Source organism: Moraxella pluranimalium (assembly GCF_002014825.1).
In the GTDB taxonomy this organism is placed as follows: Bacteria; Pseudomonadota; Gammaproteobacteria; order Pseudomonadales; family Moraxellaceae; genus Moraxella; species Moraxella pluranimalium.
In genome coordinates this window covers 174,908-232,578 of the sequence record NZ_MUYU01000009.1, presented here as the reverse complement: position 1 = coordinate 232,578, position 57,671 = coordinate 174,908, and the positions used below count along the sequence as shown (strand labels likewise).

The following is a 57,671-nucleotide window of genomic DNA, read 5'->3' as shown; positions in this document are numbered from 1 at the left end:
CAAAACAGACGATGATAACCCCAAAACCTTGGAGGGCATTTTGAATTCATCTAATGATATCGCCAGCACTAAGGAGTCGGCGGATAATAAAAAAGAGCGCTTTACTTCCATCATTGATTTTCCGAACTTTTTGGCGCAGGTGTTGTATTTATTTTTAAAAGACAAGGATAAAGACAAAGATAAAATCAAAGATGACATTCATCGCTTGGATGATGGCAATCTGATTGAGCAGTTTGAGCAGTCGGGTTTGTTTGATGATGCCAAGGAGATTAAAGCATTTGCGGTGCATTTATTAGCTGTGCGAGTGCTGTTTGATCGCCATGTGATTAAACATGACGGGTCCGATGATAACGCTGATTGGCGTATCTATCAATTTAAAAAGTCCGATAATAATAACTCAAACAATGATGCCAATGTCTTTGGTGAAGCTGAGAACAAGCAGATTAAAATGCTGCAAACCATGTTCCATTATTCATTCCCTGCCAAAAACTATAAATACTGGCTGTTTGGTTATCTCAAATGGCTCAATGACAAATATAAAAGCGAGCTTGAAAACCATCAAGAAAAGGGCTGTGCGCCAAGACTGTCTGCCGATAAGCATATCAACTTCTTGGAAAAGCTGTGCGATCGGTTTTATTTTAATCGGTTTTATAATAATGGCAAAGGCAATGAGTATTTTGACATTATTGATAGTAATGAATCAAAAATTGATAGTAATGAATCAAAAGAAAAAGAAATCGACAGAGATGGTTCTGGTTTTCTTAATAGAGGCACCGCTGTAGAGAATTTTATTTTTAATCGCTTGGATTATATATTATGGAGAAAAATTGTCATTGAAAATACTGAAATTGAAGTTCTTTTAAATAAAAACAACGAAATTGATGGTGATTTTGTCAAAATATTAAAAGGTGAAGATGGGTCAAAAAAGAATTTTATAAAGAATTTTAAATTTACTGCCAGAAATTCGGTGGAGCATTATTACCCGCAGAATCCATCCGATATCAACCCAAAATTAGCGGACAAAGATGTTGATCATTTTGGTAATTTGTGTCTCATTACACACAGTCAAAACTCATCATTAAGCAATCGAATGCCGTACAATAAAAAGCAGGATTATCTTAAATTCACGCATCGATCGGTTAGCATCAAACAAATGCTGATGATGACTTACAAAAACTGGGGTAAAGAAGAAATTGAGAAACATGGCAAAGATATGATTGACCTACTCAATCAGGAAATCAGCACGACATAAATTGACGCATGAGTGAGTTATAATAGCCATCATAAATGAGCTTTTGGAGCTAAGATGATCTATCAAATCCAAGCCGTGACTTGGCGTGGTGGTATGGCACACCAACAAGATGCAGTGCTGATTGCGCCCAAGGTCTATCAGCACAAAGGACTGATTAGCCACCACTATGAAACCAAGCGGTTTTGTGTGGCGGTTGCTGATGGCGTGTCATCCAGTCCTTATTCAGCGTTGGCCTCACGGACATTGTTAAAGCTTGCTGCTGCGATGTATGCTGACAGCGGTGCGGTGGATTTTGCCGAACTACAGCATCAGCTCAATCAAGCACTGACGGATGATCGGCATGAAGGTGCGAGCAGTACCCTAGTGTGTGCTTATGTGATGGATGATGAGATTGTGCTTAAGCATCTTGGCGACAGTCGGGCGTATTATTATAACGGTGCGTCTTGGGCGTGCTTAACCACAGATCATAGCTTTATGAATGAATTAAAGGCAGATGGCGTGGTGAGTCATGATGAGTATGCTAGCTGTTATGGTGCATTGATGGGTTATTTTGCCGTTGATCGCATGGCGGATGTATCGACAGTCAAGATGGCGAGCTATCAGACATTAGGCTTGAGAGCGGGGGAGTGTTTGCTACTATGTAGCGATGGTTTTTCTGAAGTATTGGATGGGCGATTTTTGCCGATGGGCAATCAAGTCAGTCTAAAAGACTGGCTAAGCGACAGCATCAATCAAATCAGGCAAAACAAGCCAAAGTGGCAACTTGATAATATCAGCGCAGTGCTGGTGCGGTGTGTGAATGAAATAAGGGGCGAAGATGTTCAATGAAATAGTATGCTTATGCGCCATCAACGAAGGCGGCTATGCCAATCGCTTGATGACGCTTGATGAAGTGTCAGAGAATATGACAATTCTTTTGGCTTTTTATCATCCAGATGGTCAGTCTGATTGTGATAAGATAAATAAATTGCAAGCAGATGGCGTGAATTTAGTGGCAATCGTGGATGCGGACGATACAAGGCAGTTGCCAGAACAGGCATTTGCGATGATTTGCTGTGATGATGCAAGCTTTATCGCTCAGTTGATTTTTAATGCTATTACAACAAACAGCTTGTTAAGGATTGATTGGGTTGATGTGTTGATGGGATTGGCGGGGAGCGTGTTTCATCATTATAGATTTGTTGGTAGGGGTGAGCAACGAATTCAAATGATGATTGAGCAGTCCAAAAGTATCATATCCATACCGTCCAAACAGCTTTGCTTTTGTCATGGCGACTTTGACATGAGCGAATTGATTGAATTTTTCTCTTATGATGAAGCGGAGTTTTTAGCCTACTCACTTGATCATGATTTGGACTTGGGTGATGAAATTGTGATGGATATGCTTTATTCACCGATACCACAGCCAATATCTGATTAATCACGCAAAAATCTTAACAAAAAAATCAGCCACAATCATGTGGCTGATTTGCTATCAGGCTAAGCGGCTAAGCAACTAAGCGATTGGGCTTATTCGTAGATTTTGATATAAGCACTTGAACGCAATTCTTGCAGCCAATCTTCTTCGGCTTGTGGTGCTTGACGATTGAATAGATATTCTTTGGCGGCATTCTTGCGATATTGTTCGGTCACGTTACGCTGACGGACGTTATCGACTTTTAGGATATGCCAACCAAATTGCGAGCGAAATGGCGTTGAATAATCACCTGCTTGTGTATTTTTCATGGTGCTTTCAAACTCGGGCACCATCTGACCTTCGGCCACCCAGCCTAGACTGCCGTATTGCTGTGCTGAACCCGGGTCGTCCGAATAAGTGGCGGCAAGCTTGGCAAAGTCTGTGCCTTTTTGGATTTCGGCGTATAGAGCGTTGATTTTTTGTTCAGCGATTTCGGCACTTTGGGTGTCGTCAATGCGAGCTAGGATATGGCTAGTTTGCCATTCTGGGATAAGTACTTGTTCGCTGTTGGCGATTTTTTGACCTTCAGGCGAGCGCAAGAATGTATTGATTTCTTGGTCGGTGATGTGCATACGGTTGCTGACTTGGTTTTGCCACATGGCGGTAATGGCGGCGTTTTCGATGACGCTTTTGCGTAGCGCGGCATAACTGCCTGCTTGCTCGGCATCAAGCTTGGCTTGTAGTTCGCTTAGGCTGTTTAGACCTTGTGATTTGGCGATTTGTAGCATTTGTGCATTGATGGCAGATTCGTTTGCGACCATGCCTGAGCGGTTGATTAGCCCCAATTGTAGTTTGCGGACAATCAGCTCATCAAGTGCCAATTTTTGGATTTGGCTTGGTGTGGCGGTTGTGCCTGATTGTTGTAGCTGAGCGGCGATATAATCTGTGGCAGCTGCAAGCTCACTTTTTAGGATAATCTCATCATTGACGACGGCAACCACGCCATCTTTGCTATTACTGCTCAACGATGCGTGTGCAGAGCCCAGTGAAAGGCAGATGGCAGTCATGGCGACAGCCAAAGTTTTGGTGATGAATTTGCCTTGCATGAATATTCCTTAGATTTTATGATTGCACTAAGTGTAGCATTTGACTGAATAATCGTCAAATCTCTATCGCTCACATCTGTGCAATAGTTCGTTTTGGTTACAAAACAGCTAATAATAAGCAAAACTTAGATAAGTAGCTGCCCATGTGTTAACGCCGATGACGGCTTAGTACGCTTTTTGCCATGCGTTTTGGACGTTGTCATAGCCAAGCACTTTGTCGCTAAGCAGGCGATTGAGCTTGCCACCATTGGTGATGCCATTGAGTCGCACTTCTGCCATCACGGCGGTATTTGGTTCTGCGTGTGGGTTGATGCTATCACGATAGCGACGGGCATAGACGGATAGTCCGTAACAGCAATCTTCGTAGTTGACACCCACGAGTGAGTCTAGCAGGCTGTTGTGCTGATAGTCATACTGAATCTGTCCAAGCAGTCGCCAACGGTTGCTGACAGGTAAGATGGCAGATGCGGTATAGGCGGACAATGCGTGCTGATTGGTTGCTTTGTTTTCTTTACGCTCAATAATACCTACGTTAAACAGACGGCGCTCATCAGGCTGATAGCGGACTTGGGCGACGATGGTGTTCAGGTCATAATTTGGGGTAAGTGCGCCTGAAGTATCTAGCCATAGATTGTCTCTTGGTTGGATACTGGCTTGCCATGCCATGCCTGAGCTTTTACCACTAAAGCTTTCGCTGTTATCGATACCGACTTGCAAGTCATCAAGCAAAATCTGCTCGGCAATGCTACCATCAAAGCGTGTACGACCCGAGCTGTCAATATAGCGATAATTGATGGCAGGGGTGATGGCGTGCAAATCTTGGATGCGGTCATAACCCAAGAACCAACTATCTGCCAATAACTGGTCGTAGCTGATTTGCGAAATGGTGGTGTCAAAATTTGGGATATTTTGCTGGTCTTTGTATGGGGTATAAGTGTATTTTAGGCGTGGTGTCAGTACTTGATAGCCGCCAAGCGATTTGTCATACAGACCAAATGGCGAGCCTGATTTTTCAAAGAACAGACCACTGTCAATGCTCACCGTCGGCGCAAAGACCGAATAAGACCCTGAATTTTTGTCCAAATTCTGGTCGGCTAAGCTATCTTCGTCGTAGCTGGCATATAGATATGTCAAGCTAAGCTTTGGCGTGACATAACCCCACGGGCGTAGCATCGGGTAGCTTGCGCTGATTTGATTGTACATACGACCGCCACTTTTTTCGGGCTCTGAGCCGTCATTGATGGCTTTTTTGAAGTATGCTGAATTATGAACACCGGTGATTTCAACTTTATCGGTGATACCAAACCATGACTTAGGCGAACGGTAGTGAACCGATAGCTGTGGCAGGCGGGCATAAGGACGGTCTTTGTCCGTCACTCGTGTGCCGTTAGCGTTTGTGCCGTCTAGTCGTTGAAAATCTTCAAAGCGTAAATCTGCGGTGATATTCTCATCAAAATAGCTTGCGCCGATACGACGTGGCAAATTCAACGACGTACTCTCAAGCCCAAGCGTGTCAAAGTCAGATGAATAATTGGCATCTGAGACGTATTGATACTGGGCATAGGCACTGAGTTTATTGTTCTTTTGGGATTGCCATAGATGGTCGTAGCGGATACGGCTACGGTCTTGGTCGTTGTATTTTTGGTCGCTTGGCAAATAAGAGCCTGTCAGCACACCTGAGCCAAATCGCTTGGTCAGATAGCGAAATTCACCGGTGAGCATTGGATTGCGGTTGGTGAAAATAGTTGGCGTGACTGTGGCGTCATAATTTGGTGCTAAATTAAAATAATACGGTGTGCTGACTTCAAAGCCACCTGATGAGCCAAAGCCTGCGGTCGGCAACAAAAAGCCACTACTGCGACGGTCATCAATCGGGAAATTGAAATAAGGCAAATAAAATACCGGTACATCTTTGATACGCAAGGTGGTATTGCGGGCAATCGCACGACCCGTATCGCTATTAATATCAATCGTGCCAGCATCAAGATACCACTTGCGTTCGGTTGGTGGGCAGGTGGTAAACATGACATCGCTCATCTGATACTGACTGTCGCTGATTTTATCCATTTGTCCTGCATAGCCGTGTGCATTGATGCTGGTGCTGGCAAAGGCGACATCTTTGGCACTGGCATGACTGCCATCGGTGCTGTATTCTAGATTTTCGGCGACGCCAATCATGCCTGTGCCGATTTTGCTCGTTAGACCTGTGCCTGTGGCAGGTATACCGCTATCGCTAAATTGCACCTGACCTGATGCGACGGCTTGACCGGTTGTAGTATTGATGGCGACTTTGTCGGCGACGACTTGCTGTCCGTTTTGTTCAACGATGACATTGCCTGATAATTCAGCGTATTCTTTGGCATCATAGTAGCCATAATCCGCTTGGGCATAGATGGTGTCCGCTGGCAGGGGATTGCCGTTGTCATCATGACGTACTGATGCAGACTGCTCGCCTGTGCTGTGTCGCTGTGGCTGTAGCCATACGCCTTGACAGCGTGCTTCGACGCTGGGCTTGGCGTGGTAGTTTTCGGCAAGCTTGGCTAGGCTTTTGCTTTGTGCGCCCGTACCTTCAAAGCCAAGTCGTTTGGCAAATTTATCCGTCTTATCAACCACAGCAGGCGTGCTAGATTGCACCGCTTTATCCGCTTTTTGATTATCAAGGTTGGATGATGCAGGCGCTGCAGCTTGTGCTGATACTGCCTGTGCTGATGGTGCAGTCTGTGATTGGATGGCATCAAAATCAATACCATCAAAGGCGTTTAGTGATTGTGCAGTCGCTTGATTTACCAATGCCTGATTGTCTGTCGTCTGCTGTGCCGTGCTGGCTTGGGCTTGTGCGGTGTCATTTGCCAAGCCGACAATTTGCTGACTGATATTAAGCTCAGCATTTGCCAGTGGTGACATCATTGGCAAGATGATTGCGCCAAATAACACACGACGGATGGCGGCGCCCAGTGGGTTTTGATGTGTGGTGGTTTGGCGAGTGGTATGGGTGAAAAAAGACGATTGGTTCACAAGCTAGCCTTTATAAGCACATAGATTTTGGCTATTTTACACTATTTTTGGGCATCATGCTAAATATTTGGCAAATTTTGGCAATTGTGATAAGTCTTGGTAACTGATTGTAACTTGTCATAAATTCACTGGTGAAATTCACCAAAATCCGCTAAACTAAGGGCAATTTTTTTTATATTTTTTAAGGTGTACTATGACGACAACTCGCCATGATGAGATGATGAATTTTTTGAATGCCAATTTGGCAGCAGGCTATCGAGTGGAGAGCCTACCGGGGGATGCTAGCTTTCGCCGTTATCATCGTATTCATTTGCCTGTAGTGGCCGAACAAGGTAAGCATGAGATGACTTATCTGCTCATGGACGCACCCCCCGAAAAAGAAAGCGTGGTGGAGTTTGTGCACGTTGCAGACATCATGAGTGAAGCGGTCAATGTGCCTGATATCATCGCCCGTGATATTGAGCGTGGGTTTTTGTTGTTGCAGGATTTTGGCACGGTTGAATTTGCGCATTTGATTGCCGAAGATGCTGCGAATAAAGATAGCTATTACACCAAAGCATTGTCAACATTGGCTAAACTTCAGACCATTGATAATCACGCTGATTTGCCTGTGTATAGCGACGAAAAATTGGCACAAGAGATGGATTTGTTCACCGAATGGTTCTTGCCATATTTGGGCGTTGTACCATCAGCACAAGCAACATCACTGTGGGCAAATCTAAAAGATGAATTAATCAAAGATATTAATACCCAGCCAAAAGTCATCGTGCACAGAGATTATCACAGCCGTAATTTGATGGCGGATAAGGGTAGTGATGAGCTTGGTGTGATTGATTTTCAAGATGCGGTCATCGGGGCTTATACCTATGATTTGGTTAGCCTTGTGCGTGATGCCTATATCAATTATGACGAAAAATGGGTCGAAAAACGCATCCAAGAATTTTATCAATTAATCAATCCTGCGGTGGATTTGGGTAGTTTTATTGCCGAGACTAATGTCATGGGCGTACAGCGTCATCTGAAGGTGTTGGGTATCTTTATTCGCCTATCAGAGCGTGATGGCAAGCATCGTTATTTGGATAATATTCCAAAAGTAATGCAAGATTTGCTGACCGAATTGACTTGGCTGGATGCACACGGCAATCAGGCTGTTTATGGTGAATTTTTAGCATGGCTAACTAATGAAGTTTTGCCAAGTTATCAAGCCAAATTTGCCAACTAAGGTGGTGTCATGATTACTCAAGCGATGATTTTGGCGGCGGGCAAGGGCACACGTATGCAGCCTTTGACATTGACTACGCCAAAGCCACTCATTGATGTGGCGGGTAAGCCATTGATTGTATGGCATATTGAACGGTTGGCACAGGCGGGTATTCGTGATATTACGCTCAATGCAGGCTATCTAGCGGATGTCTTGATTGCAGGGCTTGATAAGCTTGATTTGCAATCATGCTTGGGCGTGCGACTCAATATCTCGGTTGAGCAAGGCGAACCGCTCGAAACGGCAGGCGGTATCAAATATGCGCTCAGTCAAGGCCTGCTGGCAGATGCGCCATTTATCTTGGTCAATGGTGATGTGTGGACGGAATATGAATTTTCGGCGCTTATCAATCATCAGCTGGGCGATAAGCTTGCGCATTTGGTGATGGTGAATAATCCTGAGCACAATCCGACAGGTGATTTTGTCCTGCAAGATGGTCAAGCAACGACCAAAACTGACGGCAGTCAGGCATATACCTTTGCCGGTATCAGTGTGATGTCGCCAAAGCTTGTGGCGGATGTGGGTGTTGGTGAGATTGCGCCTTTAGCACCACGACTAAAGACTGCAATGACCAACCATCAAGTAACAGGTGAGCTGATGCAAACGCATTGGGTGGATGTGGGGACGCTTGAGCGACTGGCGCAGGTGGAGCAATATATCAAAAGCCGTCAAGTTTAGTGGTATCAGCGGCGTTTATATCATTGCTACTGTGTGATTTATTATCTGCTATAAAAAAGGCTTGTTTATTTAACAAGCCTTTTTGATTGATGCTATTTACAGTTTACACGCACCGCCGGCACACCCATCGTCCAAGTCGCCTTGAGCATCGTCTGCACCATCACGGGTGTTGTGATAGTACAGGGTTTTGACACCAAATTTATAAGCGGTCAATAGGTCTTGAATCAAGACTTTCATTGGTACTTTATTGCCTTCAAATTTGGCAGGGTCATAGTTGGTGTTCGCTGAGATGGACTGGTCAATGAACTTTTGCATGATACCCACTAGGCGCAGATAGCCATTATTATCAGGGATATTCCAAAGTAGCTCGTACTGACCGGCTAGACGCTCAATCTCAGGCACGACTTGTTTTAAGATGCCATCTTTACTTGCTTTGACAGACACAAGGCCGCGTGGCGGCTCGATGCCGTTGGTGGCATTGGCAATCTGTGAGCTGGTTTCTGATGGCATCAGTGCTGATAGAGTTGAGTTTCTAAGACCATAGGTCATGATGTCGCTACGCAGAGTCTCCCAGTCTAGGTGTAGCGGCTCAGCGCAGATGCTATCAAGGTCTTTTTTGTAGGTGTCAATCGGCAAAATACCCTTGCTATAAGTGGTCTCATGGAACCACGGGCAAGCACCTTGCTCTTTGGCAAGCTTGTTGGATGCTTTTAGCAGATAATACTGCAAGGCTTCAAAGGTGCGATGGGTAAGCCCTAGTGCCGCTGCATCCGAGTAGCGAGTACCATTTTTGGCAAGATAATAAGCATAGTTGATGACGCCCACACCAAGCGTACGGCGGTTCATGCTGCCTTTTTTGGCGGCGATGACAGGATAGTCTTGATAATCAAGCAGGGCATCTAGTGCACGCACAATCAGCTCGGCAGGCTCTTCGATGTCTGATAGATGCTCGATTTTGCCAAGATTAATCGCGGATAGGGTGCACAGGGCGATTTCGCCTTTTTCGTCATTGATGTTATCAAGCGGTGCGGTCGGCAGCGCGATTTCCATACATAGATTTGACTGGCGAATCGGTGCGATGCTTGAGTCAAATGGGCTGTGCATGTTGCAGTGATCGACATTTTGGATATAGATACGACCGGTGCTGGCACGCTCTTGTAGCATTAGGCTAAACAAATCTCTGGCAGAAACTTTACGCTTACGGATGCTGTCATCGGCTTCATACAGCGTATATAGTCGCTCAAATTCATCTTGATCAGCAAAGAACGCTTCATACAGACCAGGTACATCCGATGGCGAGAATAGAGTGATTTCCGTGCCTTTGATTAAGCGAGTGTACATAGTTTTGTTCAGCTGTACACCATAATCCATGTGGCGAACACGGTTGTCTTCGACACCACGGTTGTTCTTGAGCACAAGCAAACTTTCGACTTCTAAGTGCCATAGTGGATAGAATAGGGTTGCTGCACCGCCACGCACACCGCCTTGTGAGCAGGATTTGACCGCCGCTTGAAACATTTTGAAAAACGGAATACAGCCAGTGTGTTGTGCTTCACCACCACGAATTGGACTGCCTAGTGCACGGATTGCCCCTGCATTGATACCGATACCGGCACGCTGTGAGACATAGCGGACGATGGCTGATGTAGTGGCGTTGATGCTATCTAGGTTGTCGCCACATTCAATCAGTACGCATGAGCTGAACTGACGGGTCGGGGTGCGTACGCCTGCCATGATTGGCGTCGGTAGCGAGATATAAAAATTACTGGTCGCATCATAAAAACGCTTGATATAGTCAAGGCGTTCCGACTTATCATAAGCGGCGAATAGACACATCCCCACCAAGATGTACAAAAACTGTGGACTTTCAAACACTTGCTTGGTCACACGGTCTTGTACCAAATATTTACCCATCATTTGCTCAACAGCAGCATAGGCAAGGTTCATATCACGGGCATGGTCGATGTAGTCATTGAGCTCATTAAATTCATCAACGCTATAATCTGCCAAGATGTGCTTATCATACTTGCCAAGCTCGGTCAGTTTTTGGACATGGGTGTATAGATGTGGTGGCTCAAACTCACCATAGGCAATCTTACGCAGATGAAAAATCGCCAAGCGAGCCGCCAGATACTGATAATCAGGTGTCTCAGCGCTGATTAGGTCTGCTGCTGCTTTGATGATGGTTTCGTGAATATCACGGGTGCGAATGCCATCATAAAATTGGATATGAGATTTTAGCTCAACTTGAGAAACGGATACATTCTGTAAGCCTTCTGCTGCCCAGTTGATGACACGATGAATTTTTTCAAGGTCAATTAGCTCTAGGCGGCCATCGCGTTTGGTCACTTTGATTTTGTCAATATGTGTCATGTCGCTCGTGTATCCGTAATTGATAGAAAACAAGGTGGTATTTGATGAATTTTCAACGGCTTATATCGCCGATGACTGGGCTATCCATAGTAGTTAGCTTGAGTATCAAAAATACCATATCTAGTATTGATGATAGAAACTTTGCACAATATAGCCGAAAAATTCTCAAAATAAAAGCTTGTCAAAAAATAATTTTTGTGATTGATTTGGCGTATTTTTTGCCAAAGCCTTGATTGATAAGGCTTTTGTGCTGATGGCGGATTTTGACTTTTTTGTAACTGAAATTTGTGATGGTAGCAAGAATTGCGTTACATAAAAACTGTGTTTATGAAATGCTTATCCTGTCTATTTATTTGTATGATAGCGATGGGATTATTGATAAATAAAATCAATAGTCAAGAAAAAAGGTGGTGCAAGCTTAGCATACACCACCATAATCATCATGTACAAAAACTAATCAATTTTAACAAATTTCGCTGTCTTAAATGATGGCGTCTTTTGTGATGGGCGACGCTCTTGGCGTTCTTGACGGCGTTCGTATTCTTCGTGCTTTTTGCGACGCACTTCACGAGATTTGAGCGGTTTTTTGTGAATACGAGCTTGTTTTTCTTTGGTGGCGGTGTTCAGACCCGTGCCTTGACGCTGACGCAGACCGACAGATTCGACCAGTTTGCCAATTTCTTTGGCATCCAGCTCAATAAAGCGACCAGTGCGCAGCTCTTTTGGCAAAATCATCGTGCCATAGCGGGTGCGAATTAGGCGCGAGACCTTTAGGGCTTGGCTTTCGAACATACGGCGCACTTCACGCTTGCGACCTTCTTTGATGGTGACATGATACCATTTATTGACACCCGTGCCGCCGCCTTCTTTGATGTCGTCAAATTTGGCAAAGCCATCTTCGAGCTCGACACCTGCGGTCAGAGTGCTGGCGATTTGTGGGGTGACTTCGCCCAGCACACGCACGGCATATTCACGCACCACTTGGCTTGATGGGTGCATCAAGCGATGGGCAAGCTCACCATCATTGGTGAATAACAAAAGTCCTGATGAGTTGATGTCAAGACGACCCACCATCACCCAGCGATCGCCAGTCAGCTTTGGCAAGCGGTCAAATACTGTTGGGCGACCTTCAGGATCGCTGACAGAACAGATTTCCCCTTCGGGCTTATAATAGGCAAGCACACGGCGGCGTTTTTCTCGTTCGGCTTTTAGGCGGACAGGGCGACCATCGACACGGATTTCGTCGGTCAAGGTGGCGCGATCGCCTAAGGTGGCAACTTTGCCATTGATGGAGATACGACCGGCTTTGATGATTTCTTCAAGTCCACGGCGAGAGCCTAGACCGATACGAGCCAGCAGTTTTTGTAGCTTTTCGCCAACGGGCTTGCCGTCGATGTTATCAGTGATGTCGGGGGTGAATTGTTCAGTCATGATAAATTTCCTGATAAGTGGATAATAACATTTCGCAATGTTGAATTTCTCATTATACAGGATTTTAAGAAATGGCGCAAAGCGTTTTGGGTGTGGGTTTGTAATTTGGATGGCTGTTAATCACAAACCCTGCGTACCAAGACTTTACCCAAAATCACCCAATAAGCGACTGCCAAATCATCTCAACGCCTGCCTTTGCGCCCATAGGCAAGCTGATGCCACCACGAGCAGGTAGAGCATGATCTCGTGGATTGATGCGAATCAGATTGGGGGCGAAACGCTCACCAAATCGTCGTACGGTCGGTATCGCAACGCCTGCACCCATTTCAATGACTACAGGGTTTTGGTGCTTGTCAAGAAATTGCTGTAGGCGTGATTCTTGCTCATCGCTACGCGCGCCAATCCAATGCCAATCGCCAAACATCAAGATATTGGGACGAGCAAGGCTACCACAATGCGGACAGCTTGGCAGCTCACCAAGCCACAAACATTTCTCATTGTCAATCACAGGCTCGATATCAGCAGTCCAAATCTCATCACAGCAGGGCTTGGTGCATTGCAGATGGTGAATAGAGCCGTGACATTCATAGATTCGCTCAGGGTCAAATCCTGCTTTGACAAACTGCCCATCCACATTGCTGGTAAAGACGAAGTATGGCAAATCAAGGTGTTCGGCGATTTTTAATAGACACTCAAATCCTGCGTGTGGCATGGTTTTGCGGTACAATGCCAAGCGATGACCATAAAATCCCCAAGCCAAGCGGGGATTTTCGGCGAACGCTTGCGGGTTGGCAATACTGGCAAAATCCATCTGCTGTCTGCCAAGCTCAGGATAGGCCTGCCACATACCGCTATTGCCCCGAAAATCAGGCAAGCCAGAATCAACACCCATGCCTGCCCCTGCGCTGATGATTAGGCTGTCGGCAGATTGTAATAAAGTTTTAATTTGTTCCATTATTGTCCTTAATAATAACCAATGTCCATAACAAGCGAAATGCAAAATCGCTAAGATTGTATTAGATAAAATAAATTATAAATAAAAATCAACTGATAGGCAAGCGTTGGAGAAACTACCTGTTTGCAGTTTCAATTTCTTGCTATATTTACAGATATTTTTTTGATGCTGTGCGGTATTTTTTATTAGCTTTGGCAATCTATACTCGTCGGCAAAGGCTAATTTGATCGCACATTCAATCTTTCTAAATCCGGCAAAGGCGGTAGCTCATCTAGGCTATTTAGCCCAAACGCATCCAAAAATGCCTTAGTGGTGTGTAGTAGCGCAGGGCGACCTAGCGTGTCTTTGTAGCCATTTTCGATAATCCAGCCCTTATCAAACAGCTGTCTTAGAATATGGCTTGACACCGTCACACCACGCACTTGCTCAATATCCGAGCGAGTGACAGGTTGCTTATAGGCGATGACGCTCAAGGTCTCAAGCAGTGCCTGGCTTAGGTTTTCTAGACGTTCAGGAAAGACCTGCTGAATCAGCCCGCTGTAGCTGTCTTTGATTTGCAATCGATAGCCGCTCGCCGTTTTGTTTAATGTCAAAACGCCCGATGATAGACGCTGTTGTAGCACGGCAAGGGCGGCGGTCAGCTCGCTGTTGCTCATCATCAGATGCTTTTTTAGATCGTTGTCGGTCAGTGGCGACTCACTGGCGTGGAGCAAAACTTCGATATAGCGGCTAAACACTTCAGCTTTTTGGTGTGCTTGGATAAAGGCAGAATCGTTGGCGGTTTCGGTCATAATTATCCTAAAAAATTAATGTAGCCAGTGTAGTGTCTGATGGCGTAAATCTCGCCCAAAATTGCTCGGCGCTTGGCGTTTTTTTGATTTATTTGACTTAGCTTCACTGTGATCAAAGTCATCATCAAAGCTTTCGATTTCGGGTGTGTCAAAGCCAATAAAGCCACGCTTAATCAGCTCAAGCACCGCCACAAAGCTCACCACGATACCAAGCTTACCTTGTGATTTATCCAGTAGTTCGGCAAAGGTGCTGACGCCTTTTTCGCTCATCGTACGAGTAATCATTGCAATGCGCTCAGGCAGTGGCACAGGGTCAATCTTTACCGTATGTCCGCTAAAATCAGGGCGGATTTGCATATTTACAAGGCTATTGACCAAGATTTGCGGTGAATAATTGGGCAATTCTCGTTGCATCGCTTCACTACTTGGGAAGCTGGCATACGCCAAAAACACATCTCGCTCAAGGCGTAGCAGCTGATCAATACGCTGTGCCGCTTTTTTGATTTGGGCGTATTCTTCGAGTCGCTGAATCAAGCGAGCCTTTGGACTGATTTCATCATCAGCGATTTCAGGTTGTGGCAATAGTAGCTCGGATTTGATGGCAATCAGCGTGCTTGCCATCAGCAGATAATCACCCGCCAGCTCAAAATATTCTTCGTCTAAGTCATTGATATAGCTTAGGTATTGCTCAGTAATGGGTAAAATGGCGGTTTCGGTTAAGTCAAAATTATTTTTCTTAACCAAATACAACAAAAAATCCAACGGGCCGGCAAACTGCTCAAGCCAAATGGCAAACGCCTGTGGCGGAATGTACAAATCTTCAGGCAGGCTCAGCACAGGCGTGTCATAAATACGCACGCCCGTTTCTGTCTGCGTTTGGTCGTCCATCGGTGTGGACAAAGCTGTATCGCTCATGAATTATTTAAGCTTGGCTAATGGCTTGATACCGATGGCACGGCGTGTCTTATCCAGCTGTTTTTGGGCTTGACGGCGTGCTTTGACAGCGCCCATTTGTAGAATTTCTTCAAGCTCTTTTGGATTGTTCATCAGCTCAAGATAGCGAGCACGGTAGGGGGCGATTTCACTGTTGATTTTGTTAAACAGGATTTCTTTGGCATCACCCCAGCCGATGCCACGGCGATACTGCTCGGCAAGTTCATTGATTTCGTCCGTCGTGGCAAATGCCTTATAAATCTCAAAAATCGTGCAGTTGTCAGGGTCTTTTGGCTCTTCGGGTGCTTGCGAGTTGGTGACAATCTGCATGATGGCTTTTTTGAGAGCTTTTTCGGGGTCAATCTGCGGATTGCCATCGCCAAATAGCGGAATGGTGTTGCCATAGCTTTTTGACATCTTGCGACCATCAAGCCCAGTCAATAGTGGCGTGTTTTCATCGACGACGGCACTTGGCTCAGTAAACAGTGGCTTGTATTTAAAATTAAAAGTCCCTGCAATGTCACGAGCCATTTCAATGTGCTGAATCTGATCTTTGCCCACAGGCACATGAGTGGCGTTGAATATCAAAATATCTGCTGACATTAATACAGGATAGCTGAACAATCCCATGCTGATACCAAAATCGGGATCGGTATCTTCTTTGGCCAGATTGGCATCGACAGCTGCCTTATAAGCGTGCGCACGGTTCATAAGACCTTTGGCGCATGAGCAGTTGAGCACCCAGGCAAGCTCAGGAATCTCAGGAATGTCTGATTGGCGATAAAAGGTGACTTGCTCAGGGTCAAGACCGCAGGCGAGCCAAGTTGCAGCAATGGCACGGGTTGAGCGGTGGATTTCTTCAGGATCAAAGCATTTGATGATGCCATGATAATCCGCCAAAAAGAAAAAAGCGTCGCCATCACCTGCATCTATCGCGGCTTTGGCAGATGCGATGGCAGGGCGAATTGAGCCGACATAGTTACCCAGATGTGGAATGCCTGTGGTGGTGATACCTGTTAAAATGCGTTTTTTTTGCTCGCTCATAAGATGATCCAGTATTTATAATATATCAATAAAATTAAACAATAGTAGCTTAGATGGTGCTTAGTAGCTTGGCAAGGGCATCGCCTGCATTGTCAGTTTTCATAAACTGCTCACCGATCAAAAAATGATGAATGTTGTTGCTTTGCATCAAATGAATGTCATCAGCATCATTCAGACCGCTTTCGCTCACCACCAAAGCATCATCACCGAGCGCGGCAAATAGTTGCTGACTTAGGCGAATGCTATGTTCAAGATCAACTTGAAAGGTATTTAAATCACGGTTATTGATGCCATAGATATTGTGCGATGATTTTGGCAGGCGTAATGCTCGCTCAAGCTCATCTTGGGTGTGAATCTCGATTAAGACATCAAGCCCTAGATCAATGGCAGTCTTGTGCAAATGATGGATGGTGTCATCATCTAGGCACGCCATGATCAGCAGGATGCAGTCAGCACCGATGGCGGCAGACTCGATGATTTGGTATTCATCCACCATAAAATCTTTACGCAGTACAGGCAGGCTCACGGCAGAGCGGGCGGCGATCAGATAATCATCATGGCCTTGAAAATAATCACGGTCGGTAAGCACTGATAGGCAAGTTGCGCCTGCTTTTTCATAGCCTGTGGCAGCGATGACGGGGTCAAAGTTTTGACAGATGATGCCTTTTGATGGCGATGCTTTTTTGACTTCGCTGATGATGCCGATTGCGCCTGTACTGGTGTCGATGGCTCGTAACGCCTTAGCAAAGCCCCGTGGCGTATGTGCTTGGGCTTTGATAAGTAGCTCATCTTGGCTGATATTGGCTTTGGCAGCCTGTATTTCGTCAAATTTGGTGGCGACGATTTTTTGTAATATACTTGGTGTATTGGTCATAAGAGTTCTTAATTATATTAAAATATTTGATCGGTTAGCTTTGGGTAAAAGCGGCAAACTCGCTTAATTTTTGCCATGCTTTACCGCTACTTAGCACTTCTAGGGCGAGCTGTACACCGTCTTGATGCGTGCTTGCCAGTCCTGCGACATAGATGGCAGCACCGGCATTGATGGCAATCATCTCACGAGCTTTTTGGGTGGTGACGTCTGCTTCGCCTGCTTGCAGGGCTTGTTTGATCAGTGCAAGGCTTTCGGTAGATGAAGCGACTTGTAAGCCATGCAAGGTCTTGGATGCGATGCCCAAGTCTTCGGGGTTGCAGTCATAGACACGCACTTGACCGTCTTTGAGCTCGGCGACTCGGGTGGCGGTCGCTAGGCTAAATTCATCCAAGCCATCGGCCGAATGCACGACCAACACATGATGTAGTCCAAGCTTCTCAAAGACATATGCCAACGGCTCGCACAGCTCAGGGCTAAAGACACCAATCACTGCTCGCTTGACATGAGCAGGGTTGGTCAATGGGCCCAAGATATTAAAAATCGTGCGTACCTTGAGCTGACGACGCACACCGATGGCATGGCGCATGGCAGGGTGATGATTTGGCGCAAATAAAAAGCCGATACCGATGTCATCAATAGCTTGACGAGTCTTATCGATGGCGATATCCAGCTTGACGCCTGCTTGAGTCAGCACATCTGATGAGCCTGAAGCGGTGGAGACGCCACGGTTACCATGCTTGGCGATGGTTACGCCTGCCGCTGCTGCCACAAAGGCGGATGCGGTGGAGACATTGAATAGATTTGAGCCATCACCACCTGTGCCGACGATGTCCACAGCATTGGCATCACGGATGCTGATGGTGTCAGCCAGCTCAAGCATGGTCTTGGCGCAGGTGCTAATCTCGCCGATGGATTCGCCTTTTTCACGCAGGGCGATGAGCAGTGCACCCATCAGTGCATCAGGACAGCGACCCTGCATGATGATGAGCATCACTTCACGCATATGCGCATCGGTCAAATCAATGTGCTTGAGTAGCTTGGCAAGCGCATCGGTCAAGATGGCATGGATGGCATCATCGGATAATTCGGCGATGTCGCTTGGGCTTTTGATGGCAGTTTGCATAGATTTCCTTAAGGGTTTGTCAATTAGGCAACTTCAGGGAGTTTGTCATCATCAAGCACAGCCAGCCCACAGCGTTTTAGAAAATTATTAAACAGCTGATAGCCATGTTCGCTTAGGATGGATTCGGGGTGAAATTGCACGCCTTCGACATCGAGCGTCTTGTGGCGTACACCCATGATTTCTTGCATACTGCCATCATCATGAGTTGTCCAAGCAGTAATCTCTAAACACTCAGGTAAGGTATTTTTATCAATCACCAATGAATGATAGCGGGTGGCGGTGAATGGATTTGGCAAGTTTGCAAACACGCCTTGGGCAGTGTGATGAATCTTGGAAAGTCTGCCGTGCATCACTTCGCCGGCTCGTACCACTTGACCACCAAAGGCTTGACCGATGGCTTGATGACCAAGACACACGCCTAAGATAGGGATTTGACCAGAGAGCTTCTCAAGAATCTCAAGCGTCACGCCAGCTTCGGTTGGACTACATGGACCAGGGCCAAGTACGATGGCTTTTGGGGCAAGTGCAATAATCTCATCAAGTGTGGTTTCGTTATTACGCCAAACGGTGATGTCTTGCTTAAGTTCTCCAAAATATTGAACAATATTATAAGTAAAACTGCAATAGTTGTCGATCATGAGAATCATGCTGATTATCCTTAAGGTAAGACATCCCTTGCGGGCAAAATTATGTTATTGTACCATTTTTTTGTGATGGGTCAAACGATTATGCGTCGTCAAAATGTGTGTATAATTGACCATTCTTGAAAATTGTAGGAGTTTCCCACGGGCGACAGTCTTGGCCAATACGATCAATGTATTCCATATACTGCAAGAAAAGTTGCTTTCTGATAATGTTTTTATCCTTATTGGTTTTGGCATCTAGTTGGTTATAGACTTCTTGGGGCGGCTGTACAAAATTATCAAAGTGCATAGTATAATTTACAGTTCTTATACTTGTGCATAAGCCCGTTATAACCTCTGAGTTGCTCAGAAGTGCTTGTGTGATGTTGCGATCATTGCCATAGCCAGTCTGCATCCAAGTACTTGCAAGTTGCTGTGCTAATTCACGCTTTAGTGCCATGCAATTTACATCAATGAGTGCTGGGTTATTTCTTATTTGAGCGATTTGATTGCGGTAAATCTTGCCATTGAGTTCAAAATGTGCATCTAGAACAATCTGAGAGGGACTAATCCAAAAACCCAAAGAGTCCAAATTATCAGCAAAGGTTAGCTTATCTTCTGCAAGGTAAAAATTTCTCAATGAGTAGGCGTAATCAATTTTATAACGACTAAAATTGGTTGCAAATTGTTCAACATGGTTGGTGGTGACGGTGTTATCATCATCCAAAAAGCAAATAATATCTTCGGTGGCGATAAATGGTGCGATAGCATTGATGGCGGAATTATATAAACCTGTTGCACCCGTGCTGACAGGCAGATAAGTGACGACAATTTCAGGATGTGCTTTGACCATCTTTTTGACTGCTTGATGATGTTGCTCACCATCCACAAAAACATAGTGGCGACAAGGGTAGCTTTGTTTTTTGATACAATCAATGGTATCAAGCAGTGATGAGCGACCGATGGTTGATGTGATCACGGCGACTGTTGGCGTGGTAGTCATAATAGATTCATATAATAAAAATTTAGAAATATCTTAATAAAATTCGTCATCTCAATCAAGTTAAGAATAATTATAATGTCGATCTGCTTGCCAGGTTTCTGGCAATGGCTGACCCAGTAATGATAAGGTTTCTCGCTCGATCAGTCGCACGATGGTATCCAAGGGTAGATCATGATCATCGCTACCGAATGGTTCTTCAAGCTGACGGCTTAACTCATCAAGCCCAAGTAGCAAATAAGACATAAACCCCACTAAAAATGGCGTCCAAATCCCCATGAACGATTCAAGCCCAAAAGGCAACATCCAGCAAAAACAAAATACCGCACGATGTAGTAGCACTGAATAAGGCAAAGGCAAAGGCGTGCTGACAATACGATCGCAGCCTGCTTGGATATTACCCATCTCGATCAGGTGCTTTTGGATGCTCATGTAAATGATATCACTGATTTTGCCTTGATTGACGGCATCAATCAGCTGTTTTTGCATGGTTTCAAGCACTCGTTGTGGCGCGTTGATTTCTAGATCAAGGGCATCAAGTCGTGCATTATCGATATGACGATAACCAAACTGCGCTCGGCAGATAGGCTGTCCCCGCAGTCGATCTCGCAGTAGCGCAACAAACAGTAGCATATCCATCAATAGCACTTCACGCTCATGACTGGACAAAAAGTGACTATCACGGCTTAGGTGACGAGTATTGGCAATCAGTGCACCCCATAGCTTACGACCTTCCCACCAGCGGTCATAACAGGCATTGTTGCGAAAGCCAAGAAAAATCGAGATCACCACGCCAAACAGGGTAAATCCTACCGCTGGAACGCTGGTTACCGAATATAATTGAAAATGCGATAACGCCCAAGCAACCATCGATAACGACATGATGCCCAAGATGGTGGGTAAGACTTTGGGCAGTACCGTGCCATGCCACACGAACAATAGCTTTAAACTATTGGATTTATCTCGGACGATCATCGCAAATTCCTAATGATTAGCTATTTATCAGGATAAATGACAAGGTGCATACTTTATGGCTTGATGACTTTGGGATTTGAATTGCCCCAAATGGTATAAAGGTCAGCCAGTAGTGCGCCATTAATGTCTTCGATTTCGGCTTGCGTGATGCGAGCATCGCCTTGTGCGCCATAGATGACAACTTCATCACCGATATTGATACCTTTTTTGGCGACAATATCCGTCACATCGACCATCGTGGTATTCATCGATACCTTGCCAACTACAGGTGCGCGTTCACCGCCAATCAGCACTGTACCTTTATTGGTAAAGGCTCGGCGATAGCCATCAGAGTAGCCAAATGGTAGGTTTGCCAAATATGAATCACGGGTCAGTGTATGTGTGCCATCATAGCCGACGGTCGTACCCGCAGGGTAAAACTGCACGGACGCCACTTTGGTCTTAAAGCTCATAATTGGCTTATAAGCAGGCTTGGCATCGATGGTATCGCCATAAATCAAGCCGCCGGGGCGCACCATGTCCAGATGACTCTCAGGCACGCTGATGGTGGCAAATGAGTTGGCGGTGTGCAGGGTAAGTTTGTTGCGATCAAGCTTGGCAGTCTTGATTAGCCAGTCCGCTTGCTCATTGAACACGGCAAGGCGCGCTTGTACAAACTCGGTATCTTCATTGGCATAATGTGTCATGATGCCTGTGATGTTAATGTGGGAGAGCTTGGTGATGGCAAAGGCGTCAATTTTGCCACTATCGGTACTGACATCGATACCATTGCGGTCCATACTGCCAGAGTTTAGTGCTAGATGATAATTGATGGTTTTGCCGTGTTTTTGGGCGATGTCATTTAGGCTTAGGGCGTGGCTAAGGCTACCGGTCAGCTCGGTGATGTCGTAATCAAGCGCAGATTCAACTTCACCAGCATCTGCTAGGCGTACACGCATGATGATGCCTTTGTAGCCATGTGCACGAGCCACACGAGCTTCTTCGTTGCTTGCAATGCCGATGCAAGGCACGCCAAGCTTAATGATACTTGGCATCAACAAATCAATGCCGTTGCCATAGGCATCTGCTTTCATGATGGCACAGATTTTGGTGCTGTCTTTGAGTGTCTTTTGTAGGCGAGTAATGTTGTCTTCAAAGGCTTTGACATCAATCTCAAGATAAGCATTTGCCTTGCTGTGATTGGCAAAGCTGTAATCGCCATGTGTGTGTAGTAGCGGAGCGGCTTGAGCGGTGCTTGCAGTGCCGATGGCTAGGCTTGCCAAGATGGCAAGTGTGAGCCTGCTGTGTTTCATCATCATTCCCTTTTGTTGCGTTAAAATTGCTATTCTATACGAAAATTTATAAGGGATAAAGATGATGGTGCAAGTTTTTTTGGACAAATAAAAAAATCTCAAGCATGATACTTGAGATTTTCGAATAGTGGCGCAGCGGACGGGGCTCGAACCCGCGACCCCCGGCGTGACAGGCCGGTATTCTAACCAACTGAACTACCGCTGCATAGTGGTGGGTGGTAACGGGATCGAACCGCTGACCCTCTGCTTGTAAGGCAGATGCTCTACCAACTGAGCTAACCACCCTAAAATGTCTTTTCCATCATTTGGAAAACTGATACTGTGTCAAGGTATCACATTTTAAGTTTTGAACTGAACACGCTAGATTGTGTTGCTGTGTTCGTTCGTTGTGGTGCGTATTATATAGAAATTTACACAGGTGTCAAACATTTTTTGGCAAAAATTTGATAATTTTGTGATAAAGTTTATAAGTATTTGATTTTTAACATATAAAATTATACAACATTCATGGGGTGGTGTGTATCCTATAAAAGGTCAGTCAATCTGTTTGGTAAAAAATGCACGAATCTTACAATAGTATCATCAGTCATCGATCCCAAATCTGATGGGTAGTCGCCAATTGACCGCATAAGCACTGCTAAAATCGTCCAAACTGTGCTAAAATAAGCGCATTTTTCTATCTTTTACAGTATTCCAAGATCATCAGAGCAAGCCATGAGCCAAAGCACTTATACTTATCCAAAAAAATATGATGTCATCGTCGTCGGCGGTGGTCATGCAGGCACCGAAGCGGCGTTGGCAGCTGCTCGTATGGGCGCAGCGACCATGCTGATTACCCACAATATCGAAACGCTGGGTCAGATGAGCTGCAACCCTGCCATTGGCGGTATTGGCAAGTCGCATCTGGTACGTGAAGTGGATGCGCTTGGCGGTGCGATGGCGCTGGCGACAGATAAAGCAGGCATTCAGTTTCGCGTGCTGAACAGCCGAAAAGGGGCGGCAGTGCGTGCGACCCGTGCCCAAGCGGATCGTATCTTATATAAGGCGGCAATCCGTCATACGCTCGAAAATCAGCCAAACCTAGACTTATTTCAACAGCCTGTCGATGATATCATCGTCGAAAATGGCAAAGCAGTGGCGGTCGTGACAGCAACGGGCGTACGCTTTGATACCCATGCGGTGGTGCTGACTTCGGGGACATTTTTGGGCGGGGTGATTCATGTCGGGCTTGAGCACCAAAGCGGTGGCCGTGCTGGGGATATGCCTGCCATTCGCTTAGCGGATCGCTTGCGTGAACTTAAGCTGCCTGTGGGTCGCCTAAAGACAGGTACGCCTGCTCGTATTGATGCTCGTACGGTGGATTTTAGTGTGATGACGGTGCAGCCGGGTGATACGCCACTGCCGGTGATGAGCTATATGGGTGATGTGTCCATGCACCCAACCCAAGTGAACTGCTATATCACCCACACCAATGAACGCACGCATGACATCATCCGTGAAAATCTCGACCGCAGTCCGATGTTCAGCGGTAAAATCGAAGGCGTCGGCCCACGCTATTGCCCATCGATTGAAGATAAAATTCATCGCTTTGCCGATAAAGACAGCCATCAGATTTTTATTGAACCTGAAGGCTTGACCACGCATGAGCTATACCCAAATGGTATCTCAACAAGCCTACCGTTTGATGTGCAAGTTGCCTTTATCCATAGTATGAAAGGGCTAGAAAATGCACACATCACACGCCCCGGCTACGCCATCGAGTATGATTATTTTGACCCACAAAATCTTAAGCCAACCTTAGAAACCAAATCCATCGAACAGCTGTATTTTGCAGGGCAAATCAACGGCACGACAGGCTATGAAGAAGCGGCAGCACAGGGGCTGCTCGCAGGGATTAATGCTGCTTTATCCAGTCAGGATAAAGAGTTTTGGACGCCTAAGCGTAATGAAGCCTATCTTGGCGTACTGGTTGATGATTTGATTACGCATGGCACCAAAGAGCCGTATCGTATGTTCACCAGCCGTGCCGAGCATCGCTTGCTACTGCGTGAAGATAATGCCGACCAGCGTCTGACCGCCATCGGTCGCAAGCTTGGCTTGATTGATGATGAACGCTGGGCGAAATTTAATCAAAAAATGGATGCCATCGCATCAGAAAGTGCACGCCTACAAGAGATTTGGGCAACGCCAAACAACGCCATCGGCAAGGCATTTATGGCTAATACTGATGAAGTTTTGACCAAAGAAAATACCTTGCTTGATTTGCTCAAGCGTCCAAACATCAGCTTTGGTGATATTGCCAAAGTCGCCGATAGTACGGCAAGTCCTGAAGTGGGCGAACAGATTGAGATTGCTGTGAAATACGCAGGCTATATCGACCGCCAAAATGACGAAATCGAGCAGATGAAACGCCTTGAAAATACGCCACTGCCGATGGATTTTGACTATACGACTGTGTCAGGCTTGTCCAATGAAATCGTCCAAAAGCTAAGCCAAGTGCGACCGGCGACACTTGCCCAAGCATCTCGCATCAGTGGGGTGACACCTGCGGCGGTGAGCCTACTTGCCATGACAATTAAAAAACTCAAAAAACAACAAGAGATCTTATCCTAATTCTCTGGGGCTGATATGTCAGCCCTTTTGTTTGCAAGCAATTATCCAAAAAAATTAATAAATAATAGGAGAATGCATCATGCTTGACGCCATTGTATTTGCGATTTCGATTACCCTGCCCAACCTGATCTTGATGGGGCTTGGCTTTATGATGCAAAAACGCAGTGTCATCAATCCAGGCTTTATTGAAGTAGCATCAAAAATGGTGTTTAGTTATTGCTTACCATGCTTGTTGTTTTTTAGTGTGATAAAAAGCGATGTGGATTATGCCAAGCAGGTTAATCTGTTGACCGCAGGGCTTGCGTGTACTTTTGCATTGTTTATCTTGGCTGAACTGTATGCCAAGTTTTTGGTCAAGGATGTGGCGGATAAAGGGGTGTTCGTGCAAGGGGTGTTTCGCTCCAATATGGCGATTATGTCGCTGGCAGTGGTGTCAAACGCCTATGGCAACGAAGGGCTTGGTATCGGTGCAGTGTATATGGGCATGCTGACCATCGTGTATAATATTTTGGCGGTGATTACGCTATCACGCACGATGCAAAGTGGTGGTGGATTTGTCCATCAAGCTAAAGATGTACTACTGCATATTATCAAAAATCCCTTAATTATCGCTCTGGTTTCTGCATTTGGCTACAAGGCATTGGCATTGCCTGAGTTGCCAAAATTCGCCTATAAAACTGGTGAGCTACTCGGCGCTGTTGCTTTGCCGTTGGCGCTCATCTGCGCAGGTGCGACACTCAATGTCAAATCCATGCTGTCATTATCAGGGGTATCGATGCAGGCGAGCATTGGGCGGATTGTGGTTGCGCCACTCATGGCGGTGGCATTTGGATTGGCATTCAGCCTTGCGCCGATTGAGATGGGCGTGCTGTTTTTGATGGTGGCAAGCCCTGCAGCGGCAGCAAGCTATGTGATGGCAAAGGCAATGGGTGGTAATGATGTGCTGGCTGCCAATATCTTGGGCTTTACCACTGTGATGAGTATGCTTGGTATGGCGGTTGGTATGGCGATGCTACGGATTATGGGCTTGGTGTGATTGATAGACGTGCCAACCTATGATAAATCACACCACCATCATTAAAACGAACTAAACAACACCATCAGCACAGGCGAGACGACATTGGTAATAAAACCAAAGCTAATCACCAGTGGCATAATCTTAGTGCCGCCTGATTGGATGATGGTCGGTAGGGTAAAATCAAGGCTTGTCACACCCCCAAGACCAATCGCTGATGATGACGAATAACGCATCACCATCGGGATAAAAATCAGTGCAATCACTTCTCGCCCAAGGTCATTGAGCAGTGCCACACTGCCCCAAACTGCACCATAAGCATCAGTCATAATTGTACCAGAGAGCGAATACCAACCAAAGCCTGATGCCAATGCCAAGCCTTTGGTGATGGAAACATCATCAAAAATCAGCGCATAGACGACACCGCTTAATAGTGTAAATGCCATAAACACAAGGCTGATTTGTAAGCCCCGTTTATTTAGCATGGCTTCACGCAGGCTAATGCCCGAGCCTTTGAGCGAAATACCCACCAAAAACAGCAGTGCCATCAGTAGCACCGTCGTAGTCTTGTCATGGGGCAATAATTCGGGTGGTAGAAGCTGTGCTAACACAAAGCCCACCGCCAAGCAAAATAACTGCACCAAGCTACCACGAATGCTGACCTTTGGCTTTGTGCCGCCTGTGCCTTGTTCACGATATTGACACGGCGAAATACGGTCAAAAACCATGAGTGACACCAAGCCAAAGCTGATGGTCAGTGCCATCAAAGTGGATAGATAGACGGCGATTGCGCCGAGTTTTTGGTGTAGATTTTCGACCAGACCAAGCTCAATGCCGATGACGATGAGCAGGATATAGACCAAATAAGACAGTGCGGTTTCGGCTTTTTTTACCCATGCGGTGTTGGTCGGCAGAGCAAAGCCAATAAACATCGGGCTTAGGATGAGTAATAGGGTGATAATGCCTTCCATGTGGATGCCTTAGTTGAGTGATGAATGGTCAAATGGATTGAGTATAATGATAAAGATGGCTATTGTAACATTGTTTCGTCATTTTGCCAAAACGCATCAAAATAGCAAGGGTAATTGATAAGAAGTTCATAAGATAAATATAAATAAAACTTGGGATAAAGTGATGATTTAATGCGATAAAACTGGTGATGATGAAAAATTTGCAAAAAACAAGCAAAATTAAACAGTTTATCATTGGTGCTTGCCAATTAATTTGTTAAAATAATGAGTGTATTTTTGTTATTTATTCATCAATTCAATAAGATGCCACGATTATGAATGCGTCTGACATTACTCAGTTTTTTGAAAAAATCTTAAGGGAATTATATCACAATATCTATTGGCTATTGGGTGGGTCATTGGATGACCAGACGCTAAACTGGTCAAAGCTTGGTTTGTCTTTTTTGGGCACAGGCATCAAGATTGTCATTTTGCTTGTGGTGATTGGCTTTATTTATTGGCTACTTGTCTATCTGGTCAAGTCAGTCCGCAAGATTTTTAATTTATCGCATCGTTATGCACGCATTGCCCGTGCGACTTTGCGTTATCTGTGGTTTATGACCAGTCTGATTGCGGTGATGTCGCAGATTGGTATTCAGGCAGATTTGGTCAAGGCAACTGCCAAAGCGGCAACTTGGGCGGGCTTTTATTATGTGCTGTGGGCGGTGAGTGGGCAGATGGTCAGTAGCGTGCTTAAGCACTATGATTTGAATGCATCGATTGAACAACTGCTCAAAAACTTGCTACTCGTGCTGATTTTGGTCTTGGCATTTGCCACCGTGATGGCAAAATTTGGCTTTGATATTTTCTCCATCGTCGCAGGTCTGGGTATCGCAGGTCTTGCGGTGGGCTGGGCATCCCAAAGCACTTTGGCGAACTTTATCGCAGGTATTGTGATTTTGGTGGAGCAGTCGTTTCAGGTGGGGGACTGGATTCGCTTGGGCGATAAAGAAGGGCGTGTGGTCAAGATTTCACTGCGAGCGACCCAAATCCTTGACCGTGATAATATCATCATTATTATCCCAAACTCAGCGGTCGCATCGTCTGAAGTGGTGAATTTGACATCCAAAAAGATGATTCGCTTTGATGTCAAAACTCGTATCGGGCTACACGCCGATATTACCAAAGCTCGCAGTGCGATTATTAAGACGCTCCAAAAAGATGAAGTCGTCCTCAAACACCCTGCGCCGATTGCCACCGTCGATGGCATTGGTGAGTCTGGGATTAATATCATCGTGCGTTTTTGGGTTGCGCCATTATCGGTGGCTCGCATCCCTGTGATTAAAGAAAATATCAACGAAAAAATCAAACGAGCACTGGATGATGCAGGCGTTGAAGTGCCTTATCCGTATATGAAGCTGATTCTTGATGATGGGGCGGATGATGTTAAAAAAGTGATTATTCAGAAGTCATCAGACGCTGTCTAAAGATGCTACCTAAGATACTACCCAAAGCATCATCCAAAGACATTATCAATCCATGATGCTTTAACCGCTTTTGTGTCTATGTGTGACCAAAAGCGGTTTTATTTTCTTAACGGATGTGCAGGATTTTGGCGATGATATATGCTATAATAATCAGCTTTTATTCTTGTAATTGATTGGATAGTATGACCACGCACACCCCGACTTATTTTGCTGATTTGGCGAATTTTAATGCTGATGACTTTCATGGTGTCATCACTTGTGCCGATGGCTTGGAACAGGCGCTCGTGATTGAGCTTGATAGCTTTGGACTTGCGCCACAAATCCTGCGTGCAGGGCGTGTGCTGGTGTCGCTGAATTTGGCTAAGCTGTATCATATCTGCTTATTTAGCCGTGTGGCAAGCCGCGTACTGTTGCCACTTGGTGAATATCATTTTAAACAAAAAATTGATAATGGCGTAGAAGTGCTGAACGAAGATGTGCCAGAAGCCCTGTATCAGTTCACCGCTCGTATCGACTGGACTAAGCTGTTTGGGCTTGAGCATCGATTTGCCATTCGCCTAAGTACCGATAAGCGTCTGACGGTCAATCAGCAGTTTGCCACCTTGCGTATCAAAGATGCGATTGCTGATACCTTTAACCGTGCTTTTGGCGCACGCCCAGATGTTGATGCCAAGTCGCCTGACTTTCAGATTTTTGCAGCGGCGAATAATAAATTTGCCGAACTATTCCTTGATTTATCAGGTACTAGCCTACATCGCCGTGGCTATCGTGTCGCCAATACCGCCGCACCCCTAAAAGAAAACTTGGCATCGGCGCTGCTGTATGAATGTGGTTGGCACAAGAGTGCGTTTGATGCCATCATCGACCCGATGTGTGGCTCGGGTACATTCATCACCGAAGCGCTGCTCATGCGTGCCAATTATCCGGTGGGATTGGATAAGGCTAGTGATGAATTTGGCTTTTATTGTTGGCAACATCATGATGAAGACTTGTGGGATGAGATGGTCGCCAATGCCCAAAATCAATTCCATGATAATTTAGATAAATTACAAAATAGCCACTTAACTGTCATCGCCTTTGATGCTGATGCTCATGCGGTGCAAGCGTGCCACAAGAATCTGATGGCGTCAGGATTATCACCAGTTTTGCACAAAGTACAGCTAGAGCAGCGTAGTGCCGCACAGCTGTCGGGTGCGCTGGAGAAAATCACTGCCACAAAACCACTTGTCATCACCAATCCACCGTATGGCGAGCGACTTGGCGACAGTGATTTTATCAAGCCGTTGTATCACGGTGTGGGTTTGCAGGTGAGTGCAGGACTGCGTACAGCAGGTGTGAGTGATGCGTATATGGCGGTGCTTGCTAGCCACATCGAACACGCCGATACGCTACCAATCATCGAGCCGAATACTTTACGCTGTCATAACGGCGCACTAACGGTGTATTTTCGTCATGGCAAGCTAAACCTATCGCCACTGCCAAGTCTAATCCGTGATTATGAACGCCGTGATGTGCAGATTGATGATGCTCAAGAATTTATCAATCGTCTGCAGAAAAATTTAGCCAATCTAAAAAAACAAGCGGTCAGACAAGGCGTAACCAATCTGCGTGTCTATGATGCAGATTTGCCAAATTTCAATGTCGCCATCGATGTCTATGGTGACAAAATCCATGTCCAAGAGTACGCACCGCCCAAGCAAATTCCTGCCGATGTCGCCAAAGCACGATTTAATCTAGTGCTACATTCGGTGCGTGAAGTGTTTGGCGTGGCTCGTGAGTCCATCTTTATCAAGACTCGTGCCCGCCAATCGGGTAATGAACAATACACCAAAAACGAAACCACCAAGCGCAAAAAAATGTGGGTGGCAGCCGAAGATGGGGCATATTTTTATGTTAATTTTACCGAGTATCTCGACACGGGGCTGTTCATCGACCATCGCAATATGCGCGGGCTTGTCAAATCGGCAAGTCGTGGCAAGCGAGTGCTGAACCTGTTTTCATATACCTGCTCGGCAAGTGTGCACGCAGCGCTTGGCGGTGCTAAGTGCGTGACCAGCGTGGATTTGTCGGGGAATTATTTGGATTGGGGTAAACAAAACTTTGCCCTAAATGGCTTGGTGCTCGATACAATCCATGAAGATGAACTAAAATATCAGTTCATATCTGAAGATACGTTTGAATGGATTAAAAACAACACCGAGCAATATGATGTGATTTTTATTGACCCGCCGACCTTTTCAAATTCCAAAAAATTCAAAGGCACTTTTGATGTCCAGCGTGACCATGTGGCGCTGATTAATCGTGCGATGAACCGCTTATCGGCAGGGGGCGTGCTGTATTTTAGTAATAACTACACTCGCTTTGAGCTGGATGAGAGCTTGACGGCTCGCTATGATGTCAAAAATATCACGCATGAGACTATCGGCTTTGATTTTGATATCAAAAAACCAATCCATCAAAGCTTTGAAATCCGTCACAAAAATGCCATCAAGACAGCGCAAGTCGATGTCCATGATGGCGATGATATGCCAAATGGCCGCAATCAAGCGTATCAAAGAGCGGATAAAGCGGATAAAAAGCCATTTGCGAAATCTTTAGATAAGTCATCAGGCAGAACATCGGATAAGCCGTTTGATAAAGCCTTTAAACCTTTTGATAAGTCTGCTAAAGGCGACCGCAAAACTTTTGAGCGTGGCGATAAAAAGCATTCGGGCAAAAAAGACCTTGATAAGCCCAATTTTGTTAAGCCTAATAAAGCAGCGCAAGGTAAACCTTTTGGCAAATCACAAAGCAAGCAATTTGGCAGGGCAGATAAAACCCAAGCGGTAGATAAGCCAAGCATCAAGCGTGTGTATGTCAATCCAAAGCTTGCCGATGGCGAGAGACTTGCCCAAAGCTTGACGCAAAAACTCAATGACAAGCCAAGTGGTGACGCACAAACAACATCACGCTATCGCATTAAGCGTAAAGATTGATAAATTTAAGCGAAATTAAGTATTGAAACAATAAGCATTGAAAAATAGGTAAAACATGACAAATCAGACAAACGAAATTGACCGCCAAGAACAACAAGAGTTAAGCGATGTGCTCACAGGTATAGACAATTCTATCCAAGTCGATGATGAAGAAAATCTTGATGATGAGCGTCATGAATTTGATGATGGTATCAAATCAAGCCGTTTTAAAAAGCTACAAAAAAAGCTACGCAAAGAAGTGTCGTGGGCGATTCGCGACTTTAAGATGATTGAAGATGGCGATGTGGTGATGGTATGTATCTCAGGCGGTAAAGACAGTTTTACCTTGCTTGATATTTTATTATTCCTAAAGCGTATCGCACCGATTCATTTTGATGTCGTTGCAGTAAACCTTGACCAAAAACAACCGGGCTTCCCTGAAGATGTCCTGCCAAAATACCTATCAGAACAGGGCATCCCGTACTATATCCTAGAAAAAGACACATATAGCATCGTCAAGCAAGTCGTACCCGAAGGCAAGACTTACTGCTCAGCGTGCTCTCGCCTGCGTCGTGGTTCATTGTATGGATTTGCTAAACAAATTGGTGCAACCAAAGTGGCACTGGGCCATCATCGTGATGATATTTTGGCAACTTTTTTCCTAAATTTATTCCATGGTGGCAGCCTAAAAGCCATGCCGCCCAAACTATTAAGCGATGATAAACAAAATGTGCTGATTCGTCCGCTTGCTTATGTTGCCGAAAAAGACATCATCAAATACGCCAATTACAAAAAATTCCCCATCATTCCATGCAATCTGTGTGGCAGCCAAGAAAATCTGCAACGAGCGATGATTAATGAGATGCTACGAGAATGGGACCATACGCATCCAAAACGCCTAGCGAGTATGTTCAAAGCGCTACAAAATGTCGCACCAAGTCAGCTTGCTGACCGCAATTTGTTTGACTTTGAGAATCTCAGCCTTGAGCGTAATGATGATGAAAGGCTGTTTGAAGGGGATAATATTCAGGTGGGCGTGACTGAAGAGCTTGATAAAATGGGCTTGCCGATTAATCCTTTGGTGCAGACCTTTAACCCTAAATTTGCCAAAGAAGATGATAAAAAAGACAACAAAATCCCTGTGATTAATCCGTTGTTGTGATTTGGTGATTTTACAATTTTACTAAGTTATTTTACCAAGTTATCTCACTAAGCTATCAGGTGGTATTGATTGAAAAAGCTAGGCAATCACCTAGCTTTTTTCATTGTGTAGCTTTTGACGAATGACGCTTATCAGCATATCAGCATCATCAAGCAGGCTATTGTCAATCTTGATGTAGCGCATGGCGACGGTTTTGCCTTGACGCTGATAAGTAAAGGGTATGTCGCCATCTGTCAGATGATGCGTCTTGACAAAAATATCATCATCAGCACTAATGATGGCGAACATCTGTCCATTGACAAACAGGCAAGTCTCGCCAAACATTCGCCGTGCGCTAAGTCTACCCAACGGGCTAAGCACATCGATGAGATATTCAGCAAGCTCATTCATGTGTTGAGAAATATTTCACAAACCAACCTAGCGCCATCTCATAACCCATATCCCCCAGACCGCAAATCACCCCGACCGCCTTGTCCGAAAAATACGAATGTGTACGAAATGGTTCACGGGCATGGACATTGGATAGATGCACTTCGATAAAGGGCTTATTGAGTGCTGACAGTGCATCACGAATGGCGACGGATGTATGGGTGAAGGCAGCGGGATTGATGATGACGCCATCGACGGGTGTATCGCTTAATAACCCAATGTCGCTGACAAAATCCACGATAGCACCTTCGTGGTTGGACTGAAAACAAATCAGTTCAATGCCTGCTTGACTTGCTAGATTGCTTAGATGTACTTCAATATCTTGTAGCGTGGTTGCGCCATAAATGTGCGGTTCACGCTTGCCAAGTAGGTGTAAGTTTGGGCCGTTAATGAGTGCGATTTTTTTGGTGCTCATGATTAATTCCTTAGTGGGTTTGGGTTATTTTAGTGGATTTTTGCCAAGTTTTCATTAATAATTTTTATGAGTGCTAAAAGTTTGCAAAAAATGCATTATTCATCAACTAAATGGTGATTATTTTTATCCGTAAAAACTTGTATTAGTTTTGTAAACAAGGTATGATAGCACCAATGGTTTTTTTGCCGTTAAGTTGTAACAGTGGCACCTTGTACGCTAGGAATCCCAAGCAAACACTAAGGATTGTGAACCTTTAGTAAGTTGCCATCGCTTTAAAATTGTACATCGTTCACAGAAAAATCGGTGTATGCTCATAAGGAAATTATCATGTCGAAAGAACAAGGTACCGTCAAATGGTTCAATGATGCCAAGGGTTTTGGCTTTATTCAGCGTGCCACAGGTGAAGATGTGTTTGTGCATTTTCGTGCCATTCAAAGTGAAGGCTATCGCTCACTCAAAGAAGGTCAGCCGGTGGAATTTGTGGTGACTGAAGGCGAAAAAGGACTACAAGCCGAAGAAGTGGTGAAACTATAATCATCAAAAAACCAAAAAACTCGTCATGATTGGCGAGTTTTTGTTTTGTATAGCTAGATATAGCTAGATATAGCTAGATACAAAACCTGCTTTGCAAATGTATGGCAATGTGCGATAATGGCAAAAGCAACCATCTGCTGATGGTAGTTATCCTTATATAATGATGAGCAAATTTTATGAAAACTACTCTAAAAACACTTTTGGCAACCACTGTACTTGGCATCGCCGGACTGGCTCAAGCAAATACCACCGCTACGACGCAACCAGAGCTGACCGAAGAGCAGCAAGTGATTGCCGCTATCTGTGATACAACTGCGATGGGTACGGCGATGATTGCCACCATGCACCAATCGGGCGTTGATAAATCGGCGACTTTGGCTGATATCAACAGCTTTGCCCCTGAACTTGAAAAAATGATTGGCAATGCTCAAGTGGCTGGTGATATCGTCAAATACTGGCAAGCAGCCGTTACTGACATTTATCAAGGCGATATTCTAAAAACTGACGAAGAAAAAGCCAAATATGTTGATAATGTTGGCAATGCGACGTTTTATTCTTGTGTTGAACAATTGAGCAAATAATTTCCCACGAATACGGCTTGAACGCCATAGCATCAAGAGATAACTATTTTGACCACTGATTTGCAAGCAGATACCGACCAGTTGGCGGTAGAAAATCAGGCTGATGTGCCTGCCTTTGTACATTTTTCGGATTTGCCTTTGTCGGCATCGACATTAAAGGCGGTAAAATCGCTGAATTTTGCCAAATTGACCCCGATTCAGGCGCAGATTTTGCCACATACGCTGGCAAATCAAGATGCCATCGGTCAGGCGCAGACAGGCACGGGCAAGACAGCGACTTTTTTGATTACTATCATTGAAGCACTACTAAAAAAACCATTTGCCAAAGACGAAAAACGCTATCTGGGTGAGCCACGTGCTCTGGTGCTTGCACCGACTCGAGAGCTTGCACAGCAGATTTTGGCGGATTGTCGTGAGCTAACTCGCTATAGTGAGCTGTATAACCTGTGCATCACCGGTGGGGCGGATTTTGATAAACAAGCCGAACAAATCAATAAACGACCGCTTGATATTCTGATTGGTACACCGGGTCGCATTATTGACTGGGTAAATAAGGGCGCGCTGTTCTTGGATCGTGTTGAAGTCTTTGTGCTTGATGAAGCTGATCGTATGCTGGATATGGGCTTTATCCCTGATATTAAGCGTATCGTACGCCATATGCCTGCCAATACCGACCGCCAAAGCTTGTTGTTTTCGGCGACATTCAACCAAGATGTGATGAATTTGGCGTATCGCTGGCTGTATCATCCTGCCTTTGTTGAGATTGCGCCTGAGTCTAAGACCAATACCGCCATTGAGCAGAAATTTTATCTCTTGACCGAGCGTGAAAAGATGACGGCACTGCGTCAGATTCTATCCGATCAGTCGGTCAAAAAAGCCATCGTCTTTGCTAATCGCAAGGATCAAGTCAAGCGACTGTATGACAATCTACGCCGTCATCATGATGTGACCATGCTATCCGGTGATGTCGCACAGCAAAAACGAGAACGCTATTTACAGCGCTTTAAAGATGGTGAAGTTAATATTCTAGTAGCGACCGATGTGGCGGGGCGTGGTATCCATGTCGATGATGTCACCCATGTCATCAATTTTACCTTGCCTGATATGCCAGATGACTATGTGCATCGTATCGGGCGTACAGGTCGTGCGGGGCATACGGGGGTGTCGATCAGCTTTGTCAGCGAAAATGATGCCTTTAATCTGCCTGCACTAGAGTCACATATTGATCAAAAATTCAAGCTAAGCCAGTTTGATTTTGATGAAACGGGTGGTGAGTCAGACCGTAGCACGGCGGATTTGGGCGGCGCATGATCCCTCATTTGACCTTGATGCCATCACGCATTCCATTGTCGCTGTACATTCATGTGCCGTGGTGTGTCAAAAAATGCCCGTATTGCGATTTTAACTCGCACGCACTGCCAAGCGATACGCCATTTGCTGATTATGTCGATGCACTACTCGCTGATGCGTCATCGCAGGTGCGATTTTTGGCAAATCGTGAGATTGGCACGGTATTTATCGGCGGTGGCACGCCATCGCTATTGCCTATCACTGAGATGGCACGACTCTTTGATGGGCTGAGACGGATTTTACCGTTTGCCAATGACTGTGAAATCACGCTAGAAGCCAACCCTGGCACGCTTGAGCACGCACCATTTGAAGACTATCTTGCCATCGGCATTAATCGCCTATCCATTGGCGTGCAAAGCTTTGATGGCACAGCCTTATCGGTGCTTGGGCGTATCCACAATCCTGAACAGGCCATCAGTGCCATCATTAAGGCAAAACAAGCAGGCTTTGAGCGGGTCAATGCTGATTTGATGTATGGGCTACCCAATCAAACGCCAAGCCTTGCCGTGCATGACATCACCACCGCCATCAATGCAGGTGCAACGCACATTTCATGGTATCAGCTGACCATTGAGCCCAATACTGCTTTTCATCGCACGCCACCTGATTTACCTGATGAAGAGACGATGGAAGCCATTGAGACAGCTGGGCGTGATGTATTGACACAGCACGGATTTGATAATTATGAAGTCAGTGCATGGGCGGGGCGTGCGGATACGGCTTGTCGGCACAATATGAACTATTGGCAATTTGGCGATTATCTTGCCATCGGTGCAGGCGCGCATGGCAAGGTCACGGTCGCTCATCAGGCGGATTTGGCAGATGGCATTTATCGGTTTCAAAAATCTCGCCTACCAAAAGATTATCTAAACTATGATGGTGCACCAAAGATGGTGAATTTTGAAGCTGTCGCCCAAGAAAATCTACCTTTTGAATTTATGATGAATGCCCTACGCCTAAGACAGGGCACGACGACACAAGTGTTTGAAGAGCGTACAGGGCTATTTGTCAGTACCATTGATAATGAGATGATGCCACTACAGCATCAAGGCTTGATGGTATTTGACCCACTTGTGATTGCACCGACGGCATTGGGCTTTCGTTATGTCAATCATCTGGTGAGCCAGTTTTTATAAATTTATCTAAATTATTATGAGCTTAATTCATATCGTTCTATTTTCTCCAAAAATCCCCAATAACACAGGCAATATCATTCGCCTATGTGCCAATACGGGTGCGCAGTTGCATCTTATCAAGCCGTTGGGCTTTGAGCTCGATGATACCAAGCTTAAGCGTGCGGGACTTGATTATCATGAATACGCCAATCTACAGGTGCACGAAGATTGGGCGAGTGCCAAAGCGGTATTGCAGGCAACAGGCGTCAGCCGATTTGTGGCGATGACGACCAAGTTTAGCCGACCGTTTTATGACTATGATTTTGGGCTAGATGGTCAAAGCGATGCCTGCGGTGTGGCGGTGGTGTTCGGTTCAGAGACTGACGGTCTGCCTGACGATGTGCGTGCTGATATCGGTGCGGATAATTGGCTACGGCTACCGATGCTACCACAATCTCGTAGCCTAAACCTTGCCAATAGTGTCTCGATTTGTCTGTATGAAGTGTGGCGTCAGCTTGGCTTTGTCGGTGATGTTGGGCAAAGTGTCGGCTATCATAAGCCAACTTCTAGATAGTCAAGATAGATAAGTAATTGATATATAAAGGAAAATACCATGCCACAAGTCATCATCGAGCTTGCGCCAAGTGTCAAAGCGAGCGAACAAGCTGTGCTAACCGCTGTCAATCAAGCGCTGGACGATAGCGGTGTTTTTCGTCTGTCTGATATCAAATCTCGCCTGTATCGCCCCGAGTTTTGCCTAGTGGGTGACGGTACAATGCCACAGGGCTTTGTGTATGTCAAAGTCGCTATCATGGCAGGGCGTAGCGATGAGATTAAGGCAAACCTTGCCGAGTGTGTGATGACGGCGCTCAAAAACTTGCTATCAGCGGATAATCCAGATATCCAATACGGCGTGGAAGTCGTGGATTTGGCAGGGTATTTAAAGGGCTAAGTGCCAATTTGTCTTTGACAAGGTGTTTGACATAGCCCTTTGTTTGATATAATTTCACACTAATTAAACGACATTATCACAAACAATTAGGTGGTTTTGGCAAGCCTGCAATGCGATTGACATGGCGAGCGACCAGACCTGTGTTAAACAGTGCTTGTAGTTTTTGATTGCTAATATCAAGCGCAGGCAAAGTATTCATCAGATGCTTAATCAACGGGCGTGTGGCAGGGCTGTGATGATAAGTCTCAAAAAAAGCACGCACTTGGGCTAGGATTTGGTAATGCTCATCGGTCAGTGTCACATCAAGCGTATCAGCCAGCGTCTGCGCAACCGCAGGCGTCCAATCCAAATGATTGAGCAAATGCCCATCGTCATCAAGTAATAATAGCTGTTCTGTCATTTTATTATCTATTTATTATTTATCTTAAAAAGTCAGCACGGTGTCATAGTCATCAAGCACAGGCGCGCCTGTCGTCAATACCGCTTGAATGGCAGGATTTAGTTTGCCAAATTCATCACCAAATTCATGATAAGCCAATGGCAAATCATACAGCTCAAGCGACTGCACCATGCCATAGATACGAGTAGATGTATCCATCAGTACTGTTAAGCTATGCTTACCAAAAGATAGCTGTACAGTATGGTCAAAAGTTGCCAAAGTGAATGCTAGGGCAATGGCTTCATAGCTGATTAGCTCGCTATCGGTGTTAATTGTTATCAAAAATTTCATTATCAATCCTTAATACTGCACCACTTGCACGCCATCATCAATGAGTAGTGCCAATTCGGATAAGCCAACCAATCGAAAGGGCGTTTGTAGATTATCACTATCGAGCCCGTGTCGTTTGGCATTCTCACTATCAGTAATACCCCGAGCGAGAGCCGTGCTGACACAGACGGGCAAATCAAGCTGATACTGCTCGGATAATGCTGCCCAGCCATCACGAATACTTGGCACATCGGCGGTTTGCCACATCAAGCGATTGGCGGTGGCTGCCCCATCACCATAAAAAAACACCGACACTGATTCACCTTTTGCCAAGCGAGCTTCGGCATCGGCTAGGGCAAGCTTCGCTTTATGTGTGTGCGGCGATGCGGTGATGAGTATTAGAATTTTTGATATAGGCATAAGTAAATATGATATAATAGAATGATATAATGGTTTTGTTATAAATGACTTTGTCATAAATAATCAAAGCATTGACTTATTATAACGCAAATTTTGGTGTAAAATAAGTCAAATTTGGATTTGTGCTACAAGGGTGTAGCTAAAGAGATGGTGTTCATGAGCTCATTTGATTTTATCCCCAACCAAGAACAGCTGGATATTTTGGCGCTTGCTAGCCCCTTTGCACTGCAAATTTATCAAAAGCACACCGAGCGTGCGCAGGCGTTTTTGGGTGAATTTGGCTTTGGTACACCGATGGCTCGAGCGGATTTTGATGCTTTAGTGCGTCGCTTTGTGGGACTTGGCACGACCAATTATTTAGACAGCATTAATGAAGACATGGTGATGAAAGGGCTTCGTGAACTGCGTAAATTTTTGATGCTTAAATGGATTTGGCAAGATGCTTTGGCGGTGATTACGCTTGAAGATTTGACCCGTGAGCTGTCGGACTTTGCCGATAGTTGTATCGAATTTTCAAAAGATTTTGTTTATCATAAATTAACCATTCGCTATGGCGACCCCATCATTCGCCGTAAAACCAAGCAAATTAAAGACGAGCTTGCCATCATTGCGATGGGTAAGCTTGGCGCACGAGAGCTCAATTTATCAAGCGATATTGATTTGATTTTTGTGCATATTGATAATGGCGATACCGATGGCAAAAAGTGCATCGATAGCCATAAATTCATGCGTGATTTGGGTCGTGGGGTGATTAAGCTGCTTGATGAAAACACCGAGCATGGCTTTGTGTTCCGTGTCGATATGCGTCTGCGTCCGTGGGGTGATGGCTCGCCACTGGTGCTGCATTTACAGGCGCTTGAGAAATATTTTAATCAGCATGGGCGTACATGGGAGCGATTTGCTTGGCTAAAAGCCCGTGTGGTGAACCACATCAGTGATGAATTTGCGACGCAATTACGCCAAATTACTAAAAACTTCGTTCATCGTTATTACATCGATTACAGTGCCTTTAGTGCACTGCGTGAGATGAAAGCGATGATTATCAATCAGCAGACACAGCGTCAAGACCTTGATAATGTTAAGCTTGGCGTGGGTGGTATTCGTGATATTGAGTTTATCGTGCAGGCGTTTGCGCTGATTTATGGTGGGCATCATGTGCGTATCGCTGAGCATCCTGCTTGTCTTGAGTGTATGCAGGTGCTGACTGAGCTTGGCTATATCGATGCCGAAGAAAGTAAGCAGTTGTCATCGGCATATCGGTTCTTGCGTCGCCTTGAGCACGCCATCCAAGCACGCCACGACCATCAGTCACAGCGACTGCCAAGCGATAGTGATGAATTACTTGCCATCGCTAAGACGCTCGGCTTTGAGTCTGTAACATCGTTTCGCTCGGTGCTCGATGCGCATCGCCAAAATGTCAGCCGTCCGTTTGGGCGGATGGTGACCGACCGTCAATCGCCCAAGCAAGAAAGCCTAAACGCCAAGCAAATCGGCGACTCGCTACATGAGACTTTGGGCGATGATGCGATGGCGCAGTTGGATGAATTTATGAATTCACGACTGGTCGGCTCGCTCGATGATGTCTCAAAAGAGCGACTGTCGCAGGCGTATCCGATTATTTTGCACGCATTATTGACCCATGCGCAGATGGATGGTGTGCAGTCGGCGATGACGGCGCTACCACGATTGATTGCGCTGCTCGAAGCGATTTGCCGTCGCTCGATTTATCTGGTGATGCTGACCGAAAACCCTGATGCCACCGTGCGACTCATTCCGATGCTGACAGCCAGTCCGTGGATTGCCAAAGAATTAGCACATTATCCAGTTTTGCTTGATACTTTCTTGCAAAAACGCTATCTACATCTGCCTGACAAGAGCGAGCTGACCGATATTTTACGCCAAAGCTTACTGCGTGTTGAGCCATTTGACGATGAAGGTTATTTGTCTGCCATTCGCCTATTTAAAAAGACTCAAGTGCTGGCGGTGGCGACAGCGGATGTGCTTGGGCTACGCCATATTATGAAGGTGTCTGATAGTCTAACCTTTATTGCTGAAGTGGTGCTAGAATCTGCGCTTTATCGTGCTTTTGATGAGCTGACAGCTAAGCATGGCTTTCCGCTACTTCAAAATGGTGAGCGAGCGGGTGTGGATGACTGTGGCTTTGCCATCGTCGGCTATGGCAAGCTTGGCGGTCTTGAGATGAGTTATGCATCGGATTTGGATTTGGTATTTTTGCATCGCATTGATGAAAAGGGCGAAACCGATGGCGAAAAACCCATCAGCGGTATGAAATTTGCCGCACGACTTATCCAAAAGCTGATGACTTATCTGGCTACCCAGACCCGTGATGGCCGTGCTTATGAGATTGATACTCGCCTGCGTCCATCGGGCAATGCGGGCGTGGCGGTGATTTCAACTCATGCCTTTGAGATGTATCAAGACGAAAAAGCGTGGGCATGGGAGCATCAGGCACTGGTGCGTGCTCGTGGCTTGATTGGCGATGAAAAGGTGCTGACAGAATTTGACCGCATCCGCAAAAAAGTACTGACCGCCAAGCGTGATACGGCGCAGGTACGTAGTGATGTGATTGAGATGCGCCAAAAAATGCAAACGCATCTGGGTACAAAGCCTGCCACTCGTCACGGCACGGATGGCGAGCAATTTCATATCAAACAAGACTTTGGCGGGCTGGTGGATATCGAATTTTTGGCGCAGTTTATGGTGCTAAGCTTGTCGCATGACTATCCGACGCTAGCAATTTGGCCGGATAATGTGCGGATTTTTGAAGAAATGGGCAAGGCGCAGATTTGGGATGTCTATCGCTGTGAGCGACTGACCCAAGCTTATCTGGACTTGCGCAAAAAAACCCACGAACTTGCCCTGTCTGAACAAAAAACCATCGTCGATGATGAAGAGTGGCATGAACTGCGCCGCTTTGTCCGTGATGTGTGGCAAGATGTCTTGGGTGATGATGCGGTGGCAAGCGATGGCGGATTGGGTGGTTAATGAGCGCAATTGGCATGATGGCGGTGGATTGGTAAGAAAATCCAATCATCCAATCATAAAAATTGCAAGAATTTGATACCAAAAAAGCGTTACAAACGCCATTAACAATGCTATAATCCAAACCATTTAGATGATGTTGTCATTTTGTCATAAATTTTAGGAATTGATTATTTATGATAAAATGGTGATACTGTATGAATTTTATCTTAAAATAAGGAAACTGCTATGAGTATGGCTACCCAACAAGGTAAACTATGGCTAGACGGTGCTTTGGTTGAGCAACCTGAAGCAAAAGTTCATGTACTAACCCACAGCTTGCACTATGGCTTGGCGGTATTTGAAGGCGTGCGTGCTTATCAGACGCCTGATGGTCGCACAGCGATTTTCCGCCTACAAGAGCACACCGAGCGTCTGCTAAATTCAGCAAAAATCTTTCAGCTCAACTGCACTTATAGCTTTGATGAGCTATGCCAAGCCCAAAAAGATGTCGTGCGTGAAAATGGTTTGGCATCAGCCTATATTCGCCCACTGATTTGGGTTGGTTCTGAAAAACTAGGCATCGCTGCCAAAGATAACACCATCCATGCAGCTGTCGCGGCATGGCACTGGGGTGCGTATTTGGGTGAAGATGGTATCAAAAACGGTATCCGCGTCAAAACTTCAAGCTACACGCACCATCATCCAAACGTCACCATGTGTAAAGCCAAAGCGGCCAGCAACTATCCTGTGTCTATCCTAGCCAACCAAGAAGTGACTCGTAATGGCTATGATGAAGCAATCTTGATGGATCCACAAGGTTATGTCTGCCAAGGTTCAGGCGAAAACCTATTCTTGGTAAAAAATGGCGAGCTACACACGCCTGACTTGGCAGGTGGTGCACTTGACGGTATCACTCGTCGCACGATTATCCAGTTTGCCCAAGATTTAGGCATCAAGGTGGTTGAGCGTCGCATCACTCGTGACGAGTTCTATTTGGCAGATGAAATCTTTATGACTGGTACAGCGGCAGAAGTGACGCCAATCCGTGAATATGATGATCGCACCATCGGTAACGGCGGTCGTGGCCCAATCACCGAAAAACTACAAACGCTATATTTCGATGTGGTGCAAGGTCGTAATGAGCAGTACAAGCACTGGCTGACCTTTGTGGATGAATAATCTGCAAAGTTATTTGGCTTACAAGCGCTCAAATCCATGCGGGTTTGGGCGTTTTTTATGGAAAATTTTGTTATAATGAAACAAAAAAGGAGTCAACCATGAGCGAAACTCAAGTATTTAATGAAGTATTATTACCCAAGCCTGACTATCCTGAAGACTGGGAATGTTGTGGGAGTGAATGTGGGGATTTTTGTGTGTATGAGATTTATCAGCGAGATAAGCAGGCGTATGATGAGCAGCAAAGAAGGCTTGAGCAATTCAAAGCTTTGCAAGGAGTGTAAATCAATAAGCTGGGCTGACTTAGTTGTTTGGCTGGTGAGTTAATTGTAAATCAATGAAAAGAGGCTTTGTATGCAGAACATACATATTGCACATATTCGTCATGATATACAGGGAGATTGGTATGTTCATGCTTTGCAGGATCATCTGACTAAAGTTGCTCAGTTGGCAGTCAGATTTGCAGGCAGTCGGGGTGCGTTGTTTGCTCATTATGCAGGGTTGTGGCATGATTTGGGTAAATTTCAGCAGGTTTTTCAAGAATACATCAAACAGGCGACAGGATTTGACAAAGAAAACGCTCATCTTGAAGATGTAGAAAGTAGCAAGCCTACCAAACGCCCCCATTCTACCGCAGGGGCAAAATATGCCACCATCCACCTTGACCCTTTGTTGGGGCATTTGTTGGCGTATTTAATCGCAGGCCATCATGCAGGGCTTGCAGATTGGCATGATAAGGGTAGCCTCAAAGATAGGTTGCAGAAGGCGGATGATGAACTTGCTGCCGCTCTTGCTGGTGTGGCACAATCACAAAAAGCAAGCGAATTATTGCAGTTTGATGAAGATGGATTGGTTGCTCAATTTGGTCAGGTTTTTGCCCAAAGTGACAATGTGTTGGGCGAGATGCATATTTGGCTACGCTTTCTCTTTTCTTGCTTGGTGGATGCAGATTTTCTGGATACAGAAAGTTTTATGCATGGGTTTACCAATGCCGATGAAGCCAAAGCCTATGGCATTCGTCCAACATTGCCTAGCTTAACCGAATTGCACGAACAGTATGTGCAATATATGGCAAATTTAGCGCAAAAAGCCGACCAAAATCTCCTTACCAATCAAAAACGTGCTGAAATTTTACAACAATGTTTTTGGGCTGCTGAACTTGATAAATCCTTATTCAGTCTAACCGTACCAACAGGTGGTGGCAAAACTTTGGCAAGCTTGGGCTTTGCATTAAAACACGCGCTGAAATTTGGCAAAAAACGCATTATCTACGCCATTCCCTTTACCAGCATTATTGAACAAAATGCCGATGTGTTTCGCAAAATTTTTGACAAAGACGTAGTGCTGGAACACCACAGCAATTTAGATAGTCAAGAAGGCAATGAAACCGCCAAAAATCGCCTTGCAACCGAAAATTGGGACGCACCGCTTATCGTAACCACCAATGTGCAATTATTTGAAAGTTTGTTTGCCAGTCGCACCAGCCGTTGCCGCAAAATTCATAATATTGCTGACAGCATCATTATTCTAGATGAAGCACAACAATTGCCAAGAGAGTTTCAAAAGCCAATCACTGATATGATGCGCGTATTGGCTAGGGATTTTGGCGTAACCTTTGTATTGTGTACCGCCACACAGCCAGAGCTGGGCAAAGAAGTGGATACCTTTGGGCGAATGGATATGCAGGGTCTGGATGGCGTGCATGAGATTGTCCATGACAAGGCGGCTTTGGCAAAGCAGCTACAGCGTGTACATATTCACCTACCCAAGATGGATGCACCAAAACAGACTTGGCAGCAGGTTGCGAGTGATATTGCTGGTCATGATTGTGTACTGGCGGTGGTTAATACTCGCCGACACGCTCGTTTGTTGTTCGATGCTCTGCCTGACGATGGTATCAAGTTGCATTTATCTGCTAATATGTGCGCCACACACCGCACTCAAGTGATTGCCCTGATACGCCACTATTTGCAAGCCTATCATCAAGGTGGATTGCATAAACCCTTGTGGGTGGTGAGTACACAGCTTATTGAAGCAGGTGTGGATGTGGATTTTCCTATGGTGTATCGAGCGATGGCGGGATTGGATAGTATTATTCAGACCGCAGGTCGGTGCAATCGAGAAGGGAAATTGCCAAAGCTTGGTAATGTGGTGGTTTTTCGTGCTGAGCAAGGCGCACCTACAGGCAGCCTAAAACAAGGTCAAGACATCACCGAAGAGATGCTGACGGCAGGGCTATTGGTGGATCCATTTTCACCACAGACAATCAGCGAGTATTTTCGCCGTTTTCGCGCCAAAGGTGTGGTGGATAAATACAAAATCACTGATGATTTGACAGCGCAAATCTCAGAGCAAAACCCTTTGGCAATCAAATTTCGTAGTGCTGCAGAGAAATTTCGCTTGATTGATAATCAAGGTGTGGCACTGGTTGTGCCGTTTGTGCCATTAGCTTGGCAGGATAATCCCCCAAAAATTGTCAAATCCACACAACTGCAGGCATTTTTTGAGCAGTATTTGGCAGACCAGCCGATGGATCGGTGGCAATCAATACTCGATGAATTGCAATATCGACCTACCGACAGTCAAAATTTGGATGATTTCAATCAAGCTGAAGATGATTTTGGCTCTTGGGGTGCAGTGTCGCAGGATTTGGCACTGCCTGAGCCTTTTGAGACATGGTTTAGTTATTTACAAAGTGATCCACTTAAGCATAAGTGGGTCTATCGTCAATTGCAACGCTACACCATCACTGTATATGAGCATGAATTGGCAAAATTACCCAAAGGGGCAGTGTTTGAGCGCGCAGGCTTGTTGGTGCTGGATACGGGATATTATGATGATAAGTTTGGATTAATGACAGATGATAGCATCCTATCACCAAGTGAGTGTGTCTTATGATAAACGCCCCTAGATAGGGGCGTTTTGTCTGCTAAATATAGCATCATAGTTTCAACACACAACCACGCAGGGCGGTTGACTGGATCATTATCCAAGCGGGTATTATAACAAATTTATCATTATCATACTTGACTAAGAAAACAAAATTATCTAATATAGCTTCATAGAATATACAAAAGGAGAATACATGAGTTTTATCCTAGAAATCAGCGGTGATTATGCGTGTTTTACACGACCTGAACTCAAGGTAGAGCGGGTGAGTTATCCTGTCATCACCCCGTCAGCAGCACGTAATATTCTGATGGCAATTCTTTGGAAGCCGGCCATACGCTGGCGAGTACAAAAGATAGAAATCCTAAAACCAATTCAATGGGTAAATTTACGACGCAATGAGCTAGGCACCAAGATGAGCGAGCGTAGCCAAGGGGTCTATATCGAAGATGGTCGCCAACAGCGTGCATCCATGCTACTCAAAGATGTTGCTTATCGCATCCACGCCGATTTTGAGCTGACTGACGAAGCAGGTGAAGGTGACAACCGCACTAAATTTGTGGAGATGTTTCGTCGTCGGGCTAGTCGGGGGCAGTATTTTCATCAGCCATATTTGGGCTGTCGTGAATTTGCCTGTGATTTTAGACTGCTTGAGCGTGCTGATGAAGGGTTGCCACGAGAAGCAATCACCCAAGATTTTGGCTTGATGCTTTATGACATGGATTATAGCAAGTCTGCACCACGAGACTCCAATCATGCTGAGCCGATGTTTTATCATTGTCAGGCGGTGGATGGCGTGATTGTCGTACCTGCTAGCGACAGCAAGGAGATTTTGCGATGATTTTACACGCATTAACCCAGTATTATCAGCGTATGGCAAGCTTGGGCGGGGATGTTGCTCCCGAAGGTTTTGAATATAAAGAACTACCCTTTATCATTGTCATTGATGAACAAGGTAGGTTTGTTCAACTTGAAGACACCCGAGAAACTCAGGGTAAAAAGAAGGTCGGACGCAAATTTTTAGTACCCAAGGGGCTTGGGCGTAGTGGTGCTAAGTCCTATGAAGTGAGCAATATCTTATGGGACCATTATGGCTATGTGTTAGGTGTAGCAAAGGAAGTAGATGGCGTTGCCAAAAAAGACCCAGAGCAAATCGCCAGCGAAGTCGCCAAAAATCAAACCTTGGCGGACAACCAACATCATAGCTTTATCAAAGTGGTAGATGAGCTACATCATGCCATCAGCGATGATGTGGGAGTGCTAGCGGTCAAGCGGTTTTTGGCAAATGCTGATGAAATCAACAAGGTTGTTCAGTCGGATAATTGGGCAGAGTGCTTTAAAATCAAAGGGTGTAATCTAAGTTTTCGCTTGGTAAGTGAAGTGCGTGATTTGGTTTGCCAATCAAAAAGCGTGCAAGCTTATTTATCGAGCCAAAAACAAGAAACAAGCACCGCAGGGCAGGCGGGTATTTGCTTGGTAACAGGACAAAAAACCACCATTGCCCGCTTGCATAATGCCATCAAAGGAGTGAATGCCAAGCCTTCGCCATTTACTTCGGTGAATTTGTCAGCGTTTGAGTCCTACGGCAAACAGCAAGGATATATTTTTCCTGTGGGTGAGCAGGCAATGTTTGAATACACCACAGCGTTAAATATGTTATTAGATAGCGATAATCGCTTTCGTGTGGGGGATGTGACAGCGGTATGCTGGGCTCAAAAACCAACACCGCTTGAGACCAAAGTGTCTATTTTGATAAACGGTATCAAAGACAATCCCAATGCTCATATTGATGAAGTCAAGGGGCTTTATAGAAGCTTATATAAAGGCGTGTATAAAGAACCAAATGCTAAAGACAAATTTTATGTGCTTGGACTATCGCCCAACTCTGCTCGTATCGTGGTGCGGTTTTGGCATGAAACGACAGTGGCGGCATTGTCCGAAAATATCGCCACATGGTATGATGATTTGCAGATGGTGCGTGGCGAAAACTCGCCCTATCCGCCTTTTATGCCATTGCCACGCTTGTTGGGTAATTTGGTGCTAGATGGCAAATTGGAAAATCTCCCCCCTGATTTGATTGCAAGCGTGACCCAAAGCGTATTGAATAACCGCCCTTTGTCGGTAGGACTGCTCCAGCTGGCATTGCGTCGCAACAAAGCAGAGCAAAAAATCACGCATGGGCGAGCGTGCCTGATTAAAGCTTATTTAAATCGTGCTGTCCGTTGTGGCAGTTTATCACACATCAAGGAGCTTGATATGAGTTTGGATAAATCTCGTGAAGATATTGGCTATCTATTAGGCAGGCTATTTGCTGTGCTTGAAAAAATCCAAGAAGAAGCCAATCCTAACCTAAACGCCACCATCGGCGAGCGGTATTTTGGTTCGGCAAGTAGTACACCGATTTCGGTATTTGGCACATTGATACGCTTATCAAAACATCATTTGGCAAAGATTGGCAATATCGGCAGACGAGTAAATTTGGAAAAATTGCAACAAGAAATCATTGCCAAGATTAACCAATTTCCAAGCCATTTGAATATCAACCAACAAGGGCTGTTTTCTATTGGCTATTATCATCAAAAACAAGATTTTTATGTCAAATCTACTGACGCTGACAAGGAGTAATTCAGATGACTATCGAAAAACGCTACGATTTTGTATTTTTGTTTGATGTGCAAGATGGCAATCCAAATGGCGACCCTGATGCAGGCAACTTGCCACGCATTGACCCAGAAACAGGCATGGGGCTGGTGACTGATGTCTGTCTAAAACGCAAGGTGCGTAATTTTGTACAGATGACCCAAGATGCCCAAACGCATGATATTTTTATCCGCGAAAAGGGGATTTTGAACCAACTGATTGACGAAGCGCACGAGCAAGAAAGTGTCAAAGCCAAAGAAAAAGGCGACAAAACCGAAGCGGCACGCCAATATATGTGCCAACGCTACTATGATATTCGTACCTTTGGGGCGGTGATGACCACAGGCAAAAATGCAGGTCAAGTGCGTGGCCCTGTTCAGCTGACCTTTTCACGCTCTATTGACCCGATTATCACGCTTGAGCATAGCATCACTCGTATGGCAGTAACCAACGAAAAAGACGCTAGCGAAACAGGGGATAATCGCACGATGGGGCGTAAGTTTACCGTACCTTATGGATTGTATCGTTGTCATGGCTTTGTGTCGGCTCATTTTGCCAAGCAGACAGGTTTTGGCGATGATGATTTGGTACTATTGTGGCAGGCACTTATCAATATGTTTGACCATGACCATTCGGCAGCTCGTGGACAGATGACGGCTCGTGGGTTGTATGTGTTTGAGCATAGCAATAGTTTGGGTGATGCTCCTGCCGATAGTCTATTTAGACGCATTACGGTTGTCAAAAAAGCAGGCGTGGATACTGTGCGTAGCTTTGATGACTATGCGGTAACGGTTGATGATAGCAATCTAGGGGCGACAACTTTACACCGCCACTTGGGTTAATTGTGCTTGATTGATGGTTTTTGACTTATGGTTGATATGCCAATTAATCTAGCAACACCACAAAGCAGAGAGCAAAGACCCATTTTACTCTCTGCTTTGCAGCATTATGCCTTCTGCCCACGCCAATGTGCGTTAATTCACAATGAACAAGCATGGGCAGAAAATTATCTGACTGCACAAGGTCAAGCCTTGCATAGGCGAGTGGATAGCGGTGAGCCCGAAACTCGCCAAGGTGTGCGTTTTGAGCGTAGCGTGCACGTATCTGCCGACAAATTGGGGCTAAGTGGTGTTATTGATATGGTGGAATGCGAATTGTCCACAGGGCGACTGTATCCTGTGGAATATAAGCGTGGCAAGCCAAAACCCGAGCCATTTGATGAAATTCAGCTATGTGCTCAAGCGTTGTGCCTAGAAGAAATGACAGGGCAAACCATCAGCGAAGGGGCATTGTGGTATATGCAAACTCGTCATCGTGTACCGGTGGTGTTTACCGATACGCTAAGAGAGCAAACACTTACTGTGATTTATCAAGTCAAGGCACTTTTGACAAGTGGACAAACGCCATTGCCTAATTATGACAAACGCTGTAAGGCGTGCTCACTCATAGAGCTGTGTCAACCAAAGCTATTGCAAAAAGATAGGTCGGTGGGCTATGTGGCGGGGTTGTTTGGGGAAGACTGATAATTCAAGTGAATAATTATAATTAATAAGGATTTAATTGTGCGTAAACTTCAAAACACCTTATATATCACCACGCAGGGCAGTTATCTGCATAAGGAGCGGGAAACGCTGGTGGTGGAGCATGAACGCAAAAAGATAGCACAGTTACCGGTACATTCCATCGGGCATATCTTTTGTTTTGGCAATGTGTTGGTGTCGCCGTTTTTGATGGGGTTTTGCGGTGAGAATAATGTCAATTTGGCATTTTTTACCGAAAATGGGCGATTTTTGGGGCGTTTGCAGGGGCGACAAAGTGGTAATGTGCTGCTAAGGCGGGCGCAATATCGATTGTCCGAACAAAACCCTGTACCAATTGCACGGCATATCATCGCTGCCAAAATCCAAGCGTCCAAACGAGTGCTACAACGCAGACAAAGAAATCATGGCGAGATTGCTGAAATTGGTCAGGCAATTCAATGTCTGAATAATGGACTGTTAAGATTACAAAATACTCAAAGCCTTGATGAAATTCGGGGTATTGAGGGTGAAGCGGCGGCAAATTATTTTGCGGTGTTTCACCATTTGATTGGCAAAGATACAGGGTTTGTGTTTCATGGGCGTAATCGCAGACCGCCAAAAGATGAAATAAATGCCTTATTATCATTGCTTTATAGTATTGTAGGTAAGGATATTAGCGGGGCATTGCAAGGGGTTGGGCTTGATTCGCAAGTGGGATTTTTGCACGCTGATAGACCGGGGCGAGATAGTTTGGCGCAGGATATTTTGGAAGAGTTTCGTGCATGGTGGGTGGATAGATTGGTGCTGACTTTGGTTAATCGTGGACAGCTCAAGCTTGATGATTTTACCACCGAAGCTAGCGGCGCGGTCAATCTTAAGCCAGATGCCAGAAAGTTGGTATTTCAAGCCTTACAAGCCAAAAAACAAGAAAAAATCATTCATCCATATCTAAAAGAAGAAGTAGAAATCGGCTTATTACCCCATATTCAAGCCATGCTACTAGCAAGACATTTGCGGGGTGATTTGGCGCATTATCCACCATTTTTGATGAGATAATCTTATGATGATGTTAATTACTTATGATATATCGCTAGACGATAAAGCGGGAGCGAAACGACTTCGCCAAATCGCTAAGCATTGTCTAGATTATGGCGTGAGAGCGCAGTATTCAGTATTTGAATGTGATGTAACGCCCGATCAGTGGGTGGTTCTTAAGAATAAATTGCTAAAAACTTATGACCCAAAGGTGGATAGCTTGCGTTTTTATCATCTAGGAAGTAAATGGCGACGCAAGGTGGAGCATCATGGAGCAAAACCTGCGGTGGATGTCTTTCAAGATGTGCTGATTGTCTAATCGCTAATGGGCGGTTGTCATGGATTTGCCGGAGGGTTGGCGATGAGCTAAGCCTTTGAATTATTTAACAATTGAAAACAAAAATAAAATCATCTACAATAAGGATGTTTTTGGGGCTTGGCTTTAGCGATTTTGTTATCGTCAAGCCTTGAAAATACTGCCATTGCAATGATGGCAGTCGCTCCCCATGCGGGAGCGTGTGTTGAAACCATTGGCATTACCATTCGATGACTGAGCATGTATGTCGCTCCCCATGCGGGAGCGTGTGTTGAAACTGATAGTACTTATCCGTATAATTGACACAAGTCAGTCGCTCCCCATGCGGGAGCGTGTGTTGAAACACGGATTTTAAGTTTGTACTCAAGCATCGCCATAGTCGCTCCCCATGCGGGAGCGTGTGTTGAAACCAGACTTCGATTGCCTTAGCCTTGATGGTGTCCCGTCGCTCCCCATGCGGGAGCGTGTGTTGAAACATCGGGAACGGGTTCGCTGCCGCAAAGGCGATCGCGTCGCTCCCCATGCGGGAGCGTGTGTTGAAACATCCTTTTGATGTGTTTATCCGACAAATCAAGGTCAGTCGCTCCCCATGCGGGAGCGTGTGTTGAAACCACGAAGCGATGGTGTTTTCATTTTCGCCGATGGCGTCGCTCCCCATGCGGGAGCGTGTGTTGAAACAGCGGTGAGATTAGCATCGGTGATATTTTTGCCGTCGCTCCCCATGCGGGAGCGTGTGTTGAAACATAGTAGGCTCGCAAAGTCAACAGATGAGTACTCAGTCGCTCCCCATGCGGGAGCGTGTGTTGAAACTGCCAGTTGCCATCGTCTTTACGCCAACGCACTTGTCGCTCCCCATGCGGGAGCGTGTGTTGAAACTATACCTAAAAAGTAAAAAACACAATACCCAAAGTCGCTCCCCATGCGGGAGCGTGTGTTGAAACCGAACGAATTTGACAAGTGGAACAAATCTATCCACGTCGCTCCCCATGCGGGAGCGTGTGTTGAAACTCAACTTACAACTTAGAGCGTGATTTAGAAACCCTGTCGCTCCCCATGCGGGAGCGTGTGTTGAAACATTTTTAAACACCCAATAAAAAACCGCCTATCGAGTCGCTCCCCATGCGGGAGCGTGTGTTGAAACATCGTTTGCTCCTTATTTTACCGCTGGTGCCAGTCGTCGCTCCCCATGCGGGAGCGTGTGTTGAAACTGACTTATTTTTGGCAGTATCAAGCGCATCTTCGTCGCTCCCCATGCGGGAGCGTGTGTTGAAACCCATGTGTAGCAGATGATTGGCATCCGCATATAGTCGCTCCCCATGCGGGAGCGTGTGTTGAAACATCGTTTGTTTGCCATGCAAAAAGCCCTTGCAGTGTCGCTCCCCATGCGGGAGCGTGTGTTGAAACTTTGAGTCGCATCTCATACTCGAGCCGTGCTGGAGTCGCTCCCCATGCGGGAGCGTGTGTTGAAACTTGCCAAAGCTGATTTCGACTTTGTTTTTTGCCTGTCGCTCCCCATGCGGGAGCGTGTGTTGAAACATAACAAGTCCTTAAGGTTGAATGAAAAAAAGCCGTCGCTCCCCATGCGGGAGCGTGTGTTGAAACACAGTAATACAAGTCATCAATATGATAAACTTCATGTCGCTCCCCATGCGGGAGCGTGTGTTGAAACATACAAGTTGTGAAGTGGGTATTGAACGCACCTTGTCGCTCCCCATGCGGGAGCGTGTGTTGAAACTCCTGCATCTAGCCTAATCGGATAATTTTATGAGGTCGCTCCCCATGCGGGAGCGTGTGTTGAAACAGCGGTGATACTAGCGTCAAGCGCTATATCGGCTGTCGCTCCCCATGCGGGAGCGTGTGTTGAAACGACGCAATACTGACAATGCCTTGCCACGCTGATGAGTCGCTCCCCATGCGGGAGCGTGTGTTGAAACGACATGGTCGTCAACATAATCACAAAGCCTTCAGGTCGCTCCCCATGCGGGAGCGTGTGTTGAAACTATCCGCCATCGCTTTAGCCGTCTGATTAGCACCGTCGCTCCCCATGCGGGAGCGTGTGTTGAAACTTGTTTGATATTATATCATAGTTTTGATAGTCTGTCGCTCCCCATGCGGGAGCGTGTGTTGAAACATATGGCGGGTGATTTGGATGCACTCGATACCGCGTCGCTCCCCATGCGGGAGCGTGTGTTGAAACCGTCTTACAACTTAGAGCATGATTTAGAAACCCTGTCGCTCCCCATGCGGGAGCGTGTGTTGAAACATCATACTGCAGTTCGCCCGTCTCGTGAAACAAACGTCGCTCCCCATGCGGGAGCGTGTGTTGAAACCCACCAGTCATCGACACGCTCAAAATCAGGCAAATCGTCGCTCCCCATGCGGGAGCGTGTGTTGAAACCTTGGCTTGCCAATATGCAAATCCATAATATCACGTCGCTCCCCATGCGGGAGCGTGTGTTGAAACTGTACGGCGAGCGTGATGTTGGTGGCTTTATCGTGTCGCTCCCCATGCGGGAGCGTGTGTTGAAACATATGGCGGGTGATTTGGATGCACTCGATACCGGTCGCTCCCCATGCGGGAGCGTGTGTTGAAACATAGTCTTAGCTAATAGATGATGCAGGATAACCGTCGCTCCCCATGCGGGAGCGTGTGTTGAAACCTGTACGCAGAATTGATGGCGTACAGATTGAGATGTCGCTCCCCATGCGGGAGCGTGTGTTGAAACTCACGCAATAGTGCAAGCTCACGAGCTATCCCTATGTCGCTCCCCATGCGGGAGCGTGTGTTGAAACATCACAATATTGAGCTAGGCTGTACAAGCTCCACGTCGCTCCCCATGCGGGAGCGTGTGTTGAAACCATGAAAAGTTACGCATACAATAGACCCCCTTGTGTCGCTCCCCATGCGGGAGCGTGTGTTGAAACGCCACGATAACGCCCGCACACCGCCCAATGACAATGTCGCTCCCCATGCGGGAGCGTGTGTTGAAACATTAGCAATCACAAAATTTACGCCAAGGCTGATGGTCGCTCCCCATGCGGGAGCGTGTGTTGAAACATACTCAAGCTCCATCAGTTCAAGCTTACCCTTGCGTCGCTCCCCATGCGGGAGCGTGTGTTGAAACACGAAGGCCAGTATGAAACCTTTAAGAATGTGCAAGTCGCTCCCCATGCGGGAGCGTGTGTTGAAACAACGATGGCGAGCAGGATTGCTATATCCGCTCATGTCGCTCCCCATGCGGGAGCGTGTGTTGAAACCCGATGAACATTGGCGCTATGGCGACGGTTATCGGTCGCTCCCCATGCGGGAGCGTGTGTTGAAACGTAAAAAAGTCTGTAAGTCTTTGATTTGCCAAGCGTCGCTCCCCATGCGGGAGCGTGTGTTGAAACATTTAAAATCAAGCCCTTGCAATGCAGGGGCTTTTGTCGCTCCCCATGCGGGAGCGTGTGTTGAAACTACTGATTGTAAAGTTATGTAAAGACAGAAACAAAGGCGGTCGCTCCCCATGCGGGAGCGTGTGTTGAAACTATACCCAGTGTAGCGTGATAACGCTGTACTAACGTCGCTCCCCATGCGGGAGCGTGTGTTGAAACATATCCTAGATTTATATAATCTACTCGTTTCTGGTCGCTCCCCATGCGGGAGCGTGTGTTGAAACATAACTTTATGATTTTGCAAGCATTTTTTATTGAGGTCGCTCCCCATGCGGGAGCGTGTGTTGAAACCTCACTCGCACAAATACCGCTCCATTGCTCGATGGTCGCTCCCCATGCGGGAGCGTGTGTTGAAACCAAGTGCCTGACTTTGGCACGCTCATGATGCCGTCGTCGCTCCCCATGCGGGAGCGTGTGTTGAAACTGGTCTGGATAATTTTACTTGGAAAAGAATTGCAGTCGCTCCCCATGCGGGAGCGTGTGTTGAAACGGTTAGGTGCAATATCACGCCATCATAGTATATGCGTCGCTCCCCATGCGGGAGCGTGTGTTGAAACAGGTGCTTGGCTGTAGCCCGTACCCACCGTGCCAAGTCGCTCCCCATGCGGGAGCGTGTGTTGAAACATCTACATTCCTCATGCGTTTCTTTACGCCGAAAGTCGCTCCCCATGCGGGAGCGTGTGTTGAAACCGCTAGGTCATCATCTAGGTATGTAAAGTAACTGTGTCGCTCCCCATGCGGGAGCGTGTGTTGAAACAAAAAAAGGCACACGGTATTTTCTGTAAGTCCGTCGCTCCCCATGCGGGAGCGTGTGTTGAAACACCAACAAAGGAGTAATCCAAATGATTAATTTTGGTCGCTCCCCATGCGGGAGCGTGTGTTGAAACAATGTTACAGTATTGAAGACTTGTTGTTTACCCTACGTCGCTCCCCATGCGGGAGCGTGTGTTGAAACAATCAGGCGAAGTAATACCCAACACCCTGTGCCGTGTCGCTCCCCATGCGGGAGCGTGTGTTGAAACACCCGTGATGAAGTGTACTTAGACGGTGATGACATGTCGCTCCCCATGCGGGAGCGTGTGTTGAAACCTAAACCCTTAGTAGCTACTTAGTAGCTAGTGACGTCGCTCCCCATGCGGGAGCGTGTGTTGAAACATCTTCCTGTGCTAGTAGTCGCAGGATTGTCTGCGGTCGCTCCCCATGCGGGAGCGTGTGTTGAAACATTTAGTCTCCTTTGGTTAGATAGTAGGGGTGTGTCGCTCCCCATGCGGGAGCGTGTGTTGAAACCACAAAATCCCACCAAAAATAAAATTCCCAAATAAGTCGCTCCCCATGCGGGAGCGTGTGTTGAAACGGCTCTACGATAAGCTAGTTTGTCGTACTGTTTCAGTCGCTCCCCATGCGGGAGCGTGTGTTGAAACAAGCGGCATAAAAACTAAGCGTCCATCCTGATAATGTCGCTCCCCATGCGGGAGCGTGTGTTGAAACCGTAAGTACGGCATGAGCTTGGCTTGTGCTGGTGTCGCTCCCCATGCGGGAGCGTGTGTTGAAACAACCCAATCATTATACTGACTGACGAGCTGACCTGTCGCTCCCCATGCGGGAGCGTGTGTTGAAACGTGTATTCGCCGTTTAAAGCTCGCAATCGCCATACCGTCGCTCCCCATGCGGGAGCGTGTGTTGAAACAGCCCATTGGTCGCACCCAATGGGCTTTTTGCGTCGCTCCCCATGCGGGAGCGTGTGTTGAAACTTAAGATTTTTCGCAAAATCCTGCGAAATTTAGAAGTCGCTCCCCATGCGGGAGCGTGTGTTGAAACAAAAAAAGGCACGCCATTATTTTTAAAAAGTCATGTCGCTCCCCATGCGGGAGCGTGTGTTGAAACACATGACCAAAACACCCCTAGAGCAAGCCTTTGCCAGTCGCTCCCCATGCGGGAGCGTGTGTTGAAACGCAGCAGCAAAGGCGATCGCCTGCTGAATCGCCAGTCGCTCCCCATGCGGGAGCGTGTGTTGAAACATTTTATTAACTCCTATTTTGTGTTTTGGGGGCGTCGCTCCCCATGCGGGAGCGTGTGTTGAAACCATTTTTCGTGGGGTCGGCGATGTCGGGGGGGTAAGGTCGCTCCCCATGCGGGAGCGTGTGTTGAAACCGCACGAACCAACCAACAAAACCCAAAAATCTCAAGTCGCTCCCCATGCGGGAGCGTGTGTTGAAACGTAACAAGCTATTATCTAGGTAATACAAAGGGCGTCGCTCCCCATGCGGGAGCGTGTGTTGAAACGCTTGACTACCACCACGCCCCAATCTATAATACACGTCGCTCCCCATGCGGGAGCGTGTGTTGAAACACCCGTGATGAAGTGTATTTAGACGGTGATGAGAGTCGCTCCCCATGCGGGAGCGTGTGTTGAAACGCCCCATCCATGCTCGAAGCTGACCACATCATCAAGTCGCTCCCCATGCGGGAGCGTGTGTTGAAACCATTTTAACCGCCTTAATTGGCGGTTTTTTCACGCGTCGCTCCCCATGCGGGAGCGTGTGTTGAAACATGTGCCTGCCTTTAAGGTAGGTCTAGGCACGATAGTCGCTCCCCATGCGGGAGCGTGTGTTGAAACATATCGCCTTTGCCCGCTTTGGCATAGATCATAAAGTCGCTCCCCATGCGGGAGCGTGTGTTGAAACACTTTCTGAAGTGATAGATGCACCATCGTTCAGTTGTCGCTCCCCATGCGGGAGCGTGTGTTGAAACCCATCGTCGTACACCAAAAATTGAAAATCTCGATAGTCGCTCCCCATGCAGGAGCGTGTGTTGAAACGCACGTCACGTCAGTATTATCAAACGTCCCACAAAGTCGCTCCCCATGC

The 57,671-nt window shown here is 46.1% G+C and carries 46 protein-coding genes, 2 tRNA genes and 1 CRISPR repeat array (1 of these 49 cut by a window edge); of the genes, 26 read left to right on the top strand and 22 right to left on the bottom strand.

Annotation, left to right across the window (positions count from 1 at the left end):
- The 3 genes in view from B0680_RS04720 to B0680_RS04710 are tightly spaced (at most 54 nt apart) and all read left to right on the top strand, a layout consistent with a single transcriptional unit that may run on beyond the window.
- Positions 1-1,252 carry the 3' portion of a DUF262 domain-containing protein gene (locus tag B0680_RS04720; protein ID WP_078253906.1) on the top strand. Its footprint begins 806 nt before the window's first position, so 1,252 of the gene's 2,058 nt are visible here — the last part of the coding sequence; its start codon lies off the left edge, out of view; it ends in the stop codon at positions 1,250-1,252.
- A 54-nt stretch (positions 1,253-1,306) separates the two neighbouring features.
- Entirely contained in the window at positions 1,307-2,080 is a 774-nt protein-coding gene (locus B0680_RS04715; RefSeq protein ID WP_078253905.1) for a PP2C family protein-serine/threonine phosphatase, read from the top strand.
- Entirely contained in the window at positions 2,070-2,672 is a 603-nt protein-coding gene (locus B0680_RS04710; protein ID WP_078253904.1) for a hypothetical protein, read from the top strand. The genes B0680_RS04715 and B0680_RS04710 overlap by 11 nt, the downstream gene beginning before the upstream one ends.
- An 89-nt stretch (positions 2,673-2,761) precedes the next feature.
- Here B0680_RS04710 and B0680_RS04705 read toward each other — a convergent pair whose 3' ends face one another.
- Complete coding sequence (locus B0680_RS04705; protein WP_078253903.1) at positions 2,762-3,754, bottom strand: peptidylprolyl isomerase; 993 nt, start codon at positions 3,752-3,754, stop codon at positions 2,762-2,764.
- Between the two features lie 165 nt (positions 3,755-3,919).
- Complete coding sequence (locus B0680_RS04700; RefSeq protein ID WP_228143751.1) at positions 3,920-6,769, bottom strand: LPS-assembly protein LptD; 2,850 nt, start codon at positions 6,767-6,769, stop codon at positions 3,920-3,922.
- Between the two features lie 193 nt (positions 6,770-6,962).
- On the opposite strand from B0680_RS04700, the gene B0680_RS04695 reads away from it, so the two are divergent.
- Together B0680_RS04695 and murU are read left to right on the top strand one after the other, a co-directional pair.
- Positions 6,963-7,991, top strand: coding sequence for an aminoglycoside phosphotransferase family protein (locus tag B0680_RS04695; protein ID WP_078253902.1), 1,029 nt, complete (start codon positions 6,963-6,965; stop codon positions 7,989-7,991).
- A 9-nt stretch (positions 7,992-8,000) separates the two neighbouring features.
- The gene (murU, locus tag B0680_RS04690; RefSeq protein ID WP_078253901.1) at positions 8,001-8,708 is read left to right on the top strand and encodes an N-acetylmuramate alpha-1-phosphate uridylyltransferase MurU; all 708 of its coding nucleotides are present in this window, start codon (positions 8,001-8,003) and stop codon (positions 8,706-8,708) included.
- Positions 8,709-8,804: 96 nt separating this feature from the next.
- Here murU and nrdA read toward each other — a convergent pair whose 3' ends face one another.
- The 14 genes from nrdA to B0680_RS04620 form a co-directional block, all read right to left on the bottom strand.
- The gene (nrdA, locus tag B0680_RS04685) at positions 8,805-11,081 is read right to left on the bottom strand and encodes a class 1a ribonucleoside-diphosphate reductase subunit alpha (protein ID WP_078253900.1); all 2,277 of its coding nucleotides are present in this window, start codon (positions 11,079-11,081) and stop codon (positions 8,805-8,807) included.
- Between the two features lie 453 nt (positions 11,082-11,534).
- Complete coding sequence (rluB, locus tag B0680_RS04680) at positions 11,535-12,512, bottom strand: 23S rRNA pseudouridine(2605) synthase RluB (protein ID WP_078253899.1); 978 nt, start codon at positions 12,510-12,512, stop codon at positions 11,535-11,537.
- A gap of 154 nt (positions 12,513-12,666) precedes the next feature.
- Positions 12,667-13,467, bottom strand: coding sequence for an SIR2 family NAD-dependent protein deacylase (locus B0680_RS04675; protein ID WP_078253898.1), 801 nt, complete (start codon positions 13,465-13,467; stop codon positions 12,667-12,669).
- 218 nt (positions 13,468-13,685) lie between these two features.
- Entirely contained in the window at positions 13,686-14,258 is a 573-nt protein-coding gene (gene scpB, locus B0680_RS04670; protein ID WP_078253897.1) for an SMC-Scp complex subunit ScpB, read from the bottom strand.
- A 15-nt stretch (positions 14,259-14,273) separates the two neighbouring features.
- The gene (locus B0680_RS04665) at positions 14,274-15,173 is read right to left on the bottom strand and encodes a segregation and condensation protein A (RefSeq protein WP_228143750.1); all 900 of its coding nucleotides are present in this window, start codon (positions 15,171-15,173) and stop codon (positions 14,274-14,276) included.
- A gap of 3 nt (positions 15,174-15,176) precedes the next feature.
- The gene (trpS, locus tag B0680_RS04660) at positions 15,177-16,235 is read right to left on the bottom strand and encodes a tryptophan--tRNA ligase (RefSeq protein WP_078253896.1); all 1,059 of its coding nucleotides are present in this window, start codon (positions 16,233-16,235) and stop codon (positions 15,177-15,179) included.
- Positions 16,236-16,284: 49 nt separating this feature from the next.
- Entirely contained in the window at positions 16,285-17,109 is an 825-nt protein-coding gene (gene trpC, locus B0680_RS04655) for an indole-3-glycerol phosphate synthase TrpC (protein ID WP_078253895.1), read from the bottom strand.
- A gap of 34 nt (positions 17,110-17,143) precedes the next feature.
- Positions 17,144-18,232, bottom strand: a complete 1,089-nt coding sequence (trpD, locus tag B0680_RS04650) for an anthranilate phosphoribosyltransferase (RefSeq protein WP_078253894.1) — start codon at positions 18,230-18,232, stop codon at positions 17,144-17,146.
- Positions 18,233-18,255: 23 nt separating this feature from the next.
- Entirely contained in the window at positions 18,256-18,879 is a 624-nt protein-coding gene (locus tag B0680_RS04645) for an anthranilate synthase component II (protein WP_078253893.1), read from the bottom strand.
- A 79-nt stretch (positions 18,880-18,958) separates the two neighbouring features.
- Positions 18,959-19,858 carry a glycosyltransferase family A protein gene (locus tag B0680_RS04640; RefSeq protein ID WP_078253892.1) on the bottom strand — a complete coding sequence of 300 codons (900 nt, stop codon included), beginning with the start codon at positions 19,856-19,858 and terminating at the stop codon, positions 18,959-18,961.
- 60 nt (positions 19,859-19,918) lie between these two features.
- Positions 19,919-20,830: a bestrophin family protein gene (locus B0680_RS04635; RefSeq protein ID WP_078253891.1), complete on the bottom strand. Its 912-nt coding sequence runs from the start codon at positions 20,828-20,830 to the stop codon at positions 19,919-19,921.
- Positions 20,831-20,883: 53 nt separating this feature from the next.
- Positions 20,884-22,122: an alanine racemase gene (gene alr / locus B0680_RS04630; protein WP_078253890.1), complete on the bottom strand. Its 1,239-nt coding sequence runs from the start codon at positions 22,120-22,122 to the stop codon at positions 20,884-20,886.
- A 128-nt stretch (positions 22,123-22,250) separates the two neighbouring features.
- A tRNA-Asp gene (locus tag B0680_RS04625) sits at positions 22,251-22,327 on the bottom strand.
- Positions 22,328-22,331: 4 nt separating this feature from the next.
- Positions 22,332-22,407: transfer RNA gene (locus tag B0680_RS04620), tRNA-Val, on the bottom strand.
- 429 nt (positions 22,408-22,836) lie between these two features.
- Between B0680_RS04620 and mnmG the strand changes: the two genes are divergently transcribed.
- Positions 22,837-24,735: a tRNA uridine-5-carboxymethylaminomethyl(34) synthesis enzyme MnmG gene (mnmG, locus tag B0680_RS04615; protein ID WP_078253889.1), complete on the top strand. Its 1,899-nt coding sequence runs from the start codon at positions 22,837-22,839 to the stop codon at positions 24,733-24,735.
- A 79-nt stretch (positions 24,736-24,814) separates the two neighbouring features.
- Positions 24,815-25,771 (top strand): AEC family transporter, encoded by a 957-nt coding sequence (locus B0680_RS04610; RefSeq protein WP_078253888.1) that lies wholly within the window; start codon positions 24,815-24,817, stop codon positions 25,769-25,771.
- Positions 25,772-25,812: 41 nt separating this feature from the next.
- Here B0680_RS04610 and B0680_RS04605 read toward each other — a convergent pair whose 3' ends face one another.
- Positions 25,813-26,721 (bottom strand): lysine exporter LysO family protein, encoded by a 909-nt coding sequence (locus B0680_RS04605; protein ID WP_078253887.1) that lies wholly within the window; start codon positions 26,719-26,721, stop codon positions 25,813-25,815.
- A 314-nt stretch (positions 26,722-27,035) separates the two neighbouring features.
- On the opposite strand from B0680_RS04605, the gene B0680_RS04595 reads away from it, so the two are divergent.
- From B0680_RS04595 to ttcA, 3 genes are all read left to right on the top strand, one after another.
- A complete protein-coding gene (locus B0680_RS04595) occupies positions 27,036-28,187 on the top strand; it encodes a mechanosensitive ion channel family protein (RefSeq protein ID WP_078253885.1) in 1,152 nt (383 codons plus the stop codon).
- Between the two features lie 182 nt (positions 28,188-28,369).
- Complete coding sequence (gene rlmKL / locus B0680_RS04590) at positions 28,370-31,162, top strand: bifunctional 23S rRNA (guanine(2069)-N(7))-methyltransferase RlmK/23S rRNA (guanine(2445)-N(2))-methyltransferase RlmL (RefSeq protein WP_143821348.1); 2,793 nt, start codon at positions 28,370-28,372, stop codon at positions 31,160-31,162.
- A gap of 55 nt (positions 31,163-31,217) precedes the next feature.
- Positions 31,218-32,303, top strand: a complete 1,086-nt coding sequence (ttcA, locus tag B0680_RS04585) for a tRNA 2-thiocytidine(32) synthetase TtcA (RefSeq protein WP_078253884.1) — start codon at positions 31,218-31,220, stop codon at positions 32,301-32,303.
- Between the two features lie 90 nt (positions 32,304-32,393).
- Here ttcA and B0680_RS04580 read toward each other — a convergent pair whose 3' ends face one another.
- Together B0680_RS04580 and aroQ are read right to left on the bottom strand one after the other, a co-directional pair.
- A complete protein-coding gene (locus B0680_RS04580) occupies positions 32,394-32,693 on the bottom strand; it encodes a TfoX/Sxy family protein (RefSeq protein ID WP_078253883.1) in 300 nt (99 codons plus the stop codon).
- Positions 32,686-33,147, bottom strand: a complete 462-nt coding sequence (aroQ, locus tag B0680_RS04575; RefSeq protein WP_078253882.1) for a type II 3-dehydroquinate dehydratase — start codon at positions 33,145-33,147, stop codon at positions 32,686-32,688. Before aroQ ends, B0680_RS04580 begins: the two co-directional genes overlap by 8 nt.
- 327 nt (positions 33,148-33,474) lie before the next feature.
- Here aroQ and B0680_RS04570 point away from each other — a divergent pair, with 327 nt between their 5' ends.
- The 6 genes from B0680_RS04570 to B0680_RS04545 all read left to right on the top strand — a co-directional run bounded on the left by B0680_RS04570 (position 33,475) and on the right by B0680_RS04545 (position 37,679).
- Positions 33,475-33,681 carry a cold-shock protein gene (locus B0680_RS04570; protein WP_078253881.1) on the top strand — a complete coding sequence of 69 codons (207 nt, stop codon included), beginning with the start codon at positions 33,475-33,477 and terminating at the stop codon, positions 33,679-33,681.
- Positions 33,682-33,857: 176 nt separating this feature from the next.
- Entirely contained in the window at positions 33,858-34,262 is a 405-nt protein-coding gene (locus tag B0680_RS04565; protein WP_078253880.1) for a hypothetical protein, read from the top strand.
- Positions 34,263-34,367: 105 nt separating this feature from the next.
- A complete protein-coding gene (locus tag B0680_RS04560) occupies positions 34,368-35,573 on the top strand; it encodes a DEAD/DEAH box helicase (protein WP_078253919.1) in 1,206 nt (401 codons plus the stop codon).
- Entirely contained in the window at positions 35,570-36,748 is a 1,179-nt protein-coding gene (gene hemW, locus B0680_RS04555; protein WP_078253879.1) for a radical SAM family heme chaperone HemW, read from the top strand. The genes B0680_RS04560 and hemW overlap by 4 nt, the downstream gene beginning before the upstream one ends.
- Before the next feature lie 16 nt (positions 36,749-36,764).
- Positions 36,765-37,301 carry a tRNA (cytidine(34)-2'-O)-methyltransferase gene (locus B0680_RS04550; RefSeq protein ID WP_078253877.1) on the top strand — a complete coding sequence of 179 codons (537 nt, stop codon included), beginning with the start codon at positions 36,765-36,767 and terminating at the stop codon, positions 37,299-37,301.
- Between the two features lie 39 nt (positions 37,302-37,340).
- Positions 37,341-37,679 carry a 5-carboxymethyl-2-hydroxymuconate Delta-isomerase gene (locus B0680_RS04545; protein ID WP_078253875.1) on the top strand — a complete coding sequence of 113 codons (339 nt, stop codon included), beginning with the start codon at positions 37,341-37,343 and terminating at the stop codon, positions 37,677-37,679.
- Between the two features lie 76 nt (positions 37,680-37,755).
- Here the strand turns inward: B0680_RS04545 and B0680_RS04540 are convergent, their stop codons facing one another.
- From B0680_RS04540 to tusD, 3 genes are read right to left on the bottom strand one after another with little or no spacing between them, the layout of a single operon-like run.
- Entirely contained in the window at positions 37,756-38,079 is a 324-nt protein-coding gene (locus B0680_RS04540; RefSeq protein WP_078253874.1) for a TusE/DsrC/DsvC family sulfur relay protein, read from the bottom strand.
- 24 nt (positions 38,080-38,103) lie between these two features.
- Positions 38,104-38,409, bottom strand: a complete 306-nt coding sequence (locus B0680_RS04535) for a hypothetical protein (RefSeq protein WP_078253872.1) — start codon at positions 38,407-38,409, stop codon at positions 38,104-38,106.
- Between the two features lie 9 nt (positions 38,410-38,418).
- Complete coding sequence (gene tusD / locus B0680_RS04530) at positions 38,419-38,808, bottom strand: sulfurtransferase complex subunit TusD (protein WP_078253871.1); 390 nt, start codon at positions 38,806-38,808, stop codon at positions 38,419-38,421.
- A gap of 156 nt (positions 38,809-38,964) precedes the next feature.
- Here tusD and glnE point away from each other — a divergent pair, with 156 nt between their 5' ends.
- The 10 genes from glnE to cas2 all read left to right on the top strand — a co-directional run bounded on the left by glnE (position 38,965) and on the right by cas2 (position 51,372).
- The gene (gene glnE / locus B0680_RS04525) at positions 38,965-41,814 is read left to right on the top strand and encodes a bifunctional [glutamate--ammonia ligase]-adenylyl-L-tyrosine phosphorylase/[glutamate--ammonia-ligase] adenylyltransferase (RefSeq protein WP_078253870.1); all 2,850 of its coding nucleotides are present in this window, start codon (positions 38,965-38,967) and stop codon (positions 41,812-41,814) included.
- 225 nt (positions 41,815-42,039) lie between these two features.
- Entirely contained in the window at positions 42,040-42,972 is a 933-nt protein-coding gene (locus B0680_RS04520; RefSeq protein WP_078253868.1) for a branched-chain amino acid transaminase, read from the top strand.
- Between the two features lie 98 nt (positions 42,973-43,070).
- Positions 43,071-43,253 (top strand): oxidoreductase-like domain-containing protein, encoded by a 183-nt coding sequence (locus tag B0680_RS04515; protein ID WP_078253867.1) that lies wholly within the window; start codon positions 43,071-43,073, stop codon positions 43,251-43,253.
- A 70-nt stretch (positions 43,254-43,323) separates the two neighbouring features.
- On the top strand, positions 43,324-45,867 hold the full coding sequence (locus B0680_RS04510) for a CRISPR-associated helicase/endonuclease Cas3 (protein WP_078253864.1): 2,544 nt from the start codon (positions 43,324-43,326) through the stop codon (positions 45,865-45,867).
- A gap of 187 nt (positions 45,868-46,054) precedes the next feature.
- Positions 46,055-46,699, top strand: coding sequence for a type I-C CRISPR-associated protein Cas5c (gene cas5c, locus B0680_RS04505; protein WP_078253863.1), 645 nt, complete (start codon positions 46,055-46,057; stop codon positions 46,697-46,699).
- Complete coding sequence (gene cas8c / locus B0680_RS04500) at positions 46,696-48,483, top strand: type I-C CRISPR-associated protein Cas8c/Csd1 (protein WP_078253862.1); 1,788 nt, start codon at positions 46,696-46,698, stop codon at positions 48,481-48,483. Before cas5c ends, cas8c begins: the two co-directional genes overlap by 4 nt.
- Before the next feature lie 5 nt (positions 48,484-48,488).
- The gene (gene cas7c, locus B0680_RS04495; RefSeq protein ID WP_078253860.1) at positions 48,489-49,340 is read left to right on the top strand and encodes a type I-C CRISPR-associated protein Cas7/Csd2; all 852 of its coding nucleotides are present in this window, start codon (positions 48,489-48,491) and stop codon (positions 49,338-49,340) included.
- 36 nt (positions 49,341-49,376) lie between these two features.
- Positions 49,377-50,021 carry a CRISPR-associated protein Cas4 gene (gene cas4 / locus B0680_RS04490; RefSeq protein WP_078253918.1) on the top strand — a complete coding sequence of 215 codons (645 nt, stop codon included), beginning with the start codon at positions 49,377-49,379 and terminating at the stop codon, positions 50,019-50,021.
- Between the two features lie 39 nt (positions 50,022-50,060).
- Positions 50,061-51,074, top strand: coding sequence for a type I-C CRISPR-associated endonuclease Cas1c (gene cas1c, locus B0680_RS04485; protein ID WP_078253859.1), 1,014 nt, complete (start codon positions 50,061-50,063; stop codon positions 51,072-51,074).
- A gap of 4 nt (positions 51,075-51,078) precedes the next feature.
- The gene (gene cas2, locus B0680_RS04480) at positions 51,079-51,372 is read left to right on the top strand and encodes a CRISPR-associated endonuclease Cas2 (RefSeq protein WP_078253857.1); all 294 of its coding nucleotides are present in this window, start codon (positions 51,079-51,081) and stop codon (positions 51,370-51,372) included.
- Positions 51,373-51,549: 177 nt separating this feature from the next.
- Positions 51,550-57,622: a CRISPR direct-repeat array (repeat unit 32 nt; unit sequence GTCGCTCCCCATGCGGGAGCGTGTGTTGAAAC).
- Positions 57,623-57,671: the final 49 nt, after the last annotated feature.

What these genes read in the sequence shown, in the direction of transcription:
- trpD (WP_078253894.1), bottom strand. Translation starts at nt 18,232, where the DNA reads ATGCAAACTGCCATCAAAAGCCCAAGCGACATCGCCGAATTATCCGAT.
- B0680_RS04520 (WP_078253868.1), top strand. Translation starts at nt 42,040, where the DNA reads ATGAGTATGGCTACCCAACAAGGTAAACTATGGCTAGACGGTGCTTTG.
- hemW (WP_078253879.1), top strand. Translation starts at nt 35,570, where the DNA reads ATGATCCCTCATTTGACCTTGATGCCATCACGCATTCCATTGTCGCTG.
- tusD (WP_078253871.1), bottom strand. Translation starts at nt 38,808, where the DNA reads ATGCCTATATCAAAAATTCTAATACTCATCACCGCATCGCCGCACACA.
- trpC (WP_078253895.1), bottom strand. Translation starts at nt 17,109, where the DNA reads ATGACCAATACACCAAGTATATTACAAAAAATCGTCGCCACCAAATTT.
- alr (WP_078253890.1), bottom strand. Translation starts at nt 22,122, where the DNA reads ATGAAACACAGCAGGCTCACACTTGCCATCTTGGCAAGCCTAGCCATC.
- cas4 (WP_078253918.1), top strand. Translation starts at nt 49,377, where the DNA reads ATGCCAATTAATCTAGCAACACCACAAAGCAGAGAGCAAAGACCCATT.
- B0680_RS04540 (WP_078253874.1), bottom strand. Translation starts at nt 38,079, where the DNA reads ATGACAGAACAGCTATTATTACTTGATGACGATGGGCATTTGCTCAAT.
- B0680_RS04595 (WP_078253885.1), top strand. Translation starts at nt 27,036, where the DNA reads ATGAATGCGTCTGACATTACTCAGTTTTTTGAAAAAATCTTAAGGGAA.
- mnmG (WP_078253889.1), top strand. Translation starts at nt 22,837, where the DNA reads ATGAGCCAAAGCACTTATACTTATCCAAAAAAATATGATGTCATCGTC.
- B0680_RS04645 (WP_078253893.1), bottom strand. Translation starts at nt 18,879, where the DNA reads ATGATTCTCATGATCGACAACTATTGCAGTTTTACTTATAATATTGTT.
- rlmKL (WP_143821348.1), top strand. Translation starts at nt 28,370, where the DNA reads ATGACCACGCACACCCCGACTTATTTTGCTGATTTGGCGAATTTTAAT.
- B0680_RS04640 (WP_078253892.1), bottom strand. Translation starts at nt 19,858, where the DNA reads ATGACTACCACGCCAACAGTCGCCGTGATCACATCAACCATCGGTCGC.
- B0680_RS04515 (WP_078253867.1), top strand. Translation starts at nt 43,071, where the DNA reads ATGAGCGAAACTCAAGTATTTAATGAAGTATTATTACCCAAGCCTGAC.
- B0680_RS04715 (WP_078253905.1), top strand. Translation starts at nt 1,307, where the DNA reads ATGATCTATCAAATCCAAGCCGTGACTTGGCGTGGTGGTATGGCACAC.
- cas2 (WP_078253857.1), top strand. Translation starts at nt 51,079, where the DNA reads ATGATGATGTTAATTACTTATGATATATCGCTAGACGATAAAGCGGGA.
- rluB (WP_078253899.1), bottom strand. Translation starts at nt 12,512, where the DNA reads ATGACTGAACAATTCACCCCCGACATCACTGATAACATCGACGGCAAG.
- nrdA (WP_078253900.1), bottom strand. Translation starts at nt 11,081, where the DNA reads ATGACACATATTGACAAAATCAAAGTGACCAAACGCGATGGCCGCCTA.
- B0680_RS04705 (WP_078253903.1), bottom strand. Translation starts at nt 3,754, where the DNA reads ATGCAAGGCAAATTCATCACCAAAACTTTGGCTGTCGCCATGACTGCC.
- B0680_RS04535 (WP_078253872.1), bottom strand. Translation starts at nt 38,409, where the DNA reads ATGAAATTTTTGATAACAATTAACACCGATAGCGAGCTAATCAGCTAT.
- B0680_RS04665 (WP_228143750.1), bottom strand. Translation starts at nt 15,173, where the DNA reads ATGAGCGATACAGCTTTGTCCACACCGATGGACGACCAAACGCAGACA.
- B0680_RS04710 (WP_078253904.1), top strand. Translation starts at nt 2,070, where the DNA reads ATGTTCAATGAAATAGTATGCTTATGCGCCATCAACGAAGGCGGCTAT.
- B0680_RS04570 (WP_078253881.1), top strand. Translation starts at nt 33,475, where the DNA reads ATGTCGAAAGAACAAGGTACCGTCAAATGGTTCAATGATGCCAAGGGT.
- cas5c (WP_078253863.1), top strand. Translation starts at nt 46,055, where the DNA reads ATGAGTTTTATCCTAGAAATCAGCGGTGATTATGCGTGTTTTACACGA.
- cas7c (WP_078253860.1), top strand. Translation starts at nt 48,489, where the DNA reads ATGACTATCGAAAAACGCTACGATTTTGTATTTTTGTTTGATGTGCAA.
- scpB (WP_078253897.1), bottom strand. Translation starts at nt 14,258, where the DNA reads ATGACCGAAACCGCCAACGATTCTGCCTTTATCCAAGCACACCAAAAA.
- B0680_RS04610 (WP_078253888.1), top strand. Translation starts at nt 24,815, where the DNA reads ATGCTTGACGCCATTGTATTTGCGATTTCGATTACCCTGCCCAACCTG.
- murU (WP_078253901.1), top strand. Translation starts at nt 8,001, where the DNA reads ATGATTACTCAAGCGATGATTTTGGCGGCGGGCAAGGGCACACGTATG.
- cas8c (WP_078253862.1), top strand. Translation starts at nt 46,696, where the DNA reads ATGATTTTACACGCATTAACCCAGTATTATCAGCGTATGGCAAGCTTG.
- B0680_RS04545 (WP_078253875.1), top strand. Translation starts at nt 37,341, where the DNA reads ATGCCACAAGTCATCATCGAGCTTGCGCCAAGTGTCAAAGCGAGCGAA.
- glnE (WP_078253870.1), top strand. Translation starts at nt 38,965, where the DNA reads ATGAGCTCATTTGATTTTATCCCCAACCAAGAACAGCTGGATATTTTG.
- B0680_RS04635 (WP_078253891.1), bottom strand. Translation starts at nt 20,830, where the DNA reads ATGATCGTCCGAGATAAATCCAATAGTTTAAAGCTATTGTTCGTGTGG.
- ttcA (WP_078253884.1), top strand. Translation starts at nt 31,218, where the DNA reads ATGACAAATCAGACAAACGAAATTGACCGCCAAGAACAACAAGAGTTA.
- B0680_RS04565 (WP_078253880.1), top strand. Translation starts at nt 33,858, where the DNA reads ATGAAAACTACTCTAAAAACACTTTTGGCAACCACTGTACTTGGCATC.
- aroQ (WP_078253882.1), bottom strand. Translation starts at nt 33,147, where the DNA reads ATGAGCACCAAAAAAATCGCACTCATTAACGGCCCAAACTTACACCTA.
- B0680_RS04510 (WP_078253864.1), top strand. Translation starts at nt 43,324, where the DNA reads ATGCAGAACATACATATTGCACATATTCGTCATGATATACAGGGAGAT.
- trpS (WP_078253896.1), bottom strand. Translation starts at nt 16,235, where the DNA reads ATGAGCGAGCAAAAAAAACGCATTTTAACAGGTATCACCACCACAGGC.
- B0680_RS04550 (WP_078253877.1), top strand. Translation starts at nt 36,765, where the DNA reads ATGAGCTTAATTCATATCGTTCTATTTTCTCCAAAAATCCCCAATAAC.
- B0680_RS04695 (WP_078253902.1), top strand. Translation starts at nt 6,963, where the DNA reads ATGACGACAACTCGCCATGATGAGATGATGAATTTTTTGAATGCCAAT.
- B0680_RS04605 (WP_078253887.1), bottom strand. Translation starts at nt 26,721, where the DNA reads ATGGAAGGCATTATCACCCTATTACTCATCCTAAGCCCGATGTTTATT.
- B0680_RS04580 (WP_078253883.1), bottom strand. Translation starts at nt 32,693, where the DNA reads ATGAATGAGCTTGCTGAATATCTCATCGATGTGCTTAGCCCGTTGGGT.
- B0680_RS04675 (WP_078253898.1), bottom strand. Translation starts at nt 13,467, where the DNA reads ATGGAACAAATTAAAACTTTATTACAATCTGCCGACAGCCTAATCATC.